Here is a 57,671-nt window from a genome sequence, read left to right as displayed (position 1 = left end):
TGCGCTTACCTTTTCAAATATGACAGCACATTCGGTCCTTACCTAGGTGACGTGTCCGAAGGAGACGCCGCACTGATCGTGGATGGCCGGACAGTTCCGATGACGCATAGCGCCGACCTGACCCGTGTGGATCTGTCTGGCGTAGACGTGATGCTGGACTGCACGGGTATTGCCCGCAGCTCCGACGACGCACGCCGCGGTCTGACCGCAGGTGCGGGCAAAGTCCTGATTTCGGGCCCCTCACCCGCTGCGGATGTGACCATTGTACTTGGAGCAAATGAGGATCATTTGGGTAATGCCCGGATTGTGTCAAACGCGTCATGCACCACCAATGGGCTGGTGCCTTTGGTCAAGGTCATCGACGATATCGGCGGCGTTGCGGCGGGGCACATGACGACCATCCACTGCTACACCAATAGTCAGCCCATGGTCGACGCCCCGCGCGGTGACCTCGCACGCTCTCGGGCAGGCGCACTTTCGATGGTACCTACAACATCGAGCGCCATGCACCTGATCAATGTCGTCCTGCCGCATCTGGCCGGGCGCATTTCTGGCGCGGCTGTCCGTGTACCCACAGCAAGCGTGTCAGCCGTGGACCTCGTGGTCACTTTGCAGCGCGGCATGAATGCCGAAACCTTCGATCATTGCCTGAAACAGGCTGTTGCTGCATCCCCTGTCCTTGGCTGGACGGACTTGCCACTGGTCTCGTCCGACCTGCGCGCCCGCCCGGAATCGCTGGTTATTGCCGGGCCAGAAACCCGTATGGTAGGCAAAAACCAGGTTCGGGTCTTCGGCTGGTATGACAATGAATGGGGCTTTTCCGCCAGGATGCTGGACGTCGCACGCCTTATGGCCACCGAGTAACCGGACCGCGGCCCGCAAGTGGGGGCGCGATCCGGCGTTGGTTTGGTTATTTGTGACCCGGTAAACTTCCGGCGCCATGCCCGGACATTCCACCCGATACTTCTTCCGTGGCTTCGTCTGTCAGCTCTTCCGGCAGAACGAGGTTAAGTACGATGGCAATGACCGCAGCAGGCAGCAAACCGCTTTTCATGAGGATGCCCAGAGTATCCGGCAGGTGCTGAACTGCGTCGGGCTCAAGCTGCAACCCGAATCCGATGGAAAGCGAGATCGCAAAGATCACCATGTTGCGCCGGTTCCAATCGACATCAGACAACATGGAGATGCCCGCTGCCACGACCATCCCGAACATGACAATCACGCCTCCGCCCAACACCTCGATGGGAATTGTCCGGATTATAGCACCGACCTTCGGAACCAATCCGCACACGATCAGGAACAAAGCGCCAATGGTCACAACATGGCGACTCATCACCCCGGTCATCGCAATCAGGCCGACATTCTGGCTGAACGACGTGTTGGGCAACCCGCCAAATACACCAGCAAGCGCCGAGCCAATACCATCAGCATAAGTCGCACCGGCAATTTCTTCATCCGTCGCTTCACGACCCGCACCACCTTTAGTCACACCTGAAACGTCACCAACGGTTTCGATGGCCGAGACAAAGGCCATCAGGCAGAAGCCGATGACTGCTGCGAACGAAAACTCAAAGCCGTATTTGAACGGAACAGGCAGTGCGAAGGCCGAGGCACGGCCCCAGCTTGTACCAATCGCCTCGAAAGTAACCATCCCGACCATCAACGCATAACCGTACCCTACCGCCAGACCGATCAGGACTGCCGAAACCGAAAGCATCCCCCGGGCGAAGAATTTCAATGCGAGTGTCACGACAATAACAACCATCGCCGCCGACCAGTTCAGCATCGAGCCGTATTCCGGCGTACCGATAGCTGGGACCCCGCCAGCGGCGTACTGGATCCCGACCTTGACCAACGCAAGACCGATCATCGTAACCACAAGGCCAGTTACAAGTGGGGGTAAAGCGAAGCGGATCTTACCGATGACAGCCCCCAGACAGGCATGGAACACGCCACCGATGATCACACCCCCGAACAAGGCCGCCAGCCCATCGACACCCTTGCCCGCCACAAGCGGAATCATGATGGGCAGAAAGGCGAAGCTGGTGCCTTGAACAATCGGTAATGCAGCCCCAACCGGACCCAGAGTAACCGTCTGCAACAGCGTTGCCACGCCAGCAAACAGCATCGAAATCTGGATCAGATACAAAAGCTCGGGGAAGTCAGGCGAATTCGACCCGAACCCAAACCCTGCAGCGCCCGCCACAATGATAGCAGGCGTCACGTTCGAGACGAACATCGCCAGAACGTGCTGAATACCCAGTGGAGTCGCCTTGTGTAGAGCAGGCGTATAGTTCGGATCCCGAAGCTGTTCGGGTGTTCCAATCGAAGTTTCGGCCATGAGTGCTGTCCTCCCAGTCAGAGTTCACGGGGGTATTGCCGCTTATCCTGCGGCTTCATTGGGTTACGGCACGACTTCATAAGGCGTGTCGAACCAGTGTTCTTCCAGATTTGAGCCACTGCCGATCCGGTCCACCACCGCGAACAGACCGGGGCTATGCAGAGGCGTCAAAACACCATGCCACGTGCCGCGGTGATAGTTCACCATCTGACCCGGCTTGGTAATGAAAGCGCGCGGCACACCGGGCAACCCGGCGTCGTCTGGTGCGACAATCACCAGAAAGGGTTGATGCGTCATGGGAATGAACGCCTGGCTTCCATCAGGGTGGCGCTCGACCATCTCAAGCGTGCAAGGCAGCGCACGCGGATTGGCGTTGAACAGGCTTATCCCGGCCTGACCGTCGGCAAAGTCCAGCTTCGCCCGATCGTGAAACCGGCCACATTGCCCCTGGTTTATGATCTTGTCCGGAGACCCAGACGCCTCGACCAGATCGCCGAAGGGGGCAAATGCTTCTTCCGAGATCACCTCTGCCACGATCCGCCGGGTCATGATGGCAAAACGTCCCGCAAGCGGAACTCTGCAATCCGCTCAACCTGACGGCAGGCTTCGGCAAGTTCCGTTGTGCGATCCTGTTCGATGCGCCGCTGAAAAGCTTCGAGGATTGACGCCTTGTTGTGGTCTCGTACCGCGATGATGAAAGGGAAACCGAATGTCTGAGTGTAGCGCTGATTCAGATCGGTGAACGTCTCGCGTTCGGCATCGGTCAGTGCGTCCAAACCCGCTGACGCTTGCTCGGACGTGCTTTCCTGCGTCAACCGCTTGGCCTGCGCCAGCTTACCCGCCAGATCCGGATGCGCGGTCAGGACGCCCAGACGCTCATCTTCAGACGCCGAACGGAACATCCGCGTCAACGCGTTATGCACCCCCCCTGCGGTGTCATGTGCCGGGCCCAGTTCCAGATCATAGGCGCGTTCGGCAATCCAGGCTGAGTGTTCAAAAATTCCGCCGAACGCCTCAACAAACGCGGCGCGGTCCATCTGAGATGGTCGTGCGCGATGCACCGGTGGATGAGTGGTCGCCCAATGCTGCGCGATTTGCAGACGGGTTGCGAACCAAACATCAGAAAAACCCTGCGCATAATCCAAGAACCGTTTCAGCGCCATCACCCGACCCGGGCGGCCAATCAAGCGGCAATGCAAACCGATCGAGAGCATCTTGGGCACCCCCGCCTCACCCTCGGCATACAGCGCGTCGAAACTGTCTTTCAGGTACGAGAAAAACTGATCGCCCGAGTTGAATCCTTGAGGCGTGGCAAAACGCATGTCGTTGCAATCCAGCGTGTAAGGCACGATTAACTGATCCCGCCCTCCGGTCTGCATCCAGTAGGGAAGATCGTCCGCATAGGTGTCCGCAACATAGGCAAACCCGCCCTCTTCCGCGACCAAACGCACCGTGTTTTCAGAACAGCGCCCTGTGTACCACCCGCGCGGACGGTCACCGACGACTTCGGTGTGCAAACGTATAGCCTCGGCGATGTGCGCGCGTTCTTCTTCCGGGGCCATGTCTTTGTGTTCAACCCATTTGAGACCGTGGCTGGCAATCTCCCATCCAGCGGAGTTCATCGCCGCCACCTGATCTGGCGAGCGCGCCAGAGATGTTGCCACGCCATATACCGTGATCGGCAGATCCTTCATCAGCCGATGCAAACGCCAGAACCCGGCACGCGCGCCATACTCATAGATCGATTCCATGTTCCAGTGCCGCTGGCCTGGCCATTGCGCGGCCCCCACGATCTCGGATAGAAACGCCTCGGACGCGTCATCGCCATGAAGCACGCAGTTTTCGCCGCCCTCCTCATAATTCAGCACGATCTGTACGGCCAGCTTGGCCTCGCCCGGCCATTTCGCCTCGGGCGGGGTTGCTCCGTATCCGATCATGTCCCGAGGGTAACGCGGCGGCTGCATGGTATCGTCCGTTCCTATATCTGTTTCCATCAGGCTTATCCCAGAACGCGCACTTTGATTATCAAATCAATCCGAACGCTGTTTCCGGTTCTTTCGGCATTTCAACTGTTTTGAACCTTGCGCCAGACTGCAACAAATCAAAAGACACATAAAAGGAGAGACCGGTGGCAGGCTATTTGACAACCCATGTTCTGGATACCGCGCGTGGCTGCCCTGCCGGGGGGCTGAAAATTGCGCTCTACAGCGTGTCCGGAAACTCTCATCGCAAGCTGGTTGAGATGGAGACCAACACGGATGGCCGTACGGACAGCCCGATCTTGCCGCAGGACGCGTTCAAACCCGGTAATTATGAACTGATCTTCTTTGCAGGGGATTACTTGCGCGCAACAGGTCAGGACGGAGACGACCCCTTGTTTCTGGACCAGGTCCCCATCCGGTTCGGCATGTCCGACCCAGAGGCACATTACCACGTTCCGCTTCTGCTATCGCCCTACGGCTATTCAACCTATCGCGGCAGCTGATCGAAAAAAGAGTGTCCCCGCCGGTTGCTGCCCGTTTTGCAGAGGTGGGAGCCGTCTTAGGCTGGAAACTCCGTGTTTCGGACGATTTTTCCGATTCGTTCGATCATGAAATCCATGAACAAGCGTGCTTTCGGGTCTTGATGCCGCCGGTGCGTGTATAGACAGGCCATCTGCACGGAAACCGGCGGCGTTTCCGTTGCAACCGGGACCAGACGTCCCGATTTGAGGTGCTCGGCGATCTCAAAAACGGGCTTCATTGCAATCCCCTGCCCTGACAAAGCCCAATCCGTTAAAACATCTCCATCATCACATTCAAACCGCCCCGACACCGCAAAGCGTTTCGGTCCCTCAGGGGTTTCCAGCATCCACTGATACTCGGCTGCTCCTGGAAAGCGCAGGTTAAGGCATTCATGTTTGTCGGCGACCAGATCAACCCCGGTTGATGGCATGCCGCAACGTGACACGTAGGCCGGGGCGGCACATAACACGCGCTGGCAATCCGCGATCTTGCGGATGCGCAAGGTGCTGTCCTCGGGCTGGCCAATGAAAAACGCAAGGTCCAGCCCTTCGGTCGTCAGGTCAACAGATCGGTCTGTCAGGCGCAAACGCACGTCAACTTCTGGGTAAGCAGCCAGAAAATCAGGCACGTGCGGTGCCAGAAGACGGCGCCCCACCCCCAAAGGCGCCGCAACAAACAATGATCCGCGCGGGGCCTCGGTCAGATGGGAAACCTTGGCCTCGGCGTCGTCTACCGCATCCAATACTGCGACCGCTCCGGGATAAAACGCCTTGCCTTGCTCTGTCGGAGACAGATTGCGGGTCGTGCGCTGGAACAGGCGCACGCCCAGGTGGTCCTCAAGCTGAGAAATCCGCGCCGAAGTAACGGCCGGAGAAATTCTAAGATCCCGCCCTGCAGCAGACATACCGCCCAGATCATAGACCCTGACAAAGGTTCGGATATTATCGAGATAAGACATCTTTTCGTTTTTTTTGATACAGTTTGACAATATACGGGAATACCGAAGAAAAGCCTGTTTGCCTAGTGTGTCGGCAACTAATCGGAGACCTCTGAAATGTACGACTTTGCCGTGTTCTGGGACTGGATGGCTTTTGCCGTGCGCTGGTTGCACGTGATCACCGCCATGGCCTGGATCGGATCCTCTTTTTATTTCATCGCACTCGACCTAGGTCTGAACCGCAATGTTCCTGGTCCGGCAGATGGCGAGGAATGGCAGGTCCATGGCGGCGGCTTTTATCACATCCAGAAGTACTTGGTCGCACCAGAACGGATGCCCGATCACCTGACCTGGTTCAAATGGGAGAGCTATTCGACCTGGCTCAGCGGTGCGGCGCTGCTGATGATCGTCTATTGGGTCGGTGGAGAGCTGTATCTGATCGACGCGGGAAAGGCCGATCTGGCACTTTGGCAAGGTATTTTGATCTCGGCGGCCTCGCTTACCGTTGGATGGCTGGTTTATGATTTCCTTTGCAAATCAGGGCTTGGGGAACGCCCGACCTTGCTGATGGTTTTGCTGTTCGTACTGCTGGTTGCAATGGGTTGGGGGTACAACCAGATCTTCACCGGACGCGCGATGATGCTGCATCTGGGAGCGTTCACGGCCACGATCATGACGGCAAACGTGTTCTTCATTATCATGCCCAACCAGCGCATTGTGGTGGATGATCTGAAAAACGGGCGCACGCCGGATCCGAAATACGGCAAGATTGCCAAGTTGCGCTCGACGCACAACAACTATCTGACACTGCCCGTATTGTTCCTGATGCTGTCGAACCACTACCCGCTGGCGTTTGCAACGCAATACAACTGGATCATCGCTGCGCTAGTGTTCCTGATGGGCGTGACCATCCGGCACTATTTCAACACCCGCCATGCCCGTGCAGGTAATCCGACCTGGACGTGGTTGGCCACTGCACTGTTGTTCATTGCCATCATGTGGCTGTCGACGGCCCCCATGCACCAGCCGCTGGAAGAGGCCGAAGCACAGCCCCTGACGTCATACGAACAGAAGTTTGCTGATGCAGACGGGTTCGAAGACGCTCATGACATTGTTCTTGGGCGTTGCTCGATGTGCCACGCGCGCGAGCCGGTTTGGGAAGGCATTCTTTGGGCCCCAAAAGGTGTGCTCTTGGAAACCGAGGCCGACATTGCCAGAAATGCGCAGCAAATCTATTTGCAGGCTGGCGTCACCCACGCGATGCCTCCGGCAAACGTAACCTACATGGAACCCGAAGACCGTCAGGCCATCATCCGTTGGGTGCGCAACGCCGGACTGTAGCACAAACGCAATTTGCCCCAAAATTTCGCACCTGGCTCATAATCTCTCTCCCAGATCGCATTCGGATGCTCTAACCTGAATGCAAAGGACCGTGGCGAACACGGTGCATGATGTTTGGAACTGGGACATTTGGGGCAATTCATGCAAGGGAGCAAGCCGCAAGGCCGTGTGAGGCGCTGGCTGAGTGTCGCTGTTGTGGCTTTGGCCCCAAACTTGGCGATGGCATTGGAAACCAGCCTGACCGCCCCGGGTGCGTCCAAGGAGTTGGTGGATCGCCTGAAAGAGACGTCATCCGTCACCACGGCTGAAGAGCGCGGCCTGGACACCCCGCTGGAAATCCTGTCCGCCGCGCTTTCGGATTACCGAACGCTTGTGCAGATCCTCTATGATGAGGGGTATTTCAGCCCTGTTGTCAGCATAAAGCTCGATGGTCAGGAAGCCGCCGAAATGAGTTCGCTGACCGTGCCTGCAAAAATCGACCGGGCAGCAATTACCGTTGAGACCGGGCCCAGCTTCAAGTTCGGAACCGCCACGGTGCAGCCGTTGGCCCCCGAAACTGTTTTGCCCGAGGAATTTGCCACCGGCAGACTGGCGACAACCGGTGCCATTCAACAGGCCACCTCGGCCGGTGTGCAAGGGTGGCGGGATGCGGGTCATGCAAAGGCCGGGGTCGCGGGTCAGAGGGTTATCGCGCGTCATGCGCAGGCGCAACTGGATGCTCAGATCGAGCTGGACCCGGGGCGCAGGCTGACATTCGGCAAGATGTTCATCAAGGGCGACTCGGATGTGCGCCACAGGTCGATCGAAAAGATCGCCGGCTTTCCAAGCGGAGAGGTTTATTCCCCTGAAAAGATCCAAAGGGTGGGAACACGTCTGCGCCGGACCGGCACGTTCAACGTGGTCTCGTTGCAAGAGCGTGAGACACCAAACCCTGATGGCACGCTGGATTTTGATGCAACGTTCGAGGACCTGCCCAAACGACGGTTGACCTTCGGGGTCGAGGTGGCCTCGCGCGATGGTGTTGACGTCACCGCAACCTGGACCCATCGCAACATGTTCAAACGTGCCGAGCGGCTGCGCTTTGAAGCGGCGATACGCAATATCGGCGGGGCCGAGGATATCGATGGCAGGATCGGGTTGCGTCTGGATCAACCGGATCGCCTGGGCCCGGACGACAACACATTCTGGAGCGCTCTGCTGGAACGGCGCAACACGGAAAACTACAACGTGTCGGTCGCGTCTTTGGCATATGGTGCACGCCGCACCTTTTCCGACAACTTGTATGCCGAAGCATCTGCAGGCTTTCAGCTGTCAGACGCCGACGACGCGTATGGCAGCGGTCGCAAGTTCAGGTATTTAATTGTGCCATTCCGGTCTGAATGGGACCAACGTGACAGCAAAGTCAGCGCCACACGCGGATTCTATCTGGACTCCCAAGTCATGCCCTTTGTCGGGATTTCCGGGACTGACACCGGTATCCGCCTGTTCTTTGACGGTCGGGCCTATACCAGTCTGGGAACAGGTGGCCGGATCGTTCTGGCCGGGCGCGCGCAACTGGGGTCAGTCATCGGTCCGCCAGCTGATGGCGTAACGCCTGATTTTCTGTTCTTCTCTGGCGGTGCGGGAACCGTTCGCGGGCAACCTTTTGAAAGCCTCGGTATTCCAGTCGGGACCGGCATCGCGGGCGGTAAGTCGTTTATTGGCTTGTCCGGTGAAGTCCGCGGCAAGGTCACCGACAGCCTGTCATTGGTCGGGTTCTACGATTACGGTGTAGTCGACACGTCCTCGTTCATTGGCAGCGGTGCCGAAGATCATTCTGGTGCTGGTATTGGCGTAAGATACGACCTGGGCGGATTTGGACCTTTGCGATTTGATCTCGCCTATCCGGTGAGTGGCCCTACTGGAGACGGACTGCAGTTTTACATCGGGATCGGACAGGCATTTTGAGACGCCACCTTTCATATACTCTGCTGATCGGAACGCTGTTACTTGCACCTGTCGCCGGTCTGGCGCAGGAGGACGAAGGCGGCAGCATGATCGAACGGTTCCTGCAGGATACCCTGTCAGGTGACGATCAGAACGTTACCGTCTCGGGCCTGCAAGGCGCGCTGAGTTCGCGGGCCACAATCGCCGAGATCACGGTTGCCGACGACGAAGGGGTCTGGCTGACCATCACGGATGCCGTGCTGGATTGGAACCGCCTGGCGCTGATCCGTGGCCGGTTTTCAGTCAACGCCCTGACCGCACAGGAAATTGATATCGCCCGCACCCCGGGTACCACCACCAAGGATACTCCGCCCCCTGCGGCCGAGACGCAGGCCTTTCAACTGCCCGAGCTTCCCGTCGCCATCGAAATCGGCGAAATCCGCATCAGCGAGCTGGCCCTGGGCGAGCCCTTGATCGGCGTGGCAGCAGAGCTGGCCGTGAATGGAAACCTGTCACTTGCCGATGGCACATTGGATACCAATCTCGACATCACCCGGCTGGACCGCGCAGGGGACGAAATCAAGCTGAGCGCTGGATTTCAGAACGCCGACAGTCAAATCGATCTTGACCTACAGGTGACCGAAGCTGCAGGTGGCCTGATTTCGACGGCTCTCAAGATCCCTGACAGCCCGCCCATTGGGTTGACGGCAAAAGGGTCAGGTCCGGTAAGCGATTTTACCGCAGACATTGGCCTCAGCAGCGATGGCCAGCCGCGTGTGACCGGGCAAGTTCGATTGCGGGCGGCCCCAACCGCCGCTGCAAGCGCCGAAGAAGGCATTGCCTTTACCGCCGATCTCGGTGGGGATCTGACACCCTTTGTCGCTGACAACATGGATACGTTTTTCGGCACCAAGACACTGTTGTTTGTAGACGGTCGAACCGAACCCGATGGCGCGCTGAACATCAGCGACCTTGAGCTGACCTCACAAGCGCTGAACCTGAAGGGTGAACTGCAACTGGCCGCCGGTGGTCAGCTGCAATTGGCCGCACTACAGGGACGGATCACACCGCCGGACGGGCAAAGTGTGGTTCTGCCAATTTCGGGCGGTGATACATCCATCGAAGCAGCACAGATTTCGGCGCTGTTTGATGAGCAAAACGGCAACCTGTGGGATCTGAGCCTGACGGCCAACGGTGTGAAAACACCGCAGATCGATTTGCAACGCGCGCAGGTATCGGCACAGGGGACGCTGGAACAGGGGACAGCCCTGCAACTGGATGGCGATCTTCAGGCTGCACTGGACGGGATCGATCTGGCCGACGATGCGCTGAACGCAGCCATTGGCGACCGCGTCACGCTGGATGGTCTGTTCGCCTATGGCAGTGATCAAACGGTGAACCTGTCGGGCTTGGAACTGGTTGGCTCAGATTATGAACTGGGACTGGACGCTGTGATTAGCGGCCTGTCCACCGGTCTGGCCGTGGATGGCACCGCCACATTGCAGGCCAGGGACCTGTCGCGGTTTTCGGACCTTGCGCAGATGGAGCTTGGCGGGCGGGCTTCTGCCCGGCTTGTCGGGAAAGGCGCACCGCTGGAGGGTAGCTTCGACGGCAAGCTTGAGGTGGAGGGAAATGACCTGTCCACCGGGCGCGGCGACATCGACCCCGTTATCCGAGGAAACACCACAATCACCGTGGATGCCAAGCGCGGCGCAGATGGGGTAACGATCCGGAATTTCACCCTGATCGGGGACACTCTGCGCGCGCAAGCTGACGGCGCAGTGACCACCCCCGGCGGCAACCTGACCATCGACGGGCAGGCCACGGTCAATGCCCAGGACCTGTCCATCTTTTCCGGCCTTGCAAATCGCGAGCTCGACGGCGCACTACAGGCGCAGCTGAGCGGTAAAGGCGCAGTTAAGACGCTGGAATTCGATGGCACAGCCAGTGTGACAAGCCAGGATATCAAAACCGGTATGCCCGAGATTGACCCCCTGCTTGCTGGCCGGACCGAAATCACCTTTGACGGCGCGCTCAGCCAGGATCAAATCGTGATCCGCGACGCCCAGGTGAACGGGACTGCCCTTACGGCGCAAGCCGCGGCCACAATCGACGATCCAACAAATGCGCTGGCTGTGGACGGACAAGCCAGCCTGAACATCCCGAACCTGTCTCTGTTCTCGGGCCTTGCCAAACGCGATTTGGCCGGGTCGGTAAAAACTGACCTTTCTGGCAACGGTGCGATGGGCAGCAAGAGCTTTGACGTGAAAGGCAATCTGGATGCGAATGGCATCCAAACCGGAATCGACGTCGTAGACAAACTGATCCAAGGGCGCACGACCTTGACCGTGGATGCCCAGAATGGCGATGACGGGCTGGATATCCGCAGCTTCCAATTGAAGGGAACCGCCCTGTCAGCAGAGGCATCCGGAAAACTGGACCGGGATGCCGGAGGACTAGACTTTACAGCTGCGCTAGACGATCTGGGCCGACTGTCTGAAACCGTTACAGGCCCATTGAAACTGGATGGAAACGTCGCGCCCACAAGCAAGGGATTTGAAGGCACAGCCAATTTGCAGGGGCCGGACAGCTCCTATGCCAAGGTTGCGGGCTCGGTGGACACGAACGGCGCAGCTGATCTGGATTTCGATGCAAAGTTCAACCGGATTGAGCGGTTTGCACCCGAATTCCCAGGCACTATTGCAGCGTCGGGCAATGCAAAGCGGGACAATGGCGTCTGGACCATCGACGCCAAAGCCGAAGGGCCTGCTGACATCGCCAGTACCGTTGCCGGCACCTTCGACGAAGCCAGCACCGAGGCCGATCTGACCGCGCAAGGAGGCGTCAACCTCGGGATTGCAAACGTCTTTATCACGCCCAACAAGATCGATGGGTCGGCACGTTTCAACCTGACCCTTAAAGGGGCACCTAGTCTGGCCTCTCTGAGCGGATCTGTCACCACCTCTGGTACTTCTCTTGCTATTCCCGGTGCTGGCCAGACCATTACCGGTATCAGCGGCCAGATCGATCTGGCGCAAAGTCGTGCAACCATCAACCTCAGCGGCGGAGTGCGAGCCGGAGGCGGCTTTACCGTCAACGGGCCTGTTGACCTCACACCGCCTTTCAACGCCCAGATCACAACCGCATTGAACGGCCTCGTGCTGACGGATCAACTGCTTTACGAAACCACCCTGAACGGCCAGATCGCAATGACCGGAGCACTGGTCGGAAACAGTTCGCTGGCCGGGCAAATCACTTTCGACGAAACCAACATCAATCTTGCAGCCGCTTCTGGCGCGGTCGGCGCAGCCCCGATCCCCGAGATTGAGCATGTCAACGAAAGCCGCCCCGCCTTTGTCACCCGAGAACGCGCAGGGTTGGTCGCAAAAGAAGACGAAGGACAAAGCAATTCCAGAATAGCGCTGGACATAAGTCTGCTGGCCCCCAAAGCCGTGTTTGTCCGTGGGCGGGGCGTGAACGCAGAACTGGGTGGCCGGATTTTCATCGGCGGTACCACCGCTGCCGTTGTTCCGTCGGGCCAGATCGAACTGATCCGAGGGAATTTCGACATTCTGGGCCGCAGGTTGGCCCTGACAAAAGGCATCGTGACGCTACAAGGCGATCTGACGCCTTACATCGAGTTCGAATCTTCCGCCAGCACCTCGGACGGCACTGCCACGATTGAAATTGCAGGGCCCTTGGATTCGCCCGAAGTCAATGTGTTCTCTGACCCCGAACGTCCCGCCGAAGAAGCGCTGGCGATGCTGCTGTTCGGAAACCGTTTCTCAGAAATTTCGCCATTCCTTATCGCGCAGATGGCGGCGTCTCTGGCCCAGCTCAGCGGCGCGGGCGGCGACGCAACCAAGGGTCTGCGCGAGTCCACGGGCGTGGATACAATTGACGTCGGCGCTTCAGAAAGCGGCGCGGGCCGGTTGGGGGCTGGCGCCTATCTGGGCGAGAACTTGTACACCGACTTTACCGTCAACACCGAAGGCGACACCGAGGTAAACCTGAACCTGGACGTGACCGACAACTTCACGGTAAAGGGCACGGTCGACGGTCGTGGCGATACAGGTATCGGGGTGTTCTTCGAACGCGATTACTAAAGCGTCATTTGCGGCGAATCCCAATCGGCTGACCGATCTGGAGCTCAGGTGGCAAAGACGCGTGATCCGTCAACATGCGGGCCAGTCGCGTGACAGCCCAATCCGGATAGGGCTCGGACCTTCCGGTTCGGTGACTGACATTCATGAACAGCGCCTCTTGCGTAGCGCAAACAGTCTGATCGGGGGCCGATATCATCTGGGCAAAATAGTGCCCTCGTTTGTGATCCGCATCCAGCAATCGAAACCGGAAGCAGATCGTCATGTCCTCGGTTACCTCGCTCAGGAACTGCATGTGTGATTGCAAGAAATAAGGCCCCTGCCCAAGCGCGTGAACTTGAGGTTCACCAAGGCCCAGTTGATCGACAAGTAGCCGTTCAAAGGCCATGTCGAACGCGACGCCATAATAGCCGACGTTCATATGCCCGTTATAGTCGATCCAGTCTGGTTGCAGTGCAAACTCGTGAATTTCTACGGGCGCATCGAACGGGCCCTCATGGCCGCCTAACGGCTGTGTATCCTGCGACATAGCTGAACAGTCCTCACTCGTCCGGATCTTCGAAGATCGCAACGGCGCGGATGAACCCGGCCGAGGCACCTTTGATCTTGAAAGGGAAACAGGAAATCTCAAACCCTGTCGGCGGAAGCGTTTCCAGATTGGCCAGCTTCTCCATGTGGCAGTACCCAATCTCCATCGAGGCGCGGTGCCCTTCCCAGATGATCGAGGGGTCCTTGGTTTCCGCATATACCTGCGCTGTCAGAGGGAATGGCGCATCCCAACTCCAAGCATCTGTTCCGGTCACCCGAACCCCGCGCTCGGTCAGGTACAAGGTCGCCTCACGGCCCATACCGCACCCTTTCATCAGATAGTCGGGTTGGCCGTACTGCCTCCCTGCCGACGTGTTGACCACTACGATATCCAACGGGTTCAGCGTATGACCGATCCGCTTCAGCTCGGCTTCAACGTCCGCTGCGGTAACCACATAGCCATCCTCGAAATGGCGGAAATCCAGTTTGACACCGGGGTTCATGCACCACTCCAGGGGAACCTCATCAATGGTGATCGCCCGCTCGCCCTTGTTCATCGTGGAATGGTGATGGTAGGGCGCGTCCAGATGGGTGCCGTTATGGGTTGCAATATGCAATCGCTCGACCGCCCAGCCCTCGCCCCCCGGCAGGTCTTTTTTCGCAAGACCGGGGAAAAAACCCATGACCTGCTCTGCGGTCTGGTCATGGGCCATGTACTCGATCTCGGGCAGCATGATCGGCGGGTCCGATACAATGCCGGTTTCCAGCGGAACGGACAGGTCCACAAAACGCCGCGCCATTTATTCCTCCATAACTGATCTATGGTTTAGCGTTGGGCGCGCGCAACCAACTGTCAAGACGCGAAAAAGGCGGCCCGCAAAGACCGCCTTTTCGAAGGATCGTGTTGTTCCGGAGTTATTCCGCTGCGATGGCATCTTCGATCTTTTCGACCTTGATTGCAGAGAACTTGAACTCGGGGATCTTGCCATAAGGGTCGATGGCCGAATTGGTCAGCATGTTCGCGGCTGCTTCAACATAGGCAAACGGGATAAAGACCATATCCTCGGCAATCGCCCGGTCGGCGCGCACCATGATTTCGATGGAACCGCGACGGGTCGTCAGGCGGATCATTTCACCCGGTTCGATCCCCATCAGCTTGAGCGTACGCGGGTTCATCGAGCAGTTCGCCTCGGGCTCCACCGCATCCAGAACAGCGGCACGGCGGGTCATTGAACCCGTATGCCAATGCTCCAGCTGGCGACCTGTTGTGGCGATCATCGGGTACTCTTCATCCGGGGCCTCATCCGGCGGGATGATGCTGGCCGGTGTGAATTTCGCCTTGCCATCAGCCCGCGGGAAGCCATCGCCAAACACGATGGATTGGCCCGGGTCGGTTTCGCTGAGCGACGGATAGGTAATCGTCTCGGTTTCCAGCCGTTCCCACGTGATGTTGTTCAGCGATTCCATGGTCAGCTTCATCTCGTTGAAAACCTGAGACACATCAGTGTAGTCCCAGTTCAGACCGATACGTTGCGCTAAATCGACCGTGATTGCCCAATCTTCACGCGCCTCGCCCGGAGGTGCCACGGCAGGACGCACACGCTGTACCTGACGGTTGGTGTTCGACACCGTGCCGTTCTTTTCATACAGCGCCGAGGCAGGCAGGATGATGTCGGCGTAGTTCGCCGTCTCGGTCAGGAAAATGTCCTGCACGATCATCAGATCCAGCTTGGCCAGCGCATCACGCGCGTGATTCACATCCGGGTCGGACATGGCCGGGTTCTCACCCAGAATATACATCCCCTTGATGTTGCGCGCATAGATCTGGTCGATGATCTCGGTGACGGTCAGGCCCTTTTCATTCGAGAAATCGTCCGAGCCCCAGACTTCGGTGAACTGCGCCCGAATGTTGTCATCGGTGACGGTCTTGTAATCCGGCAGGAACATCGGGATGAGGCCCGCATCAGATGCGCCCTGCACGTTGTTCTGGCCGCGCAACGGGTGCAGACCCGCGCCAGGCTTGCCTACGTTACCCGTCATCAGAGCAAGGCTGATCAGGCAGCGGGAGTTGTCCGTGCCGTGGATATGCTGACTGACGCCCATGCCCCAGAAGATCAGACCAGCCTTGGCCTGCGCAAAGGTGCGGGCCACGCGGCGCAGCTGATCCGGCTCGATGCCGCAGATAGGCGCCATCGCCTCGGGCGTGAACTGGCGCAGGTGCTCTTTCTCGGCTTCCCAGTTCTCGGTCCAGCGGTGGATGTACTGGCTGTCATACAGCTCTTCCTCGACGATCACATTCATGATCGCGTTGAGCATCGAGACATCCGCACCGGGACGGAACTGCAGCATTTCGTCGGCAAACTTGCGCATACCGACGCCGCGCGGGTCCATCACGATCAGTTTGCCACCGCGCTTGGTGAACTGCTTGAAGTAGGTCGCAGCTACCGGGTGGTTCTCGATCGGGTTCGAGCCGATGATGATCGCCACGTCTGCGTTTTCGATCTCATTAAAGGTCGCGGTCACAGCGCCCGATCCTACATTCTCGATCAGAGCCGCTACGGATGAGGCGTGGCACAGACGGGTGCAGTGGTCGACGTTGTTGTGCTTGAACCCCTGACGGATGAACTTCTGGAACAGATAGGCCTCTTCGTTGGTACACTTGGCCGAACCAAAGCCAGCAACATTGCGCGGATCTTCGTCGCGCAGCGCTTTCAGCTTGGTGGCAGCCAGATCCATCGCCTCTTCCCATGTCGCTTCCCGGAAATGGGTCGACAGATCTGATGGATCGACGTTCAGGCCCTTTTCAGGTGCATCTTCGCGCCGGATCAGCGGCTTGGTCAGGCGGTGCGGGTGGTGGATATAGTCAAAGCCAAAGCGGCCTTTGACACACAAGCGGCCTTCGTTTGCAGGGCCGTTGATGCCTTCGACATACTTGACCTTGCCATCCTTGACCTTCAGCGAGACCTTACAGCCCACGCCGCAGAACGGGCAGACGCTTTCGGTTTCGCTATCGTAATCCTTGCTGTCGCCCAGTTGCTGATCGTTCAGCACCGTGGCGGGCATCAGGGCACCGGTCGGGCAGGCCTGAACGCATTCGCCGCAGGCGACACAGGTCGATGCCCCCATCGGGTCGTTCTGGTCGAACACCACTTGCGCGGTGTGGCCGCGACCGGCCATCCCGATTACGTCATTCACCTGCACGTCACGGCAAGCGCGAACGCAGAGATTGCAGTTGATGCAGGCGCCCAGATTGACTCGCATGGCAACGTGGCTGTCGTCCAGCAACGGGATTTTCTCGGCTTCTTTCGCCGGGAAGCGGCTGTCGCTAATATCGTTCAGCTTGGCCATGTCCCAGAAGTGGCTCGAGGCATCATGCGGCTGCTCGGGCTGGTCGGCGACCAGCAACTCCATCACCATAGCGCGCGATTTCTCGGCCCGGTCGGTGTCAGTCTTGACGACCATGCCCTCGGCGGCAGGACGGATGCATGAGGCGACCAGAGTGCGCTCGCCTTCCACCTCGACCATACAGGCGCGGCAATTGCCGTCAGGTGCATAGCCCGGTGCCGGCTTGTGGCACAGGTGCGGTATGATCAGGCCCTGGCCATTGGCCGCGTCCCAGATCGTGGTGCCCTCGGGCACGGTGACGTCATCGCCGTTCAGATTGAAGGTGACGGTCTTGGTTGGGCTTGCATCAAGCATGGCTTTGTCTCCCTCAGATTTCGTCAGCGAAGTGTTTCATGACCAAACGGATCGGGTTCGGGGCCGCCTGCCCTAGACCGCAGATCGAGGCGTCGCCCATGACCTGACACAGGTCTTCCAGCAGGTCCTGATCCCATTTGTCGGCCTGCATCAGCTTCACCGCCTTTTCGCAGCCCGCCCGGCAGGGCGTACACTGGCCGCAGCTTTCATCCTCGAAGAACCGCAACATGTTCAGCGCCGCATCGCGGGCTGTGTCCTGATCGGACAGAACCACAACCGCAGCGGACCCGATAAAGGTGCCCAGCGGTTGCAAAGTGTCAAAGTCGAGCGGGACGTCGTCGATGTTCGAGGGGAGAAGACCTGACGACGGCCCGCCCGGTTGATACGCCTTGAACACATGGCCTTCGGCCATGCCGCCGGCGGCATCAATCACGTCAAGAATGGTCGAACCTGCGGGCAGCAGGTACACACCAGGCTTTGCCACACGGCCCGAGACCGAATAACTGCGCAGGCCGGTGCGGCTATTCTTTTCAACTGAGTTCAGAACCTGGGGCCCCTCGCGGCAGATCTTGGAGACCCAATAAAGTGTCTCGACATTGTGCACCAAGGTCGGACGGTTAAAGACCCCGACCTGCGCCACAAACGGAGGACGATGACGCGGCAGTCCCTTTTTACCTTCGATCGACTCGATCATTGCGGATTCTTCACCGCAGATATAGGCACCGGCACCCCGGCGCAGGTCGATATAGCCTTTTTCGACGATCCCGGCGTTCTCCAGCGCGGCAATCTCACGGGCGAGAATTTCCAGAACCGCCGGATATTCGTCGCGCATATAGATAAAGCAGGTCTCGGCCTCGACCGCCCAGGCGGCGATCAACATGCCCTCAAGGAAGACATGCGGCGTGCGTTCCAGATAGTAACGGTCCTTGAACGTGCCCGGCTCGCCTTCGTCCCCATTCACAGCCAGATAACTTGGGCCTTCATTCATGCGAACGAAGCCCCACTTCTTGCCGGATGGGAAGCCAGCGCCGCCCAGACCGCGCAGGCCCGAGGAAAGGACGTCTTCCTGCACCTTCTCCCAATCGCCGCTGTCGCGCAGCTCTTTCAGCTTGGCGTAGCCGCCGTTTGCCTCATAGGTGGTGAAGGTTTCGTAGTCGGGCAGATGGGCGTGGGTATCGCCAGCCGCGATAGCGGCCTGCACCTTTTCGGGTGTCGCATGGTCGATATGGTTGTGACCGATTTCCAGCACCGGAGCGGTATCGCAACGGCCCATGCAGGGCGCGCGCACAACGCGAACCTCGGAGGCGTCCAGCCCGTCTTCCAGCGCCTTCTGCAGCTGCTGGGCACCAGCCATCTCGCAGGACAGGGAATCGCAAACCCGGATGGTCAGTGCGGGCGGAGGCGTCTCGCCTTCTTTCACCACGTCGAAATGGGCATAGAAGGTGGCGGTCTCATAGATTTCCGCCTGACCGATCCGCATCTCAACGGCCAAGGCCGCGATGTGGTCGGCACTGATATGGCCGTGTTCGTCCTGAACAAAATGCAAAAATTCGATCAACAGGTCGCGGCGCCGAGGGCGATTGCCCAACAAGCGTGTGATCTCTGCCTGTGCTTCATCCGTGAACTGACGGCCTTTGGGCGTGTGCCGCCCCTTGCCTTTACCTGACTTCCAGACGCCCTTGGGTGCGCCTGATGGCTTGGTATCTAATGGTGCCATGATGCCCTCCGATTGAGGCCCCGTGTCTCATCAGACTACCATATCGTCAAATCGCTTTTGGCAATCGCACGATAACGACACCTTATCACCGCAAAGACGTCACCACGACGCGCAACGCCCGTACCGTTGGTAATTCCGGGTCGCGGCTGAGGGTGGCCAGACAAATCGGCTTGCTGACAACGGGATCAATCAGTGGCAGCACCTTTGTCCCCTTCAACTCGCCCAGCGCCCGCACCAAAACCCGAGGCACAACGGTCGCGGCCAGCCCCTCTCGGGCCATCACCATCGAGGCTGTGAAGCCGCTGGTTTCGGCCACAACGTCAGGGTGCAAACCCTGCTTTTCAAACACATGGTCCAGAATACGACGGTTTTGCATCTGTGGCTCAAGCAGGCTGAGCGGAAAATCCGCCACACGCGCCCAGGGGATCGGGCCGGTCTCATCGGTCATATGTGACGGAACCAGCAGAACATAAGTTTCTTCATACAATGGCTGCACCTGCCGCAGGTCGGTGCCGATGCTGTCGCCATAGGTGATGCCCGCATCCAAGCTGCCCTCGTCCAGCCGGTGCTGAATGGCGGATGCAGACATGGTTTCGATCCGCGTGATGATGCGTGGATGGGCATCACGCAATCGTTTGATCAGACGCCCCGTGAAAGCTATTGCGGTGGGGATCACGCCCAAGATCAGCGTGCCCGTGATCTCGCCTTTGGCGGCCAGCACTTGCTGCTCCAGCGCCTTGGTGTCGTCGAGGATACGCCGCGCCCGCTGAACGATCATCTCACCCTCTTCCGTCAGCCCCTGAAACCGGTTGGCACGCCGCACGATCGAGACGCCCAGCCGATCCTCGAGATTGCGGATCCGCATAGAGAATGCGGGTTGCGAAATCCCGCATTCCTCGGCCGCCTTCGCAAAATGCCGATGCCGCGCGAGGGCGCTGAGCAGTTGCAGGTCGCGGATTTCAATCATTTGGCACAATCTCGATAGGCAGGTCGAAACCCACATTAACGGGGTTTTAACCGGAGAGGAAAGAATGGCTAACCGACATGTCGGAAAACAGCGGTAACCTCAGATACCGAATTCCAATACGCGCAGTTCCGGGACCATACCGACAGTCGACTATGCAGACAAATTGAGCTTTCATCACAAGTCCGCAAATGACCGCTTTGGGCGATCCCCACCATTTCCTGCGCATATTTTCTATTCTTAAGAATCGCGGCATTCGACACCATGGGCTCTATGCACTTGTGCGCAGAAAAGCACACTTGGTACTGCTTAGAGCGAGCAACAGGGAGCCTGCGATCGTTCAATGCGCGCCTTGAAATGCTGCATACTATAGAGTGACCATCTCGATATGCGTGAGAAACTGCGGCCACGTCCCAGGCAAGCAGTCCAAAAGAGCTTCTACCTGGCTGCTTTCTTCCAAACCGCCAGTGCGTGTTTTCTTGAGAAAGCGACAGCGCCAACAACACGTTTTTCTATGGGCAACGCGACCATCGCCGCAAAGATGCTTAACAGCAAAGTGCTTAGGAACAAAAGCCAGTTCGGCCAGTTAGGATCTGCGTTCGCGATTCCAACGCGTTGCACTGCCGCGACTGCAAAAACATGCAACATGTAGATCGGTAGGGTCAGCGTACCGGCATAAGCCAACATCCGTGCAAACCGCGGCCGGAGCTTGAACTGAAATCCATACACAAGGCTTATCGTTCCAAAAGTTATGAATGCCTGAATTGTCGGATAGTTTTCATACCACTGAAGCCAGATTATTATCAGGGCAGCGGAAACCAGTGCGAGTTTTTCTGCCCGCTTTTGCGCGTAGTAAGCGCACCATCCAAAAAAAGCCAGTTGCAGCGCGCCGGCGGTGTGACGCCAGTCGCCCGCGCTCAGGCCCATTTGCACCTGCAGGAATGTGACATACCCGATCGAGGCGGCAAGAAGACTCAAGCCAAAGCAAAATGGATTTCTTGAAATCCAGGTTCCGACCGGTTGAACCATGAATGGCAGGGACAGCATCAAGGTTACCTGAACCATTGCCGGCACGTACCAAAACCACTCAACTTTGGTGAAGGCCTCTCCTTGTGAGTAATTGCCGATCAGAACCCACCAATACAGCGGTACGGCGCCGGACATAATGTGCACAAACAACAAGACCAGATAGTACCAAATCAAAATTCGGACGAGCGTGTTCGCTACCGCACGTGCCACGTGTCGGGCAAACAGTGTTGGTCCCTGGAATTTGGCAATCGAATAGCCGGATAAAACAAGAAGGAAATAGGCTCCCCCCATCGTTTTCCAGGTGGTCGCATGCCCTGCCACTACAGCCGCAATTGCCACGATGCGCAAAACCAAATCTACCGACACAAGCTGCCGGATGTCATTTCTTTGTTTTGGGGTCGGCTTGAGATCCAGAAGAAATGAGAGCGGAAGGTCTTCCCAGTTTTCCGGAACCTCAAGCCCCAGTTCGTTGAGCGTGAGTTCAACTTCAAGATAGGCTAGGCTATCGCCCCCGTGATCGCGAAACGACGCGCTCAGATCGGGTTCCCTGGTGCGAAGCGCTGCGCACAGTACGGAATACAGCCCGTCCATTGCGGGAGGTTTTTCACACGCAAGTTCATCCGACCTTTTTTTCAGCGCGCGATAATCAACCTTGCCGGACGACAGCTGCGGAAATTCAGAAATACACTGGGTCGAGACCTGGGAAAAACTCAGCTTCAAATCTCGACACAGCCGATCTTTCAATCCCGTCTGCATTGATTTGTCGGTTAAGAAGACATCAAGGCGTTGATCTGACCCCGTCACGCGCGCCGCGATACCTGCGTCGCGCAAGTTGGCCTCAACCTGATCCAGGCTTATCCGCAGCCCGTTAAGTTTGATAAACCTCTTGGACCTGCCGACAATTCTGAAAAAACCATCTTCGGTCTTTTCGGCGAAGTCACCTGTCAGCAGTTCTGGAAGATGCCCAGTTTCGGCCAGTTCTTCTGGCGTTTCTGCGTAGCCCATCATGACGTTTGGACCGGTATAGGCAAGCTCGCCCGGCGTACCAAATTCGGTAATCTCGGTGCCGTTCTGATCAACTATTCGCAGATGGCCGCCCGGGATCGCCCGTCCAATCGTATCAACCGCTTTACGCGGGGCGGATGGCGGCAGATAGGATATGCGAGGGGCAGCCTCGGTTTGTCCGTACATCAGGAAGAGTTTGAAATCTTCGGCGTCTCCCCTGTCGAAAAACGCTTCTGCAATATTCTGGTCAAGCTTCCCGCCAGCCTGCAGCAGGTACTTCAGGCTCGGCAGGTCGGCTTTTGTCCGTTCTTTCCGGGACAAAACATCGAACTGCATTGGCACCAGAGGCAGGACTGTTGTTCCTGCACGATGTGCGGTCGTCCAGAAATCCCGGTCCGTCAGAGGTCTGTCTGTTAGCGCCAGCCTTCCGCCTACGGCTAACTGCATATGAAGTACAGACAGCCCATAGGAATAGTGCCATGGCAGTGAAGTAATCGCGCCATCTTCGCTTGTCAGACCAAGATATTCGATAATGGCGGCGGCGTTACTTGCCAAATTCCGGTGTGACAACCGAACCAGTTTTTCCGACCCGGTGCTGCCAGACGTCGAGAGCATGACTGCGAGTTCAGGCGCCATCTCAAGAGCTTCGGTGTTTACCAATTTGACAGTCCAATCGCTGCCAGAAAACCGGGCCATGAGATTTGGGCGAAACGCAGACTGCAGACGATCAGTCTTTTCCGGCGCACCGTGTTCGGTCAAAATAACCGGCCAATGTGCACGTAAAGCCCCAAGGTAAGCAGTGATGGGCGCAATGTGATTGCTTGCCTCAATCAGAAGCAGTGGCCTGAGAACCCCATCGGGCAAGCTTTCCAATGTGCTGGCGACAAAACGGTCAGCCCTTTCAGCCAACGCAGAGTAGGTTAAATCGCCATCATCACCAGTAAGCGCGATCTTGTCACCAAACACATCAACTGCGCGCCAAAACGGTTCGGCGGCCATTTGTTGCCTTCTTTCCACACAAAACCCCGAAAAACTGAGTAAATTGAGCCGCGTGGGTACTGGATAAATCGGGCCAAATTTTGTCAGAGCATTCCGCAACACACCCATTCGGATCCGAAATTTGCTTAGGGGCCGACAAGGCTGATCCTAAAGGCCTTTAGATTCAGACTTTGCAAGGTCGGCTTCCTGCGCATCGCCGACGTTGATGGCAACCGTAGCATCGGTCACTATGGGCTCGAAGCGGCCCATGGCCTCACCAAAGCACAACCCATAAGGTACTCAGCCGAGCCGAAGCACTCTGCTGCTGTTACGTATTGAACAAGAAATGCATCACATCGCCGTCCTTGACGATGTAGCCCTTACCCTCAGCCCGCATCTTGCCCGCCTCTTTGGCACCCTGCTCGCCATCGGCAGATATGTAGTCATCATACGCGATGGTCTCGGCGCGGATGAAACCTTTTTCGAAGTCACCATGGATCACCCCAGCGGCCTGCGGTGCAGCTGTGCCGGTTCGAATGGTCCAAGCACGTGCTTCTTTCGGCCCAACGGTGAAATAGGTTTCCAGCTTGAGAAGGTCGTAACCGGCACGGATCAGACGGTCGAGGCCGGGCTCTTCCAATCCCATCTCTTCCAGGAACATCTGCGCTTCGTCCTCTTCCAGCAGGCTGATCTCTTCTTCGATCTTGGCGCTGATAATGACGTGGGAATTGCCCTGCGCCGCAGCCATCTCGGCGACCTTGGCTGAGTATTCATTACCTTCGGAAGCTTCTTCCTCGGACACGTTGCAGACGTAAAGCACCGGCTTGGTGGTCAGCAGTTGCAGCATCTTCCAAGCCTTGGCGTCTTCGTCGCTGACTTCGACCAGACGCGCGGGTTTGCCGTTTTCCAGCATCGCTTGCGCCTCGGTCAACAGACGGTCTTGCTGCTGTGCCTCTTTGTCATTGCCCTTTAGCTTGCGCACCAGATTGGCGCGGCGCTTTTCTATGCTTTCCAGATCAGCCAGCATCAGCTCGGTCTCGATGGTGTCGGCATCGGCTACGGGATCGACCCGGCCATCCACATGGGTCACGTCGCCATCTTCGAAACAGCGCAGCACATGGGCAATGGCGTCGGTCTCGCGAATATTGGCCAGGAATTGATTTCCCAGCCCTTCACCCTTGGAGGCCCCCTTTACCAGACCAGCGATGTCTACAAATGTCATGCGCGTTGGAATGATCTGCTTGGACGACGCAATCGCGGCCAATTTGTCCAGCCGATCATCCGGCACAGCCACATCGCCCACATTGGGCTCGATGGTGCAAAACGGGAAGTTCGCCGCTTGTGCAGCTGCGGTTTTGGTCAACGCGTTGAACAGGGTCGATTTGCCCACATTCGGCAGACCCACGATTCCCATTTTAAAGCCCATCACGGCCTCCTGCATAGAATACGAACGCAGGTTCTATGCAGGTCAGCCTCAATGCGCAAGCCATTGCTGGGCTGGTTACAGCTGAGTCTATTTCGACACATCACAAAAACGTTCCAAAAACGTGTTCTTGGTGGAATTGAAAAAATGGCCTTACGATAACCACTTAGCAGCGTACGACGAGATTTTACCGGTAGAACACTATGAAACAGCTTTTACTTGCGACCGCGTTGGCGGCCTCCACATACGCAACAGCCCAGGCCCAGACTGTTATATTTGGTGCTGGATATGCGGACTTTTCCGACAGCGCATCAGAGGATCAAGCGCTTTTTTCCCTAGAATACCACCATAAGCCGTTTCATCAGGCGACCCGGTTCAGCGCGAGCTGGGGAACAGCATTGTCTGTTCATGACAATGGCGACTTTCACATCGGCTTAGGGTTGGTCGGACTGTATTCGTTGAACGAACGCTGGTTCGTCGAAGGCAGCGTCATGCCGGGATATTTCAATACAAGTATTGATCTGAACGATTTGGGGGGTGACTTTCAGATCCGCAGTCTTCTGGGCCTTGGTTATACCCTGGACAACGGAAACAGCGTGTCGGTCGCGATCACACATAAGTCTAACGCCAGCACAAACGACGAAAACCCCGGAGTGAACGCAGTGCTGCTGCGGTATCATCTGGGCTTCTGATCTAATCCTGCCCTGGCGGGATTGATTTTTGGTCAAAGTTTCTGCACACGGGTCGAAACCCGAGTGCAAGGACATCCGATGACCCGTATCGACGCCAAGTTCGCCGCCCTGAAAGCCGATGGTAAGAAAGCCTTTGTCGCCTATGTCATGGCAGGAGACCCCGACTATGACACCTCGCTTGAAGTGGTCAAAGGCCTGCCGGGTGCTGGTGTAGACGTCATCGAACTGGGTCTGCCGTTCACCGACCCGATGGCCGATGGGCCCACCATTCAAGCGGCTGGACAACGCGCGCTGGATGGTGGCATGACCTTGCAACGCACCTTGGATCTGGCGCGCGCGTTTCGGGAAACCGACGATACAACACCGATTGTGCTGATGGGGTACTACAACCCGATTTACAGCCGGGGTGTAGACGCCTTTCTGGCTGATGCCAAAGAGGTCGGCATTGACGGGCTGATCGTTGTCGACCTTCCCCCCGAGGAAGATGAGGAACTCTGCCTGCCCGCGCAGGCAGCGGGCCTGAACTTCATCCGCCTGGCGACCCCCACCACGGATGACAAACGCCTGCCGCGCGTTCTGCAGAACACATCCGGTTTCGTATATTATGTCTCGATCACCGGGATCACCGGCGCGGCGGAAGCGCAGGCCACGGATGTCGGCCCCGAGGTCGCTCGTATCAAAGCCGCGACAGATTTGCCGGTAATCGTGGGCTTTGGCATCAACACGCCCGAGAAGTCCCGCAATATTGCAACGGTGTCCGACGGTGCTGTGGTTGGATCCGCGATTGTCAGCCAGATCGGGGCGGGCAAACCGGTGGCCGAAGTGTTGGATTTTGTAAAATCTCTGTCGGATGGGGCGCACAGCGTCTGACCTCAATAGCGGATCACAAAAAGTCAAAAACCCGCCGCGGAATGCCCTGCGGCGGTTTTTTTGTCGGCCGGGCCCAATGTCAGTCCATTGCAGGCTGCGCATTGGATTGGTAAGAAAAAATAACCAGTAAGCCCGGAGGTCAGCAGCCATGCCCGTGATTACCAATATTGAAGACCTCAGGCGCATATACGAACGCCGCGTTCCTCGGATGTTCTACGATTATGCTGAAAGTGGCAGTTGGACGGAACAAACCTTTCGCGAAAACAGCAGCGACTTTGAAAAAATCCGGCTTCGCCAGCGGGTTGCGGTTGATATGTCCGGTCGCTCGACGGCTTCACAGATGATTGGCGAGGATGTCTCGATGCCGGTGGCGCTGGCTCCGGTCGGGTTGACCGGGATGCAACACGCGGATGGAGAGATGAAGGCCGCGAAAGCTGCCGAGGAGTTCGGCGTACCTTTTACGCTTTCCACCATGTCGATCAACTCGATCGAAGACGTGGCAGAACATACCGACACGCCGTTTTGGTTTCAGCTCTATACGATGAAGGACACCGACTACGTTAACCGCCTGATCCAACGGGCCAAGGACGCCAAGTGTTCAGCACTGGTGATCACACTGGATCTGCAGATTCTGGGTCAACGCCATAAAGATCTCAAAAATGGCCTTTCCGCCCCGCCGAAGCTGACGGCCAAGACCATCGCCAACCTGATGACCAAATGGGCTTGGGGAATGGAAATGCTGGGTGCCCAAAGGCGTGAGTTTGGCAATATCGTCGGCCATGTCGAAGGCATTTCAGACGCGTCTTCCCTGGGGGCTTGGACCGCCGAACAGTTCGATCCCAGCCTGGATTGGACCAAGGTGGAAAAACTGATGGAGCAATGGGGCGGCAAGGTCATCCTGAAAGGCATTCTTGACGCCGAAGATGCAAAAATGGCCGCGAAGCTGGGCGCAGATGCCATCGTCGTGTCAAACCACGGCGGACGTCAGCTTGATGGCGCGCTCAGCTCGATCCGCGTGCTGCCCGAAATCATGGACGCCGTCGGCGGTGATATTGAGGTTCATCTCGACAGCGGCATCCGGTCAGGTCAGGACGTTCTCAAAGCTTTGGCGCTTGGGGCCAAGGGCACCTATGTCGGCCGCGCATTTGTCTATGGCTTGGGCGCGATGGGCCAGAAAGGTGTCACGACAGCATTGGAGGTGATCCAGAGGGAATTGGATACGACAATGGCGCTTTGCGGTGAAAAATCCGTTGATGCGCTGGGACGGCAGAACCTTCTGGTGCCAGAAGATTTCGGCGGTCGCTGGCAAGACTAGTTGCCTTGGAACAGGGGGTTCTGCCCCCACCGCCCGTTCCGGGCGCCTCCCCCGAGATGTTTATGGCCAGATGAAGCCAGGATCCTTTATTCAAATGGCCGAAAATACCTCGGAGCGTGTGGCAGAGCCTCGGAGAATGACAAGGCGCGAATTACCACTTTCCAAACACGGTGAATCGAGATAAGGACGCGGCTTCACGCGGGCATACAGCCTTGGAGGATGCCCGCCCTAACATTGGAGAATTATCATGGCTGGAGAGATTCCTGATCTCGTAGCTCTGGAACGGACGGGGACAGGCAAGGGCGCCGCTCGTAAAACACGCCGCGAAGGCATGGTTCCGGGTGTTGTATTTGGCGGCGACAAAGATCCGCTGGCGATTCAGATCCCGTTCAACGAACTGTTCAAGCGCCTGAAAGCCGGTCGCTTCAAGTCGACCCTGTGGAACCTGAAGGTCGAAGGTCACGAAGACGTTCGCGTCATCTGCCGCGACGTTCAGCGTGATATCGTCAAAGACTTGCCGACCCACCTGGACCTGATGCGCCTGCGTCGCACCACCAAGATCGCGCTGTTCATCCCGGTTGAATTCATCAACGAGGAAGAAGCGCCCGGCATCAAAAAGGGCGGCGTTCTGACCGTTGTCCGTCCGGAAGTCGAATTGCTGTGCACCGCAGGTGACATTCCTGAGAAGATCACTGTTGACGTGACCGGAATGAACATCAACGACGTTGTCACCATTTCGTCGGTTGACCTGCCCGAAGGCACCAAGCCGACCATCGACCGTGATTTCGTGATTGCAAACGTCTCGGCACCAACAGGTCTGTCCACAAGCGACGACGAAGAAGGTGAAGAGGGCGAAGTTGCAGTCGATGAAGTTGAAGTCGTCGGCAAAGAAGAAGAATAAATCTGGACCAGATTTCTGGATTTTGGAACGGGGCTCTTCAGGGTCCCGTTTTTTTTGCGTGTAGACTCATCCGGGCTGACTGGATTTTCCAAGCATTTCCGTGCATGAAAACGCCTAACGGCTACAGGGGCGGAGCAACATCATGAAACTCTTTGTCGGATTGGGGAACCCGGGGCAGAAATACGCCCGCAACCGGCACAATATCGGGTTCATGGCCGTGGACCGGATTTCGGAAGACCACGGGTTTGGTCCGTGGAAGTCCAAGTTTCAGGGCGAGCTTTCGGAAGGTCGATTGGGCAGCGAAAAGGTTATGCTGCTGAAACCACAGACCTTCATGAACCGGTCCGGCCAATCCGTCGGTGAAGCGATGCGGTTCTACAAGCTTGATTCAACTGATGTCGTTGTCTTCCATGACGAGCTGGACCTTGCCCCCTGCAAAGTGCGCGTCAAGGCGGGCGGTGGACATGCCGGACACAATGGCTTGCGTTCGATCCATGACCATATCGGAGCCGCCTATGACCGCGTGCGCCTTGGAATTGGGCATCCCGGTCGCAAGGAAATGGTGTCAGCCTACGTTTTGAACGACTTTGCCAAATCCGAAGCTGACTGGTTAGATGATGTGCTGCGTGGCATTTCGGACGGGGCAGCTTACTTGGCCCAAGACGAAGGCGGGAAATTCATGAATGCAGTCGCGCTGCGCACCGCTCCACCGCGCTCCTCGAAGACACCTGCCCCGAAAACCGAGGCGAAACCCAAAGCATCGACAGAACCCGAAGTGGATAACCGCTCTGCCATGCAGAAGCTTTTGGACAAATTCAAATAGCAGATCCGGCACATTCCGTTACGTAGTCATTGCAGAATGAAAGCGTCCGCGATCCAATACCGAGGAACAAGGGAGGCTATGCGATGAGATCCATTTTGAAGTGGGTGCTGCGCATCGTTGTGGCGCTGGCTCTGGCTGCCGTTGCCGTTGGGCTGTGGAAACGCGAAGAGTTGCAGCGCCTGATGGCTGTGAACTCGCTGTTTTCCGAAGAAAAGATCGTTCACAATTTTTCGCACATGAACGAAGCTTTTCTGACCGTTGATCTGCCCCGTGGCAACGGCCCGACGTGGGAGCTGCCTTACGGCGAAGGGTTCGACCTGCCCGATGGCACCGACAAATGGATCGATGAACGCTCTGTCACCTCGTTGTTGGTCATGCAGGACGGCGATATCCGGTTCGAGGAGTATTATCTGGGTACCAGCCCAAATGACCGTCGAATTTCTTGGTCGGTGGCCAAAAGCTATCTTTCAGCGCTTTTTGGGATTTTGCTGAATGAGGGCGCGATCGATTCACTGGACGACCCGGTAATCAAATACGCCCCGAAGCTAAAGGGCAGCGCTTATGAGGCCGCGACAATCCGCAATGTGTTGAACATGGCCAGCGGTGTCACGTTTGACGAAGATTATCTGGACCCGAACTCTGACATCAACCGCATGGGTCGCGTCATCGCCTTAGGTGGCGAGTTGGACGATTTTGCAGCGTCCTTGCAAGACAGCTTTGCGACGCCGGGCGAAACCTGGCAATACGTCTCAATCGATACGCACGTCTTAGGCATGGTCATACGCGGCGCAACTGGGCGCAGCGTGGCCGAGCTGTTGACCGATAAGATCATACAGCCCTTGGGACTGGAGCATGACGGATACTATGTCACAGACGGTGCCGGTGTTGCTTTTGTGTTGGCTGGCCTGAACTTCACCACGCGTGACTTTGCACGGTTCGGACAAATGATCCTGCAGGACGGCAAAGTGGATGGGCAACAACTGGTTCCTGCCGAATGGATATTCGAGGCCACGCAACCTAGCGCCCCGACGGCGCAAGGCAAGATCGGCTATGGCTATCAATGGTGGATACCCCGTGGTGCGCACGAAGGGGAGTTTCTGGCCCGTGGCATTTACGGTCAATATATCTATTTCAATCAGCCCCGAGGTGTTTTGATTGTCTCAACCGGCGCAGACCGTCTGTTTCTTGAACCCGGCGTGAATGATCAGAACATCGAAATGTTCCGAAAGATCGCAGAAAGCCTGTAAGGTAACTTCATGCAAAAGCAAGACAGTATCAATGTTATGGGAGGTGTCCTCGCCCCCTGTTCAAGAAACCCCATAACCGGCTTTTTCCGCGACGGCTCGTGCAATACCTGCCCCGAAGATCAAGGCAGCCACACCGTCTGTGCGGTGATGACAGCCGAGTTTCTGGCGTTCTCAAAATATGTCGGCAACGATCTGAGCACGGCACGGCCCGAATTCGACTTCCCGGGCCTCAAGCCCGGTGACAGCTGGTGCCTGTGCGCCAGCCGTTTTATGCAAGCCCAGGACGAGGGATGTGCGCCACAGGTCCATCTTGAGGCCACGCATCAACGCGCGTTAGAGGTCGTGCCACTCGAGATTTTGCTACAGCATAAAACCGAGAAGTGACGGACTACCGGCGGTGTGTCTGATTCACTCGTGCCGGTTCAGAAGGACATTTGCCAGATCAGACTAAAGCTGTAGTTCTCGAACCCGCTTTCGCCGATGCCGTCATAAAACACATTGGCCGCAAGCAAGCTGTCGTTTTCCAAGCGGTAATCAAATCCTAGGTCCGCGCGCGCGCGCGCCGTGTCGCCAATCGGCGTCACACCAGGGACCGTGCCAGTGCCCGACGTTGTGCTCCAAATCCCAGACAGACCACCGGTCAGTTCCATGGCTCCGCGCGACACCTGGATCGGGTGACTGAAATCCATACCCAGCCGCGCCGTGGTCAGGCTGAAATCCTGCTGCGGGATAAGGTTGCCAAGGCTGTCGGTGTAGGTTTCCTGATCATCGCTGGCATAGCTGACATCCAGCAATGGCATCAGTGTCAGTGCACCGCGTTTGATTTCGCCGGTCACACGTGATTGCACCAACCAGCGTTCACTGTCGAAACTGTCAGTATAGGTGCCTAACGGAGATATATCGTTGTCAGCCTGTCCATACAGAACGCGCCCTTCGAAAAACACCGGCTGACTGGGCAACTTGGCCACCACGTAAGGGCCAATCAACCACCCCGTGCCGTCCACGCTGGCCGGTCCGTTTTCTGTTTCGGCATAGTCGAACTGCAACATGGCCCCGATCAAAAGGTTCGAACTGATCCGACGGTGTGCGCCCAGGACAGCCAACGCATAAGAGCTGTCGAAGTCGTCTTGTGAACTCCAGTTGCCGGTCAGATTGAACCAGACCGGGTTGGATGGATCTGTTGCAAAATTCAGATACCCCGAGCCCTGCGTTACGGACGAGTCCAACACGCCCGAACCCGAACGCTGCAAGAACCGGGTCAATCCCGGCTGGTTGGTTGCAAGGCTGGTGGCCCGTGCATTCTGAAACGCCTGAATCAGACGTTGCGTATTTGTCACCGCCTGTGCCGTCGTCACAGTGTTGGAGGCCAGGTTCAGGTTGCCTGCCGCATCGGTGAACACGCCAGCCGGAATGAACAGTTCGATGGTGCCGTTGTTTTGCGGTGTCAGCGTTGCAACATAGTTGGTCCCTGACCCTGTCAGGGTGGCTGTTGCGTTCGTGACAGACAGATCGCCCACCGTGAAATCTGTGCTGGTCTCACTGAGTGTGATCGATGCTTGAAACGTACCGTTTCCGGTGGCCGTCAGTGCACCGATTGTGGCCGTCGGTTGGGTTGTGTCCACCAGCGTTCGTGTGTTGATGATCTGAGTAGCCGTTACGCCGGACAGCGCGATTTCATAGCGGTACAGCGGTCCGCCAACGGTTTCCTGAGCCGTAAATACCACGCCAAGATACCCATCCGCTGCATATGTGGAATCCGCGCCATCCTGACTAATGATGGTTGCGTTGAGATATCCTAAGTTGGCTAACCCCGCTGGAGTAATGGCTGCCTGCGACTGCACACCATTGTTGAAATAGAAACTGCCACCGGGAACCTGCCCTGATCCGCCCAGAGAAATAAACGCGGTGCCCGACGGCGGAAAGTTGTTGATAAAGATACCGCCGCCGTTTGGTGTCGGAATCGAGGTTATGATGAACCCCCCACCGAGTGCTGCACCTTGTTTGGCACCTCCGATCACAAGCACTGAAACCAGAAGTATGAGACCTGCCAGCCTCGAAATCGCGAACCGAACCATGTTACCTCCTAAAGCACCGCGCTAGTGCCAAACATCGGGGCACACTGGGCCAATTCAGCAACCCAAGCGTGTCGTCTCTTATCCCAACACCATAGAGACTTCCCCGGAACCGGCCCTCAAGAACCGCTTTACAAAACGTTAAATCAATTGTGTGAAGTTGTATAGAATGTGAAGCGCCTCAACCGGTCAGTAATGGCTACGGATTTGGTCGGCAGATAATGAGACGTGCGTTCGAAAAATTGTCGAACCCGTTGCTTTCGCAAATTTTAGGCGATGATACGGCGGGCAACATCTAATAATGGTCCGATCGCGCCTAGGCACTCGATTTCGCTAAGAGTCAACAAAATTGCAACAGTTTTCGCCACCTCCGCACACTATCCCGCATCAGGAAACATGAGCCTACGAAACCAATACGAAAGCTTATGGGCGTGCGACTCAAATAATTCGCGCAATCAACTAAAAGGCGATTATATTGGACAGCAGATCGGCAAAGAAAAACCGGGGTGCAGGACCCCGGTTTCATGTTAACCGACTGTGCGACCTTCGGTGTCAGACATGTCGAAGTTCAGATACTTCGCTACGGTCTGAACATCCTTGTCGCCTCGCCCACACATGTTCATGCAGATCAGGTGATCCTTGGGCAGATCAGGCGCAATCTTCATCACATGAGCCAGCGCGTGGCTGGGCTCCAATGCCGGAATGATGCCTTCGGTCGTACAACACAGCTGGAACGCCTCAAGCGCCTCTTTGTCGGTGATCGAGACATAGTTTGCGCGACCAATGTCATTCAACCAGGAATGCTCAGGACCGATTCCTGGATAGTCCAGACCAGCCGAAATCGAATAGCCCTCAAGAATCTGACCATCGTCATCCTGCAACAGGTAGGTGCGGTTGCCATGCAGTACACCCGGACGTCCGCCGGTGAGAGAGGCGCAATGCTCCATCTTTTCGTTCACACCTTTGCCACCGGCCTCAACACCGATGATGTTCACCTCCTTGTCGTCAAGGAACGGATAAAACAAGCCCATCGCGTTCGACCCACCGCCAATAGCAGCAATGATCGTGTCGGGCAGACGGCCCTCGGCCTTCATCATCTGCTCTTTCGCTTCCTTACCGATGATCGACTGGAAATCGCGAACCATCGCCGGATACGGGTGCGGACCAGCCACTGTGCCGATGCAGTAGAACGTGTCGCGCACATTGGTCACCCAATCGCGCAGCGCGTCGTTCATCGCGTCCTTGAGCGTGCCACGACCCGAGGTTACCGGGATCACCTCGGCCCCTAGCAGACGCATCCGGAACACGTTCGGGGCCTGACGCTGCACGTCATGCGCGCCCATGTATACGATGCATTTCAGACCAAACTTGGCGCAGACAGTGGCCGTGGCCACGCCGTGCTGCCCTGCCCCGGTTTCCGCGATGATCCGGGTCTTGCCCATGCGCCGCGCCAGAATGATCTGACCCAACACGTTGTTGATTTTGTGCGCGCCGGTATGGTTCAGCTCATCGCGCTTAAGATAGATTTTCGCGCCGCCCAGATGCTCGGTCAGGCGTTGCGCAAAATACAGCGGCGAAGGACGGCCCACGTAGTTCGCCCAAAGATCATCCATCTCGGCCCAGAAGGTGGGATCATCCTTGGCTTTGTCATATTCCTCTTCTAGCGACAGGATCAGCGGCATCAGTGTTTCGCTGACAAAACGCCCGCCGAAGATGCCAAAGCGCCCCTGTTCGTCAGGGCCGGACATGAAGGAATTGAAAAGATCGTTGGCCATGGGTGTCTCCCTCGTCGTATCCGTTGTTCATAGGAGGTGGCCGCGGGATTTGCCATGGGCAAAACGCATCATTCCGCAACCAGCACGTTTTGACGCCAAATCTGAATCGCCTGCTCTGAGGTGGGCACACCGATACACGGAAAATGGTGAAACCTGTTCACATCCGCCAGCCGATCTGCTGCCAGCATGACGCGACGATGGGGGCCGCATTGGGCGTAGGTCAGCATCGCCTCGATATCGTGCCACACGCTGAGTGAAAAATAGAGACCATCCTGCCGGAACACAGCTGCGTGCAGACACAAGGGGTCGCCTTTTGCCTGCCAATACGCATGCCCCGCGCGCCAGAAAAACTCGGGCGCGTTGTACCAATGTTTCAGGGAAACACCACCTATTGCCGCCAACATACTCTATCCCTCCGCATTGAGGGATACGCAGCAATCTCAGAATCAGATCACCGCAAAGCGGCCCCAAATTCGCGGATCAGGGCCGCGTCCTTTACACCCGGTGCGCTTTCAACGCCCGAAGAGACATCGACCTGCCGCGCGCCGGTCATCCTGGCAGCTTCAGCAACGTTCTGCGGTGTAAGACCACCGGCCAGCATCCACGGACGCCGCCAGTATTTCCGACCGGCCAGCAAGCGCCAGTCAAACGACAGCCCATTACCTCCGGGCAGTTCCGAGCCCCGCGGCGGTTTTGCGTCGATAAGCAATTGATCGGCCGCTTCGGAATACAGATCTATTGCGTCCAGATCCTCAGCCTCGGCCACGCCAATTGCCTTCATCACGGGCAATCCAAACCGGTCACGAACCTCAGTTACCCGCTGAGGGGTCTCCTTGCCGTGCAACTGCAACATATCAAGCGGAACTACAGACACGATGCTGTCGAGTTCTTCGTCAGTGGCGTTCACCACCAATGCCACCTTGGCGACGCCCGCTGGAACCATTTGGGTCAGCTCCACAGCCTGCGCAACGTCCAGATGGCGGGGCGACTTCGGAAAGAAAACAAAGCCAACATAGCCCGCACCAGCCTCAACAGCAGCACGCACGTGATCAGGGGCGGTCAAGCCGCAAATTTTGAACCTAACATCAGACATGGGACTAGGGCTCAGCTTGCCTCATCCAGAAGGGCCAGAACGTCATCTTTGCCCTCGTTTTGCTTTTTCTTGAGCTTCTTGACCTCTCGCTCAAGCTTGCGCACTTCGCTTTTCTTCGCGGTTGCGTCACGGCGATGTTTATGTTCACGCATCCATTCCCACAGGAACCCGATGACCAGACCAGCCACAACACCGCCTAAAACCACCAGAAACAACGGAAAGGACGTGCTTAGGTTAAAGCCCAGCAGCTCAGCCAGTGGATCTGGCATCAACTTGAGTTCAACCGATTCAACATTGGCCAGAGATATCGAAATCAGGATAACCCCAAGAGCCCCGAGAAAAGCGTATCGAATATAGCGCATCATAAGGTCAGGCTTTACCGTTCAATCGGTCCCTTAGCAACTTACCAGTTTTGAAAAACGGTACACATTTTTCCTCGACCTGAACAGTTTCACCCGTCCTTGGATTGCGCCCAACGCGCGCATCCCGTTTCTTCACGGAAAATGCACCGAAGCCACGCAGTTCAACACGGTCGCCGCGGGCCATTGCATCGGTGACTTCCTCGAAGACGGTATTCACAATCCGCTCGACATCACGCTGATAGAGATGCGGGTTTTCGTCAGCGATTTTCTGAATCAGTTCTGAACGGATCATGCGTGATACCCTCCCAGGCAGCCGGTGTGTCAGGTCTACTGATTTGACAGTATAGGAAAAAATCCGGAACGGGGGAACGGATACTCTGCGCGCTGAGGCCCTATTTTGCCACATTCTCACAAGAATTTTTGTCGGACAGAGGAATTATCGCAATTAAAGCGCGAACAATATCCCAAATAAGCCAGCGGTTTGGAACATATTGATTCGCAACAAAAACGGCCCCGCGCTGATGCGCGAGGCCGAAAAGCTTGTCTGAGATGCGCCTCGGGCTTAGTCGCCAGACTTCAGCGCTGCACCCAGAATGTCGCCCAGCGACGCGCCCGAGTCGGAAGAACCGTACTGTTCCACGGCCTCTTTCTCTTCGGCGATCTCGCGGGCCTTGATCGACAGGCCCAGACGGCGGGTCTTGCTGTCGACGTTGGTGACGCGGACGTCGACCTTGTCACCGGTCGAGAAACGCTCGGGGCGCTGTTCGGCACGGTCACGCGACAGGTCGGAACGACGGATGAACGACTTCATGCCTTCGTACTCGACCTCGATGCCGCCATCTTCGATCGCGGTCACCTCGACGGTGATAACCGAGCCACGTTTCACGCCGCCCACGGCTTCGGCGAACTTGTCACCGCCCAGGGCTTTGATCGAAAGCGAGATACGCTCTTTCTCGACATCCACTTCCGAGACAACCGCCTGAACGACGTCGCCTTTGCGGTAGTTCTGGATCGCATCTTCGCCACGCTCGTCCCAGGACAGGTCGGACAGGTGAACCATGCCGTCGATGTCGCCTTCGAGGCCGATGAACAGACCGAATTCGGTGATGTTCTTGACTTCGCCTTCGACCTCGGTGCCCTCGGGGTGTGTTTCTGCAAACACTTCCCACGGGTTGCGCTGAGTCTGCTTCAGGCCCAGAGACACGCGACGCTTGGCGCCGTCGATTTCAAGAACCATGACGTCGACTTCTTGGCTGGTCGAAACGATCTTGCCGGGGTGGACGTTTTTCTTGGTCCAGGACATCTCGGATACGTGCACCAGACCTTCGACACCGGCTTCCAGCTCGACGAACGCGCCGTAGTCGGTGATGTTGGTAACGCGACCCTGATGAACCGAGCCCAGCGGGTACTTGGCAGCAACCAGATCCCACGGATCTTCCTGCAACTGCTTCATGCCCAGGCTGATGCGGTGGGTTTCCTTGTTGATCTTGATGACCTGAACCTTGATGGTTTCGCCGATCGTCAGGATCTCGGACGGGTGGTTGACCCGACGCCATGCCATGTCGGTGACGTGCAGCAGGCCATCAACACCGCCCAGGTCAACAAATGCGCCGTATTCGGTGATGTTCTTGACGACACCCTCGACGGTCTGACCTTCGGACAGGTTGCCGATAACTTCGGCGCGCTGTTCGGCACGCGATTCTTCTAGGATAGCGCGACGCGACACAACGATGTTGCCACGGCGGCGGTCCATTTTCAGAATCTGGAACGGCTGCTTCAGACCCATCAGCGGGCCAGCGTCGCGCACGGGGCGAACGTCAACCTGCGAGCCGGGCAGGAACGCAACTGCGCCACCCAGATCGACGGTGAAGCCACCTTTGACGCGACCAAAGATTGCACCTTCGACGCGCTGGTCGTCGGCATATGCTTTTTCCAGACGGTCCCATGCCTCTTCACGGCGGGCCATCTCGCGTGAGATGACGGCTTCGCCACGGGCGTTTTCTGCAGCACGCAGGTAAACTTCGACCTCGTCACCTACAGCGATTTCAGGGGCTTCGCCGGGATTTGCGAATTCTTTCAGATCAACGCGGCCTTCCATTTTGTAGCCGACGTCGATGATGGCTTGGCCGGCTTCGATCGCCAGAACCTTGCCTTTGACAACAGAACCCTCTTCGGGCGTGTCCATTTCGAAGCTTTCGTTCAGGAGGGCTTCGAATTCCTCCATGGTTGTATCAGCCATCTGGCAGTGTTTTCCTTTACATACGTTTTTACTGGCCGAGCGGTTGTCTCCGCCGGTCTTGTTTCATGATGTCTTCAAGCGTGATCCGGTGCGCCCCTGAGCAAACAAACACAAAGGGCCGAGGTAACCCGGCCCTGCTCAGAAACGTCATCCGGACGTTGACCGCCCTTGTATCGACAGCGCGCGTATAGGCGGATTCCCCGGTATGTGCAAGGGCAAAGCCCATGTTTTCAAGGTTCGGCAGGTCTTTGCGAGTGCTCAGTCCAGCTTTTGGCGCTCCAAACACCGGCATCGCGCCGTAGCATCGCCCGCTCGATTTCATTCAAACGCATCACGGCTGCGGTTGGGTTGCGCGCGCCGCCGGCCCTGTTCCAGATTTTCCGAGCCGAAGCAGGGCACCACGGTAACCTCGCCGAGGCAAGCCACTGCCGCAACCGCGGCGGTAAAGAGTCGTACATTTTCATTGGCGGCAACTGCCGCCTCCGACGTTTAAGGCCCGTTCGAAGGTTTTTGCCGTACCTACGGCCTTGGTCTGCCTGTCTTTGCACCGCGCACACTCCCTAAGTTCAAAATGTGATTACATTACAATTTAAGGGCGCACAAGAACCTGTTCCAATACTCGTAAAGCCCACGGGAAACAAACAAAAGGCGGGGTTTTCGCCCCGCCCTTCATTTTTTTTGAAAATACTCCACGCGCCGAGCGCAAAGACTCCTTAAAACAACTGCAAATCCTTCGCACCGCTTTGAATTTCGGCAAAGTTTGGCATGTTCTGGATCCTAACAGGCGCTGGTGCGGTGCCCGGCATCGCAACAGTTGGCTGCGCAACCTTCCCCTTACCAAAGGACGGACGCTCCAGCTCTCCGCGGATATCGCGCAACAGTGTTTTGTGATCCGGCATTGATCTGACGATTTGTGCAAGATCCTCTTTCGCGCGCTGCATACCCTGATACCAGATCACCTTCTTCAACGGTCGCACACGATCCCGGATGCCTGGCCCATAGCCAGTATTATAGACTTGCTTGCCCAAAAGAACCGTCTGATACACGCGATGGTCAAACAGTGTGGCAAACTCGACATCGTGATCCATCGGCAGGCGGTGCTGCCATAGCTCCAGATTCTCGGCCAACCGGTCCGGCACCTTCATCTGTGTCCGCGCGTCGATCCAATATTGATCATCCGTACGATTGCCCAAGCGATAATGCAGGCAGATGAATTCCAGCACTTCGTTATAAAGCTTGTCCATCTGCCGGTTGTATCTTGTCCGCAGCGAAGGTTCGATTTCGCGGGTTGGCAAATGCTCGGCGAACCAGCGCACCGCATGATCAATCATATGGATCGCGGTACTCTCAAGCGGCTCAATGAATCCGCCGGACAGACCGATGGCGACACAGTTCTTGACCCAGGCATTGCGCACACGTCCAACGCGCATCGGAATGATGCGCGGCGTCAAACCCTTACCGCTGTCCCCCAGCCATTCGAGGTACTCATCCGCGGCCTGATCATCGGTTCGATGCGCCGATGAGAACACATACCCCGTCCCCACACGGTTGTAGAGCGGCACCCGCCATGTCCAGCCTGCGCCAAGTGCGGTGGACCGTGTCAGGCTCTCAATCTTCTTCGGGTTGGGATGCTCGATCTGCAACGCCATGGCGCGATCGTTGGGCAGGTAATCCGAATAATCCAGAAACGGCTCGCCAAGCGCCTTGTTGATGATCAACCCGCGGAACCCAGTGCAGTCGACAACCATCTCGATGTCGTGGCGGCCCCTGCGCTCCAGCATTAGGTGACTGACGTTGCCCTGTTCGTCCAGTTCAACCGATTGCACTTCATCCCGGATATGTTCAACACCCCGCTCTGTGCAGACCTTGGTAAGCATCCCTGCAAATTTCACTGCATCCAGATGGTAAGCGTAGCCAAACCGCTGTTCAAATTCGGGCTGACCTAATTGACGCGCGCCTTTGCACAGCCGCCCCAGATCATCATGCGGCGAGATTGATTGGGTAAAGTCCCGATCCCCGTTGCCGAAACGCAGGAAATACTCGGCGGCATCCAAACCCTCCAACATCTGACCGTGGGCAAAGGGATTCACATAGTCGATAAGATTGCCCTTTTGGTCCTTGTTCCAATTGCAGAACTTAACGCCCAGTTTGAACGATGCGTTGGTCTCGCGGAAAAAATCCCGCTCTGTAATGCCTGCTTGGCGCAGCGTGACCGGCATGCGTGGCACCGTGGCCTCGCCCACCCCGACGGTCGAGATATTGGGGCTTTCGATAAGACAGATGCGCGGGCGATCCTTCTGCGAGGACGTGCGGGCAAACACCATGTCCAGGATCAGCGCGGTCATCCAACCTGCCGTACCGCCGCCGACGATGGTGATCTCATTCAAACGATTATTCATGTGGTTTTGTCCCTGTTGGCTTGGGGGATTTCATAGCTGCCTCCCCCTTTATTGGGGGTTTCTTTGCAGCATTCCCTTTTTGCTTGAAGGAAACTATAACAGCTTTCCCGCGTCCATCTAGGGCTTATGATGCCACTTGCGTACGCATTTCAGCCCGTCCACTTTCGCAGGTCAAAAAAGCACGCTTTTCTCCCGAGACACAAAACCCGGCGAAATGCTCGATGTCGATGTTTCACCTTTACCGCGGCGGCTTATGAGAGAAACTCGGGTCTCAGGAACTGCACAGGTTCAAAGCGCGGGTCAGATTTCTTCGCCCTTCTTCAGAAGCTCTTCGATCAGAGCGCGTTGCAGATCCGTGCTGTCGCCCCCTCCGAATTCGGCGGCGCCACCCGAGTACAGCGTTCCAAACGTCTTTGCGATGTTCACGGTCTGGGCCAGCCCCGATATCAACTGTTCCTTTTCCAACAACGACAAGGGGTGAATGAAGGCAGCCCACAATGTGCCATTTGCGATCGCGTAACGTGCGTCCAGTGTGCTGTCGAAATTGGCCTGCATCATCCGGACCAATTCTTCTTGCGACAGTGTCTCGGCACTACGGATCGAGACCATCGCGCGCATGCGGTCGGCATTGATGTCGGTAATCACCAAAACCTGAACATCCGCCACAGTCATCTGGAATCCGGGGCCGAATGGTTGCGCTTCGGGGTCCAGAGCAAACAGGATGTTGCCCAACCGCTCATAGGTCATCGGTGGCTCAATGTTCGGGGTTTCAGCTTCGCCCTCCTGCGCGACAAGACGCCCGGCGGCGAAGATCAGGATAAAAGCTAGTCGGATCATGAGGTCACTCCTGCAGGCACATCTTCACCATACGCACTGGAATTCACACAAACCAAACAAAGCTTAGTGAACGCACTCCTCCCGTCATTCAAAGACTTGTACGATCTGCAATATCTGGCGGCCTATCTGCGATTACACGTCCGCAATTGACCGACTAACTATGTTTCATCGGCCACTGACCCAGCCGATTTGAACGCAGAATCAAAAAAAGGAAACGTGTAATGAAACATATCCTCTTCACCGCCTTGGCAACCGCAATCGCCTTGTCCACCCCGGCCTTTGCCGCTGACGAAATAAACGTATCCAACGGCATCTCGGCCGCAGGCGCGCCGCTGGCCGCACACGGTGTCGATCTGGTTGCACTGGTCAACGATGGGAACCCGGTCGAGGGTTTTGCCACTCACTCTGCGACCTATAACGGTGCATCCTACTATTTCACCACGGCCGCCAACCTGGAAGCGTTCGAAGCAAACCCGGTGGCTTACTTGCCGCAGCATGGCGGGTTCTGCTCGTTCGGCGTGTCAGTCGGCAAAAAGTTTGACGGTGATCCCGATCAGTATCTGGTTGCAGACGGCAAGCTGTACCTGTTCCTGAACGCTGAAACCCGCGCGGCCTTTCTGAAGGACGTCGTCAGCACCGCAAAAACGGCCGACGACCAGTGGGCAAACATCAAAAGCGTCGCCGTGGGCGAGCTGTAAGAGCCAACCCTTTGCCCGCAGCGTTAGCGCGTCGCGGGCAATTTTGCATTGATGGCGCCTAGCGCTTTTGCCAATGCGGCCTCGATGCTCAGGTCGGTCGTGTCCAACTGAACCGCATCATCGGCAGCTTTCATCGGAGCGGTGCTACGCTCAGCATCGCGCGCGTCGCGTTCTTTGACATCTGCCAGAACCTGATCGCGCGTCACATCAGCACCTTTGGCGCTAAGCTCAAGATACCGCCGTTCAGCACGCACTTCGGCACTGGCCGTTACAAAAAGCTTTATCTCGGCATTTGGACAGATCACCGTCCCGATGTCGCGCCCGTCCAGTACCGCCCCGCCTGCCCTGCGTGCAAAGGCGCGTTGAAAATCCACCAACGCGGCGCGGACCTCGGGAATGACTGCCACTTTAGACGCCGCCTGAGCGATATCGGCGGTGCGCAGATCGCCTTGCTCCAATTCCTCGGCGGTCAAAGCCTTTGCCGCTTCCACCGGATCGACCCCCGTCAAGACACGCCGACCTACCGCACGGTAGAGCAGCCCAGTGTCCAGATGTGCAAACCCAAAATGCGCCGCAACGGCTTTCGAAATCGTGCCTTTACCCGCAGCCGCAGGCCCGTCAATCGCGACCGTGAAGCTCACGTGCGCTCAACCTTTGCACCCAGCGACGCCATTAACGGTTCAAAAATCGGGAAAGACGTGGCAATCGGGCCACCATCATCTACGCTTACCGGCTTCTGCGCGCCCATGCCCATCACCATGAACGACATGGCAATGCGGTGGTCCAGAAAGCTTTCGCAGGTGCCGCCACCTGGAATGTTGCCAATGCCCAGACCTTCGACCGACCACCAATCCTCACCCTCGTTTACCGTCACTCCGTTTGCGCGTAGACCGCGTGCCATGGCGTCGATCCGGTCGCTTTCCTTCACCCGCAGCTCTTTTACACCGCCCATCATCATGGTGCCAGTGGCGTTTGCCGCAACCACGGACAGAACAGGGTATTCATCGATCATCGAGGCCGCACGCTCTGGCGGTACGGTGATCCCCTTCATGTTCGGCGAGTACTTTGCGCGCAGATCGGCAACAGGTTCGCCGCCTTCTTCGCGCTCATTCTCATAGGTCAGGTCTGCACCCATCTCGCGCAATGTGGTGAAAAGGCCAGCACGGGTCGGGTTCAGCCCGATGCCAGGCACCAGCACATCTGACCCCGGAGTGATCAGCGCAGCACAAACCGGGAAAGCAGCGCTTGACGGGTCGCGCGGTACGGCGATGACCTGTGGCTTCAACTCGGGGCGACCTGTCAGAGTGATGACACGGCCTTCATCGGTGTCTTCCACCGTGATCTCAGCGCCGAACCCGACCAGCATCCGCTCAGAGTGGTCGCGGGTTGCTTCCTTCTCGATCACAACTGTTTTGCCGGGGGCATTCAATCCCGCCAGCAACACGGCGGACTTTACCTGCGCCGAGGGTACCGGCACTGCGTATCGCACCGGTACTGGGTCCGCTGCACCAACGATGGTCATCGGCAGACGTCCACCGGACCGACCAACCGATTGCGTGCCGAACAGGGCCAGAGGGTCAGTCACCCGCGCCATCGGACGTTTGTTCAGGCTGGCGTCGCCGGTGAAGGTCGCCGAGATCGGAGAGGTTGCCATCGCGCCCATGATCAGGCGCACGCCAGTACCTGAGTTACCACAGTCGATCACCTGATCCGGTTCGGCAAATCCACCAACGCCCACGCCATGCACGGTCCATTCCCCGCCACCGTGGTCCGTGACCTCTGCCCCAAAGGCCCGCATCGCCTTGGCGGTATCCAAAACGTCTTCGCCCTCCAGCAGGCCCGAGATCTTGGTCTCACCCACAGCCATGGCGCCAAGTATCAGCGACCGGTGCGAGATTGACTTGTCACCGGGCACTTCGGCCGTGCCGGTCAGCGGGCTGCAGGGATGCGAGGTCATGGGGATGGGCGTGCCGTGTCCAGACATGGGGGCTCCTTTTGCGCTATCAGCTCAAGGCGAATTAGCGAATTGGAGCGGGTTGGTCCAGCGACAATGAGTGCGAAGCTGTCTCTCAGACCTCTCCCAGCCATTTCGCCGGATTTTCTTCGGCGATCTGCCGGAAAATTTCCTCGCCCAAGATGTTCCGCAACCGGAAACAGACCGCTCTCTCTGACAGCGTTTCCTGCCGGGTCATGTAGTAATCCGATCCAAATAGGACGCGGGACCTGAGACGCTCACTTTCTTCATCCTCACCGGTCAGAAAAATGCGCAGGAAGGGGGCGTAGTCCTCGAACTGGAACAGTGTGTAAGAGATGTCAGTCCAAAGACCCGGATAGTTTCTGCTGCCAATCATGTGCCGGATTGCCACCTGCCAATTCCGGTTGAATGCGTCGTCCAGCGGGTTCTTGCGATCCGGATTTACATAGGCATCCCAGTCCCGCTGACCGCCGAAATGCGCCAGGCAAATGCGAAGCTTGGGATGCGCGCGCATTACGGGAACAAACGCCTCTGGCTCGGTATAGCGGTCAGCCCAATAGTCCGAAAGATAGCGCCCTTGAACGCCACCGCGTGAACAGTGGGACATCACCGGCAAGTTCAGTTCCTCTAGCCGCGGATAAACATGCTGCATCAGAACCGGATCGTCCGGCGCAAACCCCAACCGCGGATAGAGCTTCAGACCGCGAAACTTCAGGCCATCAATGGCACGCCAGAGTTCTTTCGCCTGAGGGTCAGCCCGCGGGTCAATCGTTGCAAAGGGTATCACAGAGCGGCCGACCTCGGGGTCGCCGGACAGCTTCGCCAATTCGTCATGTTGCGCGCTCAGCGGAACCGCTGGTGCGCCGAACCCAAAGGCTGACATCTCCATTGGCAGGACGACAAAGCGGGTGCCGCTCGGATAGTGTCGCCTCAGGTTGTCCAGAATATCACGCTGGCTGCCCGCATCCGTTTCCCGCTGAAAGCGATAGAGCCTGTCCAGTTTCTCGGCAACTGTATGCTGACCAATCAGGCGGGCACCAAATGCAAGGCCCTTGATCAACCAGGGCATCTTCTTGAATGGCTTGAGCGCCGGATAGGGGTAATCCTCTGGCACATGGCGCGCATGAAACAGGTGCGTGTGGCAGTTCGTGATCCGAATATCAGACATGGCAATCCTAGGCAAAAAGCTTTGCTAAAATTATCTACATCAAGCACAGCCTAGCATAGCGTCCAGGATTACAGAAATTTGAAACAGATCAGGACTCAGTCCTACGGAAGGTCAGATAATGCGGCACCCGCCCCTCACGCAGGGCCTTTTGTTCATAGCGGGTAGAAATCCAATCGTCCCAAGGTTCACGCCAGTCAGCTGGGCGTTCCGCCAACCATTCAAAGCCCGCGCGCGGAACTTCTTCTAGCGTCTGGCGCACATAGTCGGAAATATCTGTGGCAACCCGAAAGATCGACCCGGGTTTCAACACCTTCGCCAATGGCTCCAGGTGTTCGGGTGTCACAAAACGGCGACGATGGTGTCGGGTCTTGGGCCATGGGTCCGGATACAGCAGAAAGGCACGTGAGATACTGGCTTCGGGCAGGACATCGAACAAATCGCGCGCATCGCCGGGATGCACGGCGAGGTTTTCGACGCCCGCCTGCCGGATTTTGCCCAACAACATGGCAACGCCATTGATGTAAGGCTCTGCCCCGATGACGCCGATATCCGGGTTGCTTTGCGCCTGATGCACCAGATGCTCGCCGCCGCCAAAGCCCACTTCAAGCCAGACAGGCTTGCCACCAAACAGACCATCCAAGTCCAATGACTTGCGTTCGGGGTTGGATTCCCAATCCACTGCGCCAGGCGACAGCGCTGCCAGATCTTCGTTCAGATAGGTCTTTTGGCTGGGCTTCAGGGTCTTGCCCTTGAAGCGGCCATAAAAATTCCTGCGCGGGCGTTGTGGGGTCTCGGTGCTCATGGCGGTGGCCATACTGCGCGCGCCTTAGCGTTGCAAGTGCGAGCCGCACGTGCAAAGAAAAAGCGCGCCCCAGAGGGCGCGCTTTATTGCTGTTCAGATCAGACTGCGGCTTTCAGCGCGTCAACAAGATCAGTACGTTCCCAGCTAAAGCCGCCATCTGCATCGGGTTCACGCCCGAAATGGCCGTAAGCTGCGGTGCGCTGATAAATGGGCTTGTTCATTTGCAGCTGCTCACGAATGCCGCGCGGGGTCAGATCCATGACCTGTCCAACGGCTTTTTCGATAATTGCATCTGCAATCTGACCTGTTCCATGCGTGTCTGCATAGATGGACAGCGGTTTGGAAACGCCAATCGCATAGCTTAGCTGGATCGTGCAGCGCTCTGCCATACCGGCAGCCACAACGTTCTTGGCCAGATAACGCGCTGCATAAGCTGCCGAACGGTCAACCTTGGTCGGGTCTTTGCCCGAGAACGCGCCGCCGCCGTGCGGGGCCGCGCCACCATAGGTGTCCACGATGATCTTGCGACCGGTAAGACCTGCGTCGCCGTCCGGGCCGCCAATCACAAATTTACCCGTTGGGTTCACGTGCCATTCGGTATCAGCAGACAACCAGCCTTCGGGCAGAGTTTCGCGGATATACGGCTCGACGATTTCGCGGATGTCATCAGATGTCAGCGCCTCATCCAGGTGCTGCGTCGACAAAACGACCGAGCTGACGCCAACCGGCTTGCCATCACGATACACGACGGACAATTGCGACTTGGCATCCGGACCCAGCGCGGGTTCGGCACCGCTTTTGCGCACTTCGGCCAGACGCCGCAAGATGGCGTGCGAATACTGGATCGGTGCAGGCATAAGCGCAGGGGTTTCGGTTGTGGCGTAGCCGAACATGATGCCCTGGTCGCCTGCCCCTTCATCCTTGTTGTCCGCAGCATCGACGCCCTGCGCGATGTGAGCGGATTGTTCGTGCAGCAGGTTTGTCACCTCAACCGTTTCGTGATGAAACTTGTCCTGCTCGTAGCCGATGTCTTTAATACAATCACGGGCAATCTTTTCGATCCGGCCCATATAGTCGTGCAGCTTGTCTTTATCCGACAGGCCGACTTCACCGCCAATAACGACGCGGTCAGTTGTGGCAAAGGTTTCGCAGGCCACGCGTGCTTCGGGTTCTTCATTCAGAAATGCGTCAAGGACGGCGTCCGAAATGCGGTCACAGACCTTGTCGGGGTGCCCTTCGGAAACGGACTCCGAAGTAAATGTGTAGTTCTGTCGGGACATAAATGTGCTCCATTGGGGTTTCTCTGTCACGCCAGGAAGCCGTTGTGACAGGTCAGTGACGCATACGCCCGCGAACAGATGTGGTCAATCGCTAATCTCGTTGGGTACGGTGGGTATATAAAACCAACAGAAGCGCGAGAACAGACAGCGCCATCAACGCAAGACTGTCGCCTGATCGTGAATAATAGGTCGGTTTTTGAGGTTGCGGTAGGATCGCATCCACATAACCAGCCTCATCCAAAGGCAGCGACGCGGTAACACGACCCAGCGGATCGATCATGGCTGACACCCCGGTATTGGCGGATCGGATCATTGGCAAGCCTTGCTCGATCGCCCGCATCCGGGCTTGTACGAGGTGTTGGTATGGTCCGGACCAGGTTCCAAACCAAGCGTCATTTGTAATCTGCAACAGGAAATCAGCGCGTCCCGATCCCACCCTTAGGTCCTGCGAAAACACCGCTTCGTAACAGATCAGCGGCAAGGCACGGCCCAGCGTTCCTACATCCAGCAGTTCGGGCCCGGGCCCGGCGCTGAAACCGTTCCCGGTTGTCGCGGCCAGCCCGCGGATGCCGAAGCGCCCCAACAGGTCGCCAAAAGGAATGTATTCGCCAAACGGGGCAAGGTGGTGTTTGTCATACAGCCCCGCCTGTTGTCCCGTTTCGTCCAGATAGACCATTGAGTTGTATATCTGCGGACCATCGCCGCGTTGAATTCCAAAGATGACCGGCGTCCCCTGAGCCGCTTCTGCAATGGCAGCCAGGAACGGCTGCGCACTTCCCAACCACGCTGGAACAGCAGTTTCGGGCCAGACGATCAAGTCAGGTCGAGGCGATACCGCAGTGTATTCGGTCTGACGCGCGAAAAACAAAGGCGCATAAGCAGGATCCCATTTTTGATGCTGGGGCGCGTTTGGCTGAACCACGCGAATCGTATGTGGGCCGTCCTGCACAGGCGGACGCATAGCTGCATAGACCAATGCTAGGCAGACCAGGGCAACGGTAACGCTCATGGGCACCACCAGCCCTCGCAAGGGCCTGTCATGACATATTGCTGTCCCGATCGAAAACGCCGCCGCGAAGGTCAGTGCGTTCAACCCATACGGCCCGACCAAAGACAACAACTGTACCACTGGCGTATTCACCCAGACTTGCGAAACCCCGGCCCAGGGGAACCCGGTCAGTATGTATCCCCGTGCCATCTCGAGCAGCGACAAAGTGACAACCAGCCACATACCCTGGAGGGTTTGCGAAGCACCAGGATGCCGCGACAACCGAAATCCCGCAGCCCAGAACAGCGCCAGCCCCCCTGCCATAAACACCAGCGCAAACGGCGCCATCCAGGCGTGGCGCTCTGCATCCACCTGAAACGGTTCGATAAGCCAGCTGAGCGCATGGACAAAGTAACTGGTGGCAAAGATCCATCCGATCCAACCCGCCCGCGCCCGGGTTTCGCTGGCCAGAAAAATTGGCACGATCAGAATCAGAGACAGGACCGTTAACGCCCAATACCCATAAGGTGCCAAACCAAAGGCACCCGCACCGCCCAGTGTGGCAGCCGCCAGTAGTCTTAGCGCAAGAGGCCAATCCCGGACTGGGATCATGCAGCGATGTCCGGCAACATAACGCGCAGTCTTTTTATGCGTCGCGGATCGGCATCGATCACTTCGAACTCAGGCCCTTCGGGGTGGATCACAACCTCTCCCCTTGCGGGCACCCGGCCCGACAACATGAACACCAGCCCACCCAGAGTATCGATTTCCTCTTCATCCACGTCTTTGTGGCTGGTCAGCGAGCGGCCAATCTCGGCTTCGAAATCCTCAAGCGGGACCCGGGCTTGCACGACGTAACAACCGGGCTTCTCTTGCACCCACAGCTGATCTTCGTCTGCATCATGTTCGTCTGCGATTTCACCCACCACCTGTTCGATGAGGTCCTCGATAGTCAGCAGACCATCAACGCCACCATATTCATCGATCACCAGTGCCATATGGCGCCGTTCCGTCTGCATTTTGGTCAGCAGCACCCCAATTGGCATCGACGGTGGAACAAACAACAGCGTACGCAGCATCGAGACCAGATCAAAGCTACTGCCCCCTCCGTTGAACCCGTGGGTCAGAGCGAAATCCTTGAGGTGGACGAATCCCAATGGCGTATCCAGCGTTCCTTCGTAAACCGGGATTCTGGACAGGCCACTCTCGCGGAACACATCCGCGAGCTCATCTTTGGTGATCGTCGAAGCGACCGATATGATTTCAGCAGTTGGAATGGCAACGTCTTCAACGCGCATCCGGCGCAGGTTGATCATCCCACGGGACTGAGGCATTGCTGCATTCTGCCCGTTCGCCGTTGGTAGCGGTTGGGTCTCGTCACCCGAAAACGCATCGAGTATTCGAGAAAAGAACCCGCTTTTCTCTTCTGTCTCATTGCTGCTGTCCTGTGGCTGCGCGCTTTGCGCCGCCCTAGAACTGCCGTCTGTGTCGCCCATTACCTTGTTCCAATTAATCGGGTCCTTAGACCCCTTCACACTCTATATGGGTCATCAATACCCAATTTGCCAAGTATCTTGACCTCAATCCCTTCCATCAAGGTGGCATCGGGATCACGAATGTGATCATACCCCAGCAAATGCAACGTTCCATGAACAAGCAAATGGATCACATGATCGTCCATGGCTTTACCTGCCTCGGCGGCCTCACGTGCGCTCGTCTCAAAGGAAATCGCGATATCGCCCAAGGGGATTTCACCAGTGAAATCCGGTTGCGGTGCATTCGGCACCTGCCCCGGCAAATCGGGGGCCAGATCCTCGGCGGGCCAGCTCAGTACGTTGGTGGCGCTTGGTTTGCCGCGAAATTCTGAGTTTAACTCGGCAATCCGTGCATCATCACAGCCCAAAACACTTACTTCGCAAAACTCCGGGTCGATCTCGGCAAAAGCCAGAACGGCAGAAATCGCCTTGCGCGACAGGGTCTCAAGACCCTGCCAACGGTCGTCTTCGACAGTGAGTTCCAAATTCATCTTACTGCAGACCAGCCCCTGTATGGGCCATGCTCTCAACTGGTTTCACGGCCTGAGTCGGCTTCATACGCCTCGATGATGGCTGCGACAAGCGGGTGACGCACCACATCTTTCGAAGTGAAATAGTTGAAGCTGATATTGGGTATCGTTTTCAGCAACCTTTCAGCATCCGTCAGCCCGGACTGCACCCCGCGCGGCAGGTCCACCTGCGATCTGTCGCCGGTGATGACCATACGACTACCCTCCCCCAGACGGGTCAGAAACATCTTCATCTGCATGGTCGTCGCATTCTGGGCTTCGTCCAGAACCACAAAGGCATTGGCCAGCGTCCGACCGCGCATGAACGCCAGCGGAGCGATTTCGATTCGCTTCTCCTCAATCAGCTTGGCCAGTTGCTTGCCCGGCAGGAAATCGTTCAGCGCGTCATAAAGCGGCTGCATATACGGATCGACCTTATCCTTCATGTCGCCGGGTAAGTAGCCCAGCTTTTCACCCGCTTCGACCGCAGGACGGCTCAGGATGATTCGATCCACATGTCCGCCGATGAACATCGAAACACCCACAGCAACCGCCAGGTAAGTTTTCCCCGTTCCCGCAGGACCAATGCCAAAGGCCAGCTCGTTCTGGAAGAGCGACTGCACATAGGCTTTTTGGGCATCTGTGCGCGGTTCGACCAGTTTCTTGCGGGTTTTGATCTCGACCGTTCCGCCTTTGAACATCTCAAGCTGATCGCCGTCGCGGCTGCCCGTTCCTTGTTCCGAGACACCCATGCGAAGCTCGCGATCCACATCCGCAGCCTCAACCTCGCGCCCACCTTCCAGGCGGGTATAGAGCGACTGCAGCACCTCTACGGCCTGGTTCTGGGCATCTTCGTCCCCCATGACAACCAACTGGTTGCCGCGACGCACGATCTGGACCGAAAGCTTGCTTTCGATATCAGCCAAGTTGCGGTCGTATTCACCACACAGGTCAATCAACAATCGGTTGTCAGGAAACTCTACAAACGCCTCACGCTGGGGCATTTCATTTTGCGGTGGGTTCAGGGCACCGATGGCCAATCCGTTCTCCTGTCTTGGCTGTTCACCCCGAGCGTAGACAACAAAACTCGGTGGGCGCAAGCCACAGTTTCAAAATTTAGTGCTTGGATGACAAAACGGCCCACAAGTGCAGATCGTACCGGCGTCAGAACGTGTAGTTCAGACCGAATCTCAAGCCACCGTATTTGGGCGTCGACTTCGTCGAAAAACCCGAACTGAACTCAACCGTCTGCGATTTGAACTGAACGTACTCATATTCACCAGTGATTGACCAATCATCCGTCAGTTTATGCTCAGCCCCGATGCTTGCAGAATACCCGCCGCGCCGGTCTGTAACCGAGAAATTCTGCACCGAACTGCCCACCGCGATGCTATTGGTCGTCTCGATATCGCCCCAAATATATCCGACACTGACAAAATACAGAATGCTGCCGCTACGGTTTGTCACACCGTTTCGCAATCGGATCGCCAGTACGTCAGACACTTCTGTGCCACCTTGCACGTCGACCCCCGAAATCCGAGCGCTAACGCTGTCCTCAAGTGACCCAAATTGATAGCCGACTTCAACGCCATAGACGAAGTCGCGCCCGCCTCTGGCGGGCAAGACGCCACGCCAGCCACCGCGCAGCTCGCCATAAGAGCCAGACAGATCCTGATCCCCAATGTCGAACAAACCGGTGGGCGTTGTCAGACCGAACCGGTCATCCCCGCCCGCGCCATAGCCACCGGCCAATCCCAAATAGAAGGCATGGACATCACTACCGATCCTGGATGGGCTGATCACCTCAGGCTCGGTCACCGGGCCTTCCAGATCGCCCGCGTTCGATGCGCTGGCTAGAAGGATAACAAGCGACGCAGCAGGCAGTGTTTTGACAACACTTGGATGTCTGAAGTTCGTAAGGGTCGTCACTCGTGCCTCCATAACTCCGGCCACAACACCGGCCCAAAACCGTTTTTGCACGCAAAACATCACGCCCGGAAAAACTTGGCTCTTCTCCGAGCATAGTTACAAGCAATAAATCAAGGGTAAATTTTAGAAACATCCACCAATTATGGTGGAAAATCAGTGGATATTCGCCGATCTACAGCAACTCTCCCGCCAGCGAATTGGCACCCGACTCGGTAATCCGAATCTTCTTCAGGTCTCCAGTGGCGATCTCGGCCCCCCTCACGTGAACCGAATGCAAATACTCGGACTTTCCGACCATCTGCCCGGGTTGGCGGCCCGGTTTTTCGAACAGAACGCGGACGGTGCGGCCCACCATGCCGTCCTGGATTTCCCTTTGGTGACGGGTGATCAGGGCCTGAAGCCGCTGCAAACGTTCATCCGCTGCCGCCGGATCGACCTGAGCCCGTTCGGCTGCCGGCGTTCCGGGGCGCGTAGAATATTTGAAGGAATAGGCGTAGCCGTACTTGACCTCTTCGACCAGATCCATGGTGGCCTGAAAATCCTCATCGGTCTCTTCAGGGAAACCGACGATGAAATCCCCTGACATCACAATATCCGGGCGCGCCGCTCTAATACGCTCGATCAGGCGTAAATAACTTTCGGCCGTGTGGCTGCGGTTCATTCGCTTGAGAATGCGGTCCGAGCCCGACTGCACCGGCAAGTGCAGATAAGGCATCAGCTTGTCGCAAGTGCCATGTGCCTCGATCAGGTCATCAGCCATGTCATTGGGGTGCGACGTAGTAAAGCGAATCCGCTCCAGCCCGTCGACCTTGTTCAGTTCCCAGATCAGACCTGCCAAAGTCATGTCCCCGTTCGGGCCTGCACCGTGATAGGCATTCACATTCTGCCCCAGCAGAGTGATCTCGCGCACCCCGCGCTCGACCAGATCGTGCGCCTCGCGAATAATGCGATCGGCTGGGCGGCTGACTTCGGCACCACGCGTGTAAGGCACGACACAGAAGGCACAGAACTTATCGCAGCCTTCCTGAACAGTCAGAAACGCCGTCGGGCCACGCTTGGCCTTGGGGCGGTTCTTCAACTTCTCAAACTTGTCCTCTTCGGGAAAATCCGTATCCAGTGCCTTTTCGCCTGCGCGGGTCTTGGCCTCCATCTCGGGCAAACGATGATAGCTTTGCGGACCAACGACCAGATCGACCAGCGGTTGGCGGCGCATGATCTCTTCACCTTCAGCCTGCGCGACACATCCCGCGACGCCGATTTTCAGATCAGGATTCTCGGCCTTCAGACCCTTGAACCGGCCCAGTTCGGAATAGACCTTTTCCGCAGCCTTTTCACGAATGTGGCAGGTGTTCAGCAGGATCATATCCGCATCATCGGGCGTCTTGGTTTCGACATAGCCCTGCCCGCCCAGTGCCTCAGACATGCGCTCACTGTCATAGACATTCATCTGACAGCCATAGGTCTTGATAAACAGCTTCTTCGGTTCGGACATGGATCGGGCCTTTGCATTCGCGGGACCGGCGTCATCTATATGCTTCGAACGCCGCTTGCAATGCGAGCGCAATTACCCGAATTTGGCAGGACTTTCCAGCAAGGCAAAACCGAAAACACACGATGAATTACGAATCCCCGAACCATTTTCTGAAATCGGGTCAGACCGCATTGGCCAAAGGTCCCATCGCATTGATTTTTGCCGAAGACGGAATCGAGCTGGACAGCACTGTGCGGCACCACCTGAAGCTGGGGTTCAAATCCGTGCTTGTGTTCATGCCGCAAGACTTGGCTCTCGACCCTGAGCTGGCCGATCACGTGCATCGGATCACAATGAAATGCTCGCCCCGAACTGTGGTGTTTGAAACCATAAACCGGTTTATTCAGGCCGCACCCGGCCTTTGGATGTATTATTGTTATAACGCCGAGTACCTTTTTTACCCATTTAGCGAAACGCGCAGCGTTGGCGAAATGCTGGCCTTTCACAGCGAAGAGCGGCGCAATGCGATGCTCAGCTATGTCATTGACCTCTATGCCGATGATCTTTGCACCTATCCCAACGGAGTCGCGCCTGATCAGGCGCTCTTCGACAGCACGGACTACTATGCCCATACCCGCCACGACCCAAGCGGCCAGCCTTTGGACCGGCAGGTGAATATCTCGGGCGGGTTGCGCTGGCGATACGAAGAACACGTTCCTTACGAACGCCGCCGTATCGACCGGATTGCCCTGTTCAAATCGCAAAAAGGGTTGGTGCTGAGGCCCGACCACACGTTCAATGAACCGGAATACAACACCTATTCCTGCCCCTGGCATCACAACATGACTGCGGCCATTTGCTCTTTTCGGGCAGCAAAAGCCCTAAAGACAAATGCAGGGTCCACCTTTGACATCCCCAGCTTTCGCTGGCGGAACTCAGTTCCGTTTGAATGGCAGTCTCGCCAACTTCTGGATCTGGGTCTGATCGAATCAGGTCAGTGGTTCTGAGACGCCTCAGCGTTGCAACAGCATCGGGAACCAGTCCTCGCGCAAGCGTTGGCCCGGTGTCATGTCGTGACCGGGAAACGGGGGCGAGGTCCGGCCCGGGCGCTCAACGTAACGCGCGTCATCCCCCACCAGGCGCAGCGAGAATGCGCGGCGGCGGCTGTCCGACTGGTTGCCCCGCGCGCCATGCAACGTACGATAGTTGAACGCCACAGCGTCGCCGGGCTCCATTTCGAACTCAACAACTCTCATGCCCTCGGCATCGGGGTCCGGGACGGGGATGTACTGACCTTCGTCCGGAAAGAACCCTTCCTCTGACACCCAACGGGTCGGCAGAACCTCTTTCTCCCACCGATGCGATCCGGCGACACAGCGCAGCGTCGCCTGCTGCACCGGGTCCAGTGGAGACCAGAAGCTGATGTTCTGCTGGCCTTCGACGAAGTAATACGGCCCGTCCTGATGCCAGGGCGTGGCCATCGACGTACCGGGCTCTTTGACCAGCACGTGATCGTGGAACATCTGAACGCTTTGCGATTGCATCAGATCGGCCGCAACCTCGGCCGCGGGCGATTTTTCGATGACTTCGCGAAACTGAGGGATGCGGATCCAGTTGCAGTAGTCATCAAAGAAAAGCCCTGTTTCGCCAGACTTTTTGTTTTCAGACGCATAAGGGCCAGGTTCAGCCATATTTGCGGCCACCCCATCGCGCAGTTGATCCACATACCCCGCGAACAGCCCTTTGATCAGGACAACGCCATCTTGCTGATAGGTGTCGATCATCGCTTGAGAAACTAGTGGGTGAGGCATCCGGATCTCCTTTGGCTTTATCCCGGTTTTGCTCTGAGCGTGCATTCTGTTCAAATCATATCTTTCTAAGTAATAAATAACTTGATGTTATATATTTCACTTCGCCAATATGAGTATGTCTGCGCGATCGGGTGCCACGGCAGCCTGTCGGTCGCGGCACAGCACCTGAATGTGTCGCAGCCAGCCCTGTCCACTGCGCTGACACGTGTTGAAGAGCATCTTGGCCATCCGTTGTTCACCCGTCGCCGGGGTGCAGCCATGGCCCTGACCCCTCAGGGGCGCAGGTTTATCGAACAGGCTGAGGCTTTGCTGAACGATGCCGCCCGAATCGAAGCCTCTGAGACTCCCGCACCGGGGATGACACAATTGAGGTTGGGGTGTTTTACGGACCTCGCCCCCTTCTTGCTGGCCCCTGCCCTGCATCATTTGCGCATTGCCTTCCCAAATCTTGCAATTTCCTATGTCGCCGCGTCTTTCGAAGGGCTTCTAAACAGCATGATCGACGGCCAGATCGACATAGCGATCACTTATGATCTGACCATGGATGCCGGGTTCACCCGAGCAAAGCTGTTCGACAGCAAACCAAAAGCGTTGATGTCGCCGGATCATCCGCTGGCATCAACGGATGGCGTTACCCTGACCGATATCGCAATCCACCCTTTGATCCTGTCAACTGAAGGGCTTTCTGCGCAGCACATTCTTGGCCTGTTTCGGCGCATGGGTCTGCGCCCAACAGTCGCGCACCGGGCAGCATCGCTGGAGATTCAGCGCAGTCTTGCAGCCCATGGCGAGGGAATCGGTATCAGCTATGCCAGCCCGCCCAGTTCGATCAGTTATGACGGTCGACTTTTGGTCGGTATTCCGATCACCGACCCGGACGCTGCTGAGTCTGTGGTTCTGGCACGCCACGGTACAGGCCCGGCCGACCCAACAATTGATCTGGCTGAACGCGTTCTACAGGATGGTTTGCAGCAGGATTGAAGACCTATTTCTTGCGCAACCGGATGACAACATCGACCGACGCGATCTCAACCCCTTCGGGCGCTTCGGGAAGGCGCTGAATGACCAGTTGATCCGAGGGCGCATCACTCAGACGGGCTTCGTCTTCCCAATAAAAATGGGGGTGATCGTGTGTATTGGTATCGAAATAGCTTTTCGAGCCATCCACGGTGATTTCTTGTAGAACGCCTGCCTCGCAAAACGCGCGAAGAGTGTTATAGACCGTGGCCAGAGAAACCGCATCCCCGTTTGCCTTGGCAGAATCGAACAGGCTTTCTGCGGTAACATGGCGATGACGGCCATCGCCCACCAAAAGCTCGGCCAGCGCCACACGCTGGCGCGTGGGTCGCAAGCCAGCATTCACCAGCCAACCCGTTGCTATTTCGCGGCTCTGAGGTGTCATCAATCCGATACTCATAGTTGCTTCTTTTATATATAGGGGCGCATAGTCGACAATTTCAAATGAATTTCATTCGCAAGATGGGTACGTACACAAGATGATGTGGCGCACCGCTCTTGCAGGACCTTGCAAACGGGTGATAGACGAGGCCAGATATATAGACAGACCCCCGGCAGGAAAGGCGGCAGAATGGCCCAGTTCCCTAGCAGTTTTGACAAAGATGATCTGCTGAAATGCGCCCGCGGCGAATTATTCGGCCCCGGCAACGCCCAATTGCCCGCCCCGCCGATGCTGATGATGGACCGGATCACCGACATCTCGGGCGATGGTGGTGCGCATGGCAAAGGCCATGTGGTGGCCGAGTTTGATATTACACCTGACCTTTGGTTCTTTGACTGCCATTTCCCCGGCAACCCGATCATGCCGGGCTGTCTGGGTCTGGATGGCCTGTGGCAGTTGACCGGCTTCAATCTGGGCTGGCGCGGCTGGCAGGGACGCGGCTATGCGCTGGGTGTGGGCGAGGTCAAACTGACCGGAATGGTCCGCCCGGACCGCAAAATGCTAACATACTACATCGACTTCACGAAAGCCCTTCAAACCCGTCGCCTGACCATGGGTGTGGCGGATGGCCGGGTCGAAGCCGATGGCGAAGTGATTTATCAGGTCAAGGATATGAAGGTTGCACTGTCCGAAAGCTAACCCCGGCTTTCTGACACGTCACTGAAAACGAACTACAGGAGTACGCTTATGCGTCGCGTCGTCGTCACCGGTCTGGGGGTTGTTTCCTCCATCGGGAACAATGCCGAAGAGGTCTTGGCCTCGCTCAAAGCAGGCAAATCCGGGATCGAGGCCAACGAGCAGATGGTCGAACACGGTTTTCGCAGCCAGATCGCCGGTTCGCTCAAGATCGACGTCTCTGAACATGTGGACAAGCGCACCCTACGCTTTATGGGTCCCGGTGCTGCTTATGCTCATGTCGCCATGAG

Annotated in this window: 51 protein-coding genes and 1 riboswitch (2 of these 52 running past the window's edge); of the genes, 17 read left to right on the top strand and 34 right to left on the bottom strand. The window is 57.0% G+C overall.

Annotated elements, in window-relative coordinates:
• Positions 1-864, top strand: the 3' portion of a protein-coding gene (locus ALB80_RS06000) for a type I glyceraldehyde-3-phosphate dehydrogenase (protein ID WP_083445213.1). The gene continues 123 nt to the left of window position 1, outside the view; only the last 864 of its 987 coding nucleotides appear in the window; its start codon lies off the left edge, out of view; it ends in the stop codon at positions 862-864.
• A gap of 46 nt (positions 865-910) precedes the next feature.
• Here the strand turns inward: ALB80_RS06000 and ALB80_RS05995 are convergent, their stop codons facing one another.
• The 3 genes from ALB80_RS05995 to puuE form a co-directional block, all read right to left on the bottom strand.
• Positions 911-2,341: a uracil-xanthine permease family protein gene (locus ALB80_RS05995; protein WP_050603133.1), complete on the bottom strand. Its 1,431-nt coding sequence runs from the start codon at positions 2,339-2,341 to the stop codon at positions 911-913.
• 63 nt (positions 2,342-2,404) lie between these two features.
• On the bottom strand, positions 2,405-2,890 hold the full coding sequence (locus ALB80_RS05990; RefSeq protein WP_050603132.1) for an ureidoglycolate lyase: 486 nt from the start codon (positions 2,888-2,890) through the stop codon (positions 2,405-2,407).
• A complete protein-coding gene (puuE, locus tag ALB80_RS05985; RefSeq protein WP_050603352.1) occupies positions 2,887-4,305 on the bottom strand; it encodes an allantoinase PuuE in 1,419 nt (472 codons plus the stop codon). Before puuE ends, ALB80_RS05990 begins: the two co-directional genes overlap by 4 nt.
• Before the next feature lie 164 nt (positions 4,306-4,469).
• Here puuE and uraH point away from each other — a divergent pair, with 164 nt between their 5' ends.
• Complete coding sequence (gene uraH / locus ALB80_RS05980) at positions 4,470-4,826, top strand: hydroxyisourate hydrolase (RefSeq protein WP_050603131.1); 357 nt, start codon at positions 4,470-4,472, stop codon at positions 4,824-4,826.
• A gap of 56 nt (positions 4,827-4,882) precedes the next feature.
• On the opposite strand, the gene ALB80_RS05975 is transcribed toward uraH, so the two are convergent.
• Positions 4,883-5,803, bottom strand: a complete 921-nt coding sequence (locus tag ALB80_RS05975) for a LysR family transcriptional regulator (protein ID WP_050603130.1) — start codon at positions 5,801-5,803, stop codon at positions 4,883-4,885.
• A 96-nt stretch (positions 5,804-5,899) separates the two neighbouring features.
• Here ALB80_RS05975 and ALB80_RS05970 point away from each other — a divergent pair, with 96 nt between their 5' ends.
• The 3 genes from ALB80_RS05970 (at position 5,900) to ALB80_RS05960 (ending at position 13,155) form a co-directional block, all read left to right on the top strand.
• Positions 5,900-7,123 carry a urate hydroxylase PuuD gene (locus ALB80_RS05970; protein WP_050603129.1) on the top strand — a complete coding sequence of 408 codons (1,224 nt, stop codon included), beginning with the start codon at positions 5,900-5,902 and terminating at the stop codon, positions 7,121-7,123.
• 141 nt (positions 7,124-7,264) lie between these two features.
• Positions 7,265-9,070, top strand: a complete 1,806-nt coding sequence (locus ALB80_RS05965) for an autotransporter assembly complex family protein (RefSeq protein ID WP_050603351.1) — start codon at positions 7,265-7,267, stop codon at positions 9,068-9,070.
• Positions 9,067-13,155 carry a translocation/assembly module TamB domain-containing protein gene (locus ALB80_RS05960; protein ID WP_050603128.1) on the top strand — a complete coding sequence of 1,363 codons (4,089 nt, stop codon included), beginning with the start codon at positions 9,067-9,069 and terminating at the stop codon, positions 13,153-13,155. Before ALB80_RS05965 ends, ALB80_RS05960 begins: the two co-directional genes overlap by 4 nt.
• Positions 13,156-13,159: 4 nt before the next feature.
• On the opposite strand, the gene ALB80_RS05955 is transcribed toward ALB80_RS05960, so the two are convergent.
• The 7 genes from ALB80_RS05955 to ychF all read right to left on the bottom strand — a co-directional run bounded on the left by ALB80_RS05955 (position 13,160) and on the right by ychF (position 24,498).
• Entirely contained in the window at positions 13,160-13,681 is a 522-nt protein-coding gene (locus ALB80_RS05955; protein ID WP_050603127.1) for a thioesterase family protein, read from the bottom strand.
• A gap of 13 nt (positions 13,682-13,694) precedes the next feature.
• Positions 13,695-14,480, bottom strand: a complete 786-nt coding sequence (locus ALB80_RS05950; protein ID WP_050603126.1) for a cyclase family protein — start codon at positions 14,478-14,480, stop codon at positions 13,695-13,697.
• Positions 14,481-14,595: 115 nt separating this feature from the next.
• Positions 14,596-17,379 (bottom strand): formate dehydrogenase subunit alpha, encoded by a 2,784-nt coding sequence (gene fdhF, locus ALB80_RS05945; RefSeq protein ID WP_050603125.1) that lies wholly within the window; start codon positions 17,377-17,379, stop codon positions 14,596-14,598.
• A 13-nt stretch (positions 17,380-17,392) separates the two neighbouring features.
• Positions 17,393-19,096, bottom strand: coding sequence for an NAD(P)H-dependent oxidoreductase subunit E (locus ALB80_RS05940; RefSeq protein ID WP_050603124.1), 1,704 nt, complete (start codon positions 19,094-19,096; stop codon positions 17,393-17,395).
• 85 nt (positions 19,097-19,181) lie between these two features.
• On the bottom strand, positions 19,182-20,063 hold the full coding sequence (locus ALB80_RS05935; protein ID WP_050603123.1) for a LysR family transcriptional regulator: 882 nt from the start codon (positions 20,061-20,063) through the stop codon (positions 19,182-19,184).
• Between the two features lie 435 nt (positions 20,064-20,498).
• Entirely contained in the window at positions 20,499-23,192 is a 2,694-nt protein-coding gene (locus tag ALB80_RS05930) for an AMP-binding protein (protein WP_172677861.1), read from the bottom strand.
• A 208-nt stretch (positions 23,193-23,400) separates the two neighbouring features.
• Positions 23,401-24,498, bottom strand: a complete 1,098-nt coding sequence (gene ychF, locus ALB80_RS05925; RefSeq protein ID WP_050603350.1) for a redox-regulated ATPase YchF — start codon at positions 24,496-24,498, stop codon at positions 23,401-23,403.
• Between the two features lie 200 nt (positions 24,499-24,698).
• Here ychF and ALB80_RS05920 point away from each other — a divergent pair, with 200 nt between their 5' ends.
• The 7 genes from ALB80_RS05920 (at position 24,699) to ALB80_RS05890 (ending at position 30,727) form a co-directional block, all read left to right on the top strand.
• Entirely contained in the window at positions 24,699-25,187 is a 489-nt protein-coding gene (locus tag ALB80_RS05920) for an acyloxyacyl hydrolase (protein WP_050603121.1), read from the top strand.
• Between the two features lie 78 nt (positions 25,188-25,265).
• Entirely contained in the window at positions 25,266-26,057 is a 792-nt protein-coding gene (gene trpA, locus ALB80_RS05915; RefSeq protein ID WP_050603120.1) for a tryptophan synthase subunit alpha, read from the top strand.
• A 148-nt stretch (positions 26,058-26,205) separates the two neighbouring features.
• Positions 26,206-27,372 (top strand): alpha-hydroxy acid oxidase, encoded by a 1,167-nt coding sequence (locus ALB80_RS05910; RefSeq protein ID WP_050603119.1) that lies wholly within the window; start codon positions 26,206-26,208, stop codon positions 27,370-27,372.
• Between the two features lie 247 nt (positions 27,373-27,619).
• Positions 27,620-28,273, top strand: a complete 654-nt coding sequence (locus ALB80_RS05905; RefSeq protein WP_050603118.1) for a 50S ribosomal protein L25/general stress protein Ctc — start codon at positions 27,620-27,622, stop codon at positions 28,271-28,273.
• A 142-nt stretch (positions 28,274-28,415) separates the two neighbouring features.
• A complete protein-coding gene (gene pth, locus ALB80_RS05900) occupies positions 28,416-29,096 on the top strand; it encodes an aminoacyl-tRNA hydrolase (protein ID WP_050603117.1) in 681 nt (226 codons plus the stop codon).
• Between the two features lie 83 nt (positions 29,097-29,179).
• Positions 29,180-30,343: a serine hydrolase gene (locus ALB80_RS05895; RefSeq protein ID WP_050603116.1), complete on the top strand. Its 1,164-nt coding sequence runs from the start codon at positions 29,180-29,182 to the stop codon at positions 30,341-30,343.
• A gap of 9 nt (positions 30,344-30,352) precedes the next feature.
• Positions 30,353-30,727 (top strand): DUF2237 family protein, encoded by a 375-nt coding sequence (locus ALB80_RS05890; RefSeq protein ID WP_050603115.1) that lies wholly within the window; start codon positions 30,353-30,355, stop codon positions 30,725-30,727.
• Positions 30,728-30,765: 38 nt separating this feature from the next.
• Here the strand turns inward: ALB80_RS05890 and ALB80_RS05885 are convergent, their stop codons facing one another.
• The 10 genes from ALB80_RS05885 to ALB80_RS05840 form a co-directional block, all read right to left on the bottom strand.
• The gene (locus ALB80_RS05885; RefSeq protein ID WP_050603114.1) at positions 30,766-32,418 is read right to left on the bottom strand and encodes an Ig-like domain-containing protein; all 1,653 of its coding nucleotides are present in this window, start codon (positions 32,416-32,418) and stop codon (positions 30,766-30,768) included.
• 524 nt (positions 32,419-32,942) lie between these two features.
• On the bottom strand, positions 32,943-34,190 hold the full coding sequence (gene trpB, locus ALB80_RS05880; protein ID WP_050603113.1) for a tryptophan synthase subunit beta: 1,248 nt from the start codon (positions 34,188-34,190) through the stop codon (positions 32,943-32,945).
• A 68-nt stretch (positions 34,191-34,258) separates the two neighbouring features.
• Positions 34,259-34,594, bottom strand: coding sequence for a hypothetical protein (locus ALB80_RS05875; RefSeq protein ID WP_050603112.1), 336 nt, complete (start codon positions 34,592-34,594; stop codon positions 34,259-34,261).
• Between the two features lie 47 nt (positions 34,595-34,641).
• On the bottom strand, positions 34,642-35,283 hold the full coding sequence (locus tag ALB80_RS05870; protein WP_050603111.1) for a phosphoribosylanthranilate isomerase: 642 nt from the start codon (positions 35,281-35,283) through the stop codon (positions 34,642-34,644).
• Between the two features lie 11 nt (positions 35,284-35,294).
• On the bottom strand, positions 35,295-35,645 hold the full coding sequence (locus ALB80_RS05865) for a lipopolysaccharide assembly protein LapA domain-containing protein (RefSeq protein WP_050603349.1): 351 nt from the start codon (positions 35,643-35,645) through the stop codon (positions 35,295-35,297).
• 7 nt (positions 35,646-35,652) lie between these two features.
• Positions 35,653-35,937, bottom strand: coding sequence for an integration host factor subunit beta (gene ihfB / locus ALB80_RS05860; RefSeq protein ID WP_050603110.1), 285 nt, complete (start codon positions 35,935-35,937; stop codon positions 35,653-35,655).
• A 270-nt stretch (positions 35,938-36,207) separates the two neighbouring features.
• The gene (rpsA, locus tag ALB80_RS05855) at positions 36,208-37,884 is read right to left on the bottom strand and encodes a 30S ribosomal protein S1 (protein ID WP_050603109.1); all 1,677 of its coding nucleotides are present in this window, start codon (positions 37,882-37,884) and stop codon (positions 36,208-36,210) included.
• A 230-nt stretch (positions 37,885-38,114) separates the two neighbouring features.
• A complete protein-coding gene (locus ALB80_RS22615; RefSeq protein ID WP_256364015.1) occupies positions 38,115-38,432 on the bottom strand; it encodes a DUF6525 family protein in 318 nt (105 codons plus the stop codon).
• Positions 38,433-38,597: 165 nt separating this feature from the next.
• Positions 38,598-40,283, bottom strand: a complete 1,686-nt coding sequence (locus ALB80_RS05845; RefSeq protein WP_050603107.1) for a tryptophan halogenase family protein — start codon at positions 40,281-40,283, stop codon at positions 38,598-38,600.
• A gap of 300 nt (positions 40,284-40,583) precedes the next feature.
• Positions 40,584-41,120, bottom strand: coding sequence for a hypothetical protein (locus ALB80_RS05840; RefSeq protein WP_050603106.1), 537 nt, complete (start codon positions 41,118-41,120; stop codon positions 40,584-40,586).
• 221 nt (positions 41,121-41,341) lie between these two features.
• Here ALB80_RS05840 and ALB80_RS05835 point away from each other — a divergent pair, with 221 nt between their 5' ends.
• Positions 41,342-41,818, top strand: coding sequence for a YHS domain-containing (seleno)protein (locus ALB80_RS05835; RefSeq protein ID WP_050603105.1), 477 nt, complete (start codon positions 41,342-41,344; stop codon positions 41,816-41,818).
• 23 nt (positions 41,819-41,841) lie between these two features.
• Here ALB80_RS05835 and cmk read toward each other — a convergent pair whose 3' ends face one another.
• From cmk to miaB, 11 genes are all read right to left on the bottom strand, one after another.
• Positions 41,842-42,459, bottom strand: a complete 618-nt coding sequence (cmk, locus tag ALB80_RS05830; protein ID WP_050603104.1) for a (d)CMP kinase — start codon at positions 42,457-42,459, stop codon at positions 41,842-41,844.
• Positions 42,456-43,802 (bottom strand): 3-phosphoshikimate 1-carboxyvinyltransferase, encoded by a 1,347-nt coding sequence (aroA, locus tag ALB80_RS05825; RefSeq protein ID WP_050603103.1) that lies wholly within the window; start codon positions 43,800-43,802, stop codon positions 42,456-42,458. The genes cmk and aroA overlap by 4 nt, the downstream gene beginning before the upstream one ends.
• An 85-nt stretch (positions 43,803-43,887) precedes the next feature.
• Positions 43,888-44,961, bottom strand: a complete 1,074-nt coding sequence (locus ALB80_RS05820; RefSeq protein WP_050603102.1) for an amidohydrolase family protein — start codon at positions 44,959-44,961, stop codon at positions 43,888-43,890.
• Positions 44,962-45,049: 88 nt separating this feature from the next.
• Positions 45,050-45,775: a tRNA (guanosine(46)-N7)-methyltransferase TrmB gene (gene trmB, locus ALB80_RS05815; protein ID WP_050603101.1), complete on the bottom strand. Its 726-nt coding sequence runs from the start codon at positions 45,773-45,775 to the stop codon at positions 45,050-45,052.
• A gap of 86 nt (positions 45,776-45,861) precedes the next feature.
• Entirely contained in the window at positions 45,862-47,043 is a 1,182-nt protein-coding gene (gene metK, locus ALB80_RS05810) for a methionine adenosyltransferase (RefSeq protein ID WP_050603100.1), read from the bottom strand.
• 5 nt (positions 47,044-47,048) lie between these two features.
• Positions 47,049-47,097, bottom strand: a riboswitch (SAM-SAH riboswitch).
• A 37-nt stretch (positions 47,098-47,134) separates the two neighbouring features.
• Entirely contained in the window at positions 47,135-48,643 is a 1,509-nt protein-coding gene (gene lnt / locus ALB80_RS05805; protein WP_050603099.1) for an apolipoprotein N-acyltransferase, read from the bottom strand.
• The gene (locus ALB80_RS05800; protein ID WP_050603098.1) at positions 48,640-49,527 is read right to left on the bottom strand and encodes a hemolysin family protein; all 888 of its coding nucleotides are present in this window, start codon (positions 49,525-49,527) and stop codon (positions 48,640-48,642) included. Before ALB80_RS05800 ends, lnt begins: the two co-directional genes overlap by 4 nt.
• A 35-nt stretch (positions 49,528-49,562) precedes the next feature.
• A complete protein-coding gene (ybeY, locus tag ALB80_RS05795) occupies positions 49,563-50,057 on the bottom strand; it encodes an rRNA maturation RNase YbeY (RefSeq protein WP_050603097.1) in 495 nt (164 codons plus the stop codon).
• A gap of 35 nt (positions 50,058-50,092) precedes the next feature.
• A complete protein-coding gene (locus tag ALB80_RS05790; protein ID WP_050603096.1) occupies positions 50,093-51,115 on the bottom strand; it encodes a PhoH family protein in 1,023 nt (340 codons plus the stop codon).
• A gap of 124 nt (positions 51,116-51,239) precedes the next feature.
• Complete coding sequence (locus tag ALB80_RS05785) at positions 51,240-52,004, bottom strand: outer membrane protein (RefSeq protein WP_253276824.1); 765 nt, start codon at positions 52,002-52,004, stop codon at positions 51,240-51,242.
• Positions 52,005-52,176: 172 nt separating this feature from the next.
• Entirely contained in the window at positions 52,177-53,496 is a 1,320-nt protein-coding gene (gene miaB, locus ALB80_RS05780) for a tRNA (N6-isopentenyl adenosine(37)-C2)-methylthiotransferase MiaB (protein ID WP_050603095.1), read from the bottom strand.
• 122 nt (positions 53,497-53,618) lie between these two features.
• Between miaB and ALB80_RS05775 the strand changes: the two genes are divergently transcribed.
• On the top strand, positions 53,619-54,482 hold the full coding sequence (locus tag ALB80_RS05775; RefSeq protein WP_050603094.1) for a hypothetical protein: 864 nt from the start codon (positions 53,619-53,621) through the stop codon (positions 54,480-54,482).
• 6 nt (positions 54,483-54,488) lie between these two features.
• On the opposite strand, the gene ALB80_RS05770 is transcribed toward ALB80_RS05775, so the two are convergent.
• Positions 54,489-55,286 (bottom strand): phytanoyl-CoA dioxygenase family protein, encoded by a 798-nt coding sequence (locus tag ALB80_RS05770; protein WP_050603093.1) that lies wholly within the window; start codon positions 55,284-55,286, stop codon positions 54,489-54,491.
• Positions 55,287-55,370: 84 nt separating this feature from the next.
• On the opposite strand from ALB80_RS05770, the gene ALB80_RS05765 reads away from it, so the two are divergent.
• Complete coding sequence (locus ALB80_RS05765) at positions 55,371-56,267, top strand: LysR family transcriptional regulator (protein ID WP_050603092.1); 897 nt, start codon at positions 55,371-55,373, stop codon at positions 56,265-56,267.
• Positions 56,268-56,271: 4 nt separating this feature from the next.
• Here the strand turns inward: ALB80_RS05765 and irrA are convergent, their stop codons facing one another.
• Positions 56,272-56,688, bottom strand: a complete 417-nt coding sequence (gene irrA / locus ALB80_RS05760) for an iron response transcriptional regulator IrrA (RefSeq protein ID WP_050603347.1) — start codon at positions 56,686-56,688, stop codon at positions 56,272-56,274.
• 186 nt (positions 56,689-56,874) lie between these two features.
• On the opposite strand from irrA, the gene fabA reads away from it, so the two are divergent.
• Together fabA and fabB are read left to right on the top strand one after the other, a co-directional pair.
• A complete protein-coding gene (gene fabA, locus ALB80_RS05755) occupies positions 56,875-57,384 on the top strand; it encodes a bifunctional 3-hydroxydecanoyl-ACP dehydratase/trans-2-decenoyl-ACP isomerase (RefSeq protein WP_050603091.1) in 510 nt (169 codons plus the stop codon).
• A gap of 48 nt (positions 57,385-57,432) precedes the next feature.
• On the top strand, positions 57,433-57,671 hold the beginning of the coding sequence (fabB, locus tag ALB80_RS05750) for a beta-ketoacyl-ACP synthase I (protein WP_050603090.1). The gene runs 991 nt beyond the window's last position; the window shows 239 of its 1,230 coding nt (coding positions 1-239); the start codon lies at positions 57,433-57,435; its stop codon lies beyond the right edge, outside the window.

The sequence above is a fragment of the Ruegeria sp. 6PALISEP08 genome, from assembly GCF_001238295.1.
In the GTDB taxonomy this organism is placed as follows: domain Bacteria; phylum Pseudomonadota; class Alphaproteobacteria; order Rhodobacterales; family Rhodobacteraceae; genus Ruegeria.
Note: the sequence above shows the minus strand (reverse complement) of the source record. Positions and strands in the feature narration are given on the sequence as shown.

Bases quoted from the DNA above. Each gene is read 5' to 3' on its own strand.
- ALB80_RS05995 (WP_050603133.1), bottom strand. From the start codon at position 2,341: ATGGCCGAAACTTCGATTGGAACACCCGAACAGCTTCGGGATCCGAAC.
- ALB80_RS05990 (WP_050603132.1), bottom strand. From the start codon at position 2,890: ATGACCCGGCGGATCGTGGCAGAGGTGATCTCGGAAGAAGCATTTGCC.
- puuE (WP_050603352.1), bottom strand. From the start codon at position 4,305: ATGCAGCCGCCGCGTTACCCTCGGGACATGATCGGATACGGAGCAACC.
- ALB80_RS05975 (WP_050603130.1), bottom strand. From the start codon at position 5,803: ATGTCTTATCTCGATAATATCCGAACCTTTGTCAGGGTCTATGATCTG.
- ALB80_RS05970 (WP_050603129.1), top strand. From the start codon at position 5,900: ATGTACGACTTTGCCGTGTTCTGGGACTGGATGGCTTTTGCCGTGCGC.
- ALB80_RS05965 (WP_050603351.1), top strand. From the start codon at position 7,265: ATGCAAGGGAGCAAGCCGCAAGGCCGTGTGAGGCGCTGGCTGAGTGTC.
- ALB80_RS05955 (WP_050603127.1), bottom strand. From the start codon at position 13,681: ATGTCGCAGGATACACAGCCGTTAGGCGGCCATGAGGGCCCGTTCGAT.
- ALB80_RS05950 (WP_050603126.1), bottom strand. From the start codon at position 14,480: ATGGCGCGGCGTTTTGTGGACCTGTCCGTTCCGCTGGAAACCGGCATT.
- fdhF (WP_050603125.1), bottom strand. From the start codon at position 17,379: ATGCTTGATGCAAGCCCAACCAAGACCGTCACCTTCAATCTGAACGGC.
- ALB80_RS05940 (WP_050603124.1), bottom strand. From the start codon at position 19,096: ATGGCACCATTAGATACCAAGCCATCAGGCGCACCCAAGGGCGTCTGG.
- ALB80_RS05935 (WP_050603123.1), bottom strand. From the start codon at position 20,063: ATGATTGAAATCCGCGACCTGCAACTGCTCAGCGCCCTCGCGCGGCAT.
- ychF (WP_050603350.1), bottom strand. From the start codon at position 24,498: ATGGGCTTTAAAATGGGAATCGTGGGTCTGCCGAATGTGGGCAAATCG.
- ALB80_RS05920 (WP_050603121.1), top strand. From the start codon at position 24,699: ATGAAACAGCTTTTACTTGCGACCGCGTTGGCGGCCTCCACATACGCA.
- trpA (WP_050603120.1), top strand. From the start codon at position 25,266: ATGACCCGTATCGACGCCAAGTTCGCCGCCCTGAAAGCCGATGGTAAG.
- ALB80_RS05910 (WP_050603119.1), top strand. From the start codon at position 26,206: ATGCCCGTGATTACCAATATTGAAGACCTCAGGCGCATATACGAACGC.
- ALB80_RS05905 (WP_050603118.1), top strand. From the start codon at position 27,620: ATGGCTGGAGAGATTCCTGATCTCGTAGCTCTGGAACGGACGGGGACA.
- pth (WP_050603117.1), top strand. From the start codon at position 28,416: ATGAAACTCTTTGTCGGATTGGGGAACCCGGGGCAGAAATACGCCCGC.
- ALB80_RS05895 (WP_050603116.1), top strand. From the start codon at position 29,180: ATGAGATCCATTTTGAAGTGGGTGCTGCGCATCGTTGTGGCGCTGGCT.
- ALB80_RS05890 (WP_050603115.1), top strand. From the start codon at position 30,353: ATGCAAAAGCAAGACAGTATCAATGTTATGGGAGGTGTCCTCGCCCCC.
- ALB80_RS05885 (WP_050603114.1), bottom strand. From the start codon at position 32,418: ATGGTTCGGTTCGCGATTTCGAGGCTGGCAGGTCTCATACTTCTGGTT.
- trpB (WP_050603113.1), bottom strand. From the start codon at position 34,190: ATGGCCAACGATCTTTTCAATTCCTTCATGTCCGGCCCTGACGAACAG.
- ALB80_RS05875 (WP_050603112.1), bottom strand. From the start codon at position 34,594: ATGTTGGCGGCAATAGGTGGTGTTTCCCTGAAACATTGGTACAACGCG.
- ALB80_RS05870 (WP_050603111.1), bottom strand. From the start codon at position 35,283: ATGTCTGATGTTAGGTTCAAAATTTGCGGCTTGACCGCCCCTGATCAC.
- ALB80_RS05865 (WP_050603349.1), bottom strand. From the start codon at position 35,645: ATGCGCTATATTCGATACGCTTTTCTCGGGGCTCTTGGGGTTATCCTG.
- ihfB (WP_050603110.1), bottom strand. From the start codon at position 35,937: ATGATCCGTTCAGAACTGATTCAGAAAATCGCTGACGAAAACCCGCAT.
- rpsA (WP_050603109.1), bottom strand. From the start codon at position 37,884: ATGGCTGATACAACCATGGAGGAATTCGAAGCCCTCCTGAACGAAAGC.
- ALB80_RS05845 (WP_050603107.1), bottom strand. From the start codon at position 40,283: ATGAATAATCGTTTGAATGAGATCACCATCGTCGGCGGCGGTACGGCA.
- ALB80_RS05840 (WP_050603106.1), bottom strand. From the start codon at position 41,120: ATGATCCGACTAGCTTTTATCCTGATCTTCGCCGCCGGGCGTCTTGTC.
- ALB80_RS05835 (WP_050603105.1), top strand. From the start codon at position 41,342: ATGAAACATATCCTCTTCACCGCCTTGGCAACCGCAATCGCCTTGTCC.
- aroA (WP_050603103.1), bottom strand. From the start codon at position 43,802: ATGTCTGGACACGGCACGCCCATCCCCATGACCTCGCATCCCTGCAGC.
- ALB80_RS05820 (WP_050603102.1), bottom strand. From the start codon at position 44,961: ATGTCTGATATTCGGATCACGAACTGCCACACGCACCTGTTTCATGCG.
- trmB (WP_050603101.1), bottom strand. From the start codon at position 45,775: ATGGCCACCGCCATGAGCACCGAGACCCCACAACGCCCGCGCAGGAAT.
- metK (WP_050603100.1), bottom strand. From the start codon at position 47,043: ATGTCCCGACAGAACTACACATTTACTTCGGAGTCCGTTTCCGAAGGG.
- lnt (WP_050603099.1), bottom strand. From the start codon at position 48,643: ATGATCCCAGTCCGGGATTGGCCTCTTGCGCTAAGACTACTGGCGGCT.
- ALB80_RS05800 (WP_050603098.1), bottom strand. From the start codon at position 49,527: ATGGGCGACACAGACGGCAGTTCTAGGGCGGCGCAAAGCGCGCAGCCA.
- ybeY (WP_050603097.1), bottom strand. From the start codon at position 50,057: ATGAATTTGGAACTCACTGTCGAAGACGACCGTTGGCAGGGTCTTGAG.
- miaB (WP_050603095.1), bottom strand. From the start codon at position 53,496: ATGTCCGAACCGAAGAAGCTGTTTATCAAGACCTATGGCTGTCAGATG.
- ALB80_RS05775 (WP_050603094.1), top strand. From the start codon at position 53,619: ATGAATTACGAATCCCCGAACCATTTTCTGAAATCGGGTCAGACCGCA.
- ALB80_RS05770 (WP_050603093.1), bottom strand. From the start codon at position 55,286: ATGCCTCACCCACTAGTTTCTCAAGCGATGATCGACACCTATCAGCAA.
- ALB80_RS05765 (WP_050603092.1), top strand. From the start codon at position 55,371: ATGTTATATATTTCACTTCGCCAATATGAGTATGTCTGCGCGATCGGG.
- irrA (WP_050603347.1), bottom strand. From the start codon at position 56,688: ATGACACCTCAGAGCCGCGAAATAGCAACGGGTTGGCTGGTGAATGCT.
- fabA (WP_050603091.1), top strand. From the start codon at position 56,875: ATGGCCCAGTTCCCTAGCAGTTTTGACAAAGATGATCTGCTGAAATGC.